Origin of the sequence: Vibrio mexicanus (assembly GCF_001012815.1) — a bacterium.
Lineage (GTDB): Bacteria > Pseudomonadota > Gammaproteobacteria > Enterobacterales > Vibrionaceae > Vibrio > Vibrio mexicanus.
The window spans coordinates 1-57,671 of the sequence record NZ_JYJP01000084.1; the positions used below are offsets into that span (position 1 = coordinate 1).

At 44.1% G+C, this 57,671-nt stretch carries 51 protein-coding genes, 1 tRNA gene and 7 pseudogenes (1 of these 59 running past the window's edge); 25 read left to right on the forward strand and 34 right to left on the reverse strand.

Going from position 1 to position 57,671, the window contains the following annotated elements; translation table 11 throughout:
• Positions 1–236 precede the first annotated feature (236 nt).
• From UA76_RS11720 to UA76_RS11730, 3 genes are all read right to left on the reverse strand, one after another.
• Complete coding sequence (locus UA76_RS11720) at positions 237–1,496, reverse strand: HD-GYP domain-containing protein (protein ID WP_047046261.1); 1,260 nt, start codon at positions 1,494–1,496, stop codon at positions 237–239.
• Between the two features lie 101 nt (positions 1,497–1,597).
• A complete protein-coding gene (locus UA76_RS11725) occupies positions 1,598–2,005 on the reverse strand; it encodes a VOC family protein (RefSeq protein ID WP_047046265.1) in 408 nt (135 codons plus the stop codon).
• Between the two features lie 148 nt (positions 2,006–2,153).
• On the reverse strand, positions 2,154–2,849 hold the full coding sequence (locus tag UA76_RS11730) for a VC0807 family protein (protein ID WP_047046268.1): 696 nt from the start codon (positions 2,847–2,849) through the stop codon (positions 2,154–2,156).
• A gap of 229 nt (positions 2,850–3,078) precedes the next feature.
• Here UA76_RS11730 and UA76_RS11735 point away from each other — a divergent pair, with 229 nt between their 5' ends.
• Positions 3,079–3,315 (forward strand): hypothetical protein, encoded by a 237-nt coding sequence (locus tag UA76_RS11735; protein WP_047046272.1) that lies wholly within the window; start codon positions 3,079–3,081, stop codon positions 3,313–3,315.
• A 70-nt stretch (positions 3,316–3,385) separates the two neighbouring features.
• Here the strand turns inward: UA76_RS11735 and UA76_RS11740 are convergent, their stop codons facing one another.
• From UA76_RS11740 to UA76_RS11755, 4 genes are all read right to left on the reverse strand, one after another.
• Entirely contained in the window at positions 3,386–4,063 is a 678-nt protein-coding gene (locus UA76_RS11740) for an FRG domain-containing protein (protein WP_202906934.1), read from the reverse strand.
• A 112-nt stretch (positions 4,064–4,175) separates the two neighbouring features.
• The gene (locus UA76_RS11745) at positions 4,176–5,003 is read right to left on the reverse strand and encodes a hypothetical protein (protein ID WP_045596342.1); all 828 of its coding nucleotides are present in this window, start codon (positions 5,001–5,003) and stop codon (positions 4,176–4,178) included.
• A gap of 155 nt (positions 5,004–5,158) precedes the next feature.
• Positions 5,159–5,626, reverse strand: a complete 468-nt coding sequence (locus UA76_RS11750) for a hypothetical protein (protein WP_157617621.1) — start codon at positions 5,624–5,626, stop codon at positions 5,159–5,161.
• Between the two features lie 80 nt (positions 5,627–5,706).
• The gene (locus tag UA76_RS11755) at positions 5,707–6,375 is read right to left on the reverse strand and encodes a hypothetical protein (protein WP_047046279.1); all 669 of its coding nucleotides are present in this window, start codon (positions 6,373–6,375) and stop codon (positions 5,707–5,709) included.
• Between the two features lie 88 nt (positions 6,376–6,463).
• On the opposite strand from UA76_RS11755, the gene UA76_RS11760 reads away from it, so the two are divergent.
• The 3 genes from UA76_RS11760 (at position 6,464) to UA76_RS11770 (ending at position 9,402) form a co-directional block, all read left to right on the forward strand.
• Positions 6,464–7,600, forward strand: a complete 1,137-nt coding sequence (locus UA76_RS11760) for a tyrosine-type recombinase/integrase (RefSeq protein ID WP_047046282.1) — start codon at positions 6,464–6,466, stop codon at positions 7,598–7,600.
• 154 nt (positions 7,601–7,754) lie between these two features.
• Positions 7,755–7,952, forward strand: coding sequence for a helix-turn-helix transcriptional regulator (locus UA76_RS11765; RefSeq protein WP_047046284.1), 198 nt, complete (start codon positions 7,755–7,757; stop codon positions 7,950–7,952).
• Between the two features lie 10 nt (positions 7,953–7,962).
• The gene (locus UA76_RS11770; RefSeq protein ID WP_047046287.1) at positions 7,963–9,402 is read left to right on the forward strand and encodes a hypothetical protein; all 1,440 of its coding nucleotides are present in this window, start codon (positions 7,963–7,965) and stop codon (positions 9,400–9,402) included.
• A gap of 305 nt (positions 9,403–9,707) precedes the next feature.
• On the opposite strand, the gene UA76_RS23675 is transcribed toward UA76_RS11770, so the two are convergent.
• Both UA76_RS23675 and UA76_RS23680 read right to left on the reverse strand, forming a co-directional pair.
• Positions 9,708–9,878, reverse strand: a complete 171-nt coding sequence (locus UA76_RS23675; RefSeq protein WP_157617622.1) for a hypothetical protein — start codon at positions 9,876–9,878, stop codon at positions 9,708–9,710.
• Positions 9,879–9,882: 4 nt separating this feature from the next.
• Positions 9,883–10,047: a hypothetical protein gene (locus UA76_RS23680; protein WP_157617623.1), complete on the reverse strand. Its 165-nt coding sequence runs from the start codon at positions 10,045–10,047 to the stop codon at positions 9,883–9,885.
• A gap of 229 nt (positions 10,048–10,276) precedes the next feature.
• Here UA76_RS23680 and UA76_RS11775 point away from each other — a divergent pair, with 229 nt between their 5' ends.
• Positions 10,277–11,164: a helix-turn-helix transcriptional regulator gene (locus tag UA76_RS11775; RefSeq protein WP_047046288.1), complete on the forward strand. Its 888-nt coding sequence runs from the start codon at positions 10,277–10,279 to the stop codon at positions 11,162–11,164.
• A 193-nt stretch (positions 11,165–11,357) separates the two neighbouring features.
• On the opposite strand, the gene UA76_RS11780 is transcribed toward UA76_RS11775, so the two are convergent.
• From UA76_RS11780 to UA76_RS11795, 4 genes are all read right to left on the reverse strand, one after another.
• Positions 11,358–11,792, reverse strand: a complete 435-nt coding sequence (locus UA76_RS11780) for a DUF2787 family protein (RefSeq protein WP_047046292.1) — start codon at positions 11,790–11,792, stop codon at positions 11,358–11,360.
• Between the two features lie 193 nt (positions 11,793–11,985).
• Positions 11,986–12,516 carry a hypothetical protein gene (locus UA76_RS11785; protein WP_052772031.1) on the reverse strand — a complete coding sequence of 177 codons (531 nt, stop codon included), beginning with the start codon at positions 12,514–12,516 and terminating at the stop codon, positions 11,986–11,988.
• Positions 12,517–12,528: 12 nt separating this feature from the next.
• The gene (locus UA76_RS11790) at positions 12,529–12,831 is read right to left on the reverse strand and encodes a YkvA family protein (protein WP_047046295.1); all 303 of its coding nucleotides are present in this window, start codon (positions 12,829–12,831) and stop codon (positions 12,529–12,531) included.
• Entirely contained in the window at positions 12,809–13,183 is a 375-nt protein-coding gene (locus UA76_RS11795; protein WP_047046297.1) for a hypothetical protein, read from the reverse strand. The genes UA76_RS11790 and UA76_RS11795 overlap by 23 nt, the downstream gene beginning before the upstream one ends.
• Positions 13,184–13,351: 168 nt before the next feature.
• Here UA76_RS11795 and UA76_RS11800 point away from each other — a divergent pair, with 168 nt between their 5' ends.
• A complete protein-coding gene (locus UA76_RS11800) occupies positions 13,352–15,214 on the forward strand; it encodes an AAA family ATPase (RefSeq protein WP_052772032.1) in 1,863 nt (620 codons plus the stop codon).
• A gap of 26 nt (positions 15,215–15,240) precedes the next feature.
• Here UA76_RS11800 and UA76_RS11805 read toward each other — a convergent pair whose 3' ends face one another.
• The 3 genes from UA76_RS11805 to UA76_RS11815 form a co-directional block, all read right to left on the reverse strand.
• Positions 15,241–15,621 (reverse strand): HNH endonuclease, encoded by a 381-nt coding sequence (locus tag UA76_RS11805; protein WP_047046299.1) that lies wholly within the window; start codon positions 15,619–15,621, stop codon positions 15,241–15,243.
• A gap of 3 nt (positions 15,622–15,624) precedes the next feature.
• On the reverse strand, positions 15,625–15,927 hold the full coding sequence (locus UA76_RS11810) for a hypothetical protein (protein WP_047046301.1): 303 nt from the start codon (positions 15,925–15,927) through the stop codon (positions 15,625–15,627).
• A gap of 148 nt (positions 15,928–16,075) precedes the next feature.
• Positions 16,076–17,260 carry a site-specific integrase gene (locus tag UA76_RS11815; RefSeq protein ID WP_047046304.1) on the reverse strand — a complete coding sequence of 395 codons (1,185 nt, stop codon included), beginning with the start codon at positions 17,258–17,260 and terminating at the stop codon, positions 16,076–16,078.
• 468 nt (positions 17,261–17,728) lie between these two features.
• Between UA76_RS11815 and UA76_RS11820 the strand changes: the two genes are divergently transcribed.
• On the forward strand, positions 17,729–18,130 hold the full coding sequence (locus UA76_RS11820; protein ID WP_047046307.1) for a hypothetical protein: 402 nt from the start codon (positions 17,729–17,731) through the stop codon (positions 18,128–18,130).
• A gap of 206 nt (positions 18,131–18,336) precedes the next feature.
• Here the strand turns inward: UA76_RS11820 and UA76_RS24725 are convergent, their stop codons facing one another.
• From UA76_RS24725 to UA76_RS11840, 4 genes are all read right to left on the reverse strand, one after another.
• Positions 18,337–19,782, reverse strand: coding sequence for a BamJ family beta-barrel-assembly machinery protein (locus UA76_RS24725; RefSeq protein WP_052772033.1), 1,446 nt, complete (start codon positions 19,780–19,782; stop codon positions 18,337–18,339).
• 26 nt (positions 19,783–19,808) lie between these two features.
• Positions 19,809–20,369 (reverse strand): hypothetical protein, encoded by a 561-nt coding sequence (locus UA76_RS11830; RefSeq protein ID WP_047046308.1) that lies wholly within the window; start codon positions 20,367–20,369, stop codon positions 19,809–19,811.
• A gap of 72 nt (positions 20,370–20,441) precedes the next feature.
• Entirely contained in the window at positions 20,442–21,227 is a 786-nt protein-coding gene (locus UA76_RS11835) for a hypothetical protein (RefSeq protein ID WP_047046311.1), read from the reverse strand.
• Positions 21,228–22,078: 851 nt separating this feature from the next.
• Positions 22,079–22,162 (reverse strand) — tRNA-Leu (locus UA76_RS11840).
• A 190-nt stretch (positions 22,163–22,352) separates the two neighbouring features.
• Between UA76_RS11840 and UA76_RS11845 the strand changes: the two genes are divergently transcribed.
• Entirely contained in the window at positions 22,353–22,829 is a 477-nt protein-coding gene (locus UA76_RS11845; protein WP_047046314.1) for an RDD family protein, read from the forward strand.
• A gap of 56 nt (positions 22,830–22,885) precedes the next feature.
• On the opposite strand, the gene lptG is transcribed toward UA76_RS11845, so the two are convergent.
• On the reverse strand, positions 22,886–23,956 hold the full coding sequence (gene lptG / locus UA76_RS11850) for an LPS export ABC transporter permease LptG (protein WP_047046317.1): 1,071 nt from the start codon (positions 23,954–23,956) through the stop codon (positions 22,886–22,888).
• Entirely contained in the window at positions 23,949–25,058 is a 1,110-nt protein-coding gene (lptF, locus tag UA76_RS11855; protein WP_047046321.1) for an LPS export ABC transporter permease LptF, read from the reverse strand. Before lptF ends, lptG begins: the two co-directional genes overlap by 8 nt.
• A gap of 191 nt (positions 25,059–25,249) precedes the next feature.
• Here lptF and pepA point away from each other — a divergent pair.
• The 3 genes and pseudogenes from pepA (at position 25,250) to UA76_RS11870 (ending at position 30,266) form a co-directional block, all read left to right on the forward strand.
• A pseudogene (pepA, locus tag UA76_RS11860) lies at positions 25,250–26,757 on the forward strand (leucyl aminopeptidase).
• A gap of 63 nt (positions 26,758–26,820) precedes the next feature.
• A complete protein-coding gene (locus UA76_RS11865; protein ID WP_047046323.1) occupies positions 26,821–27,270 on the forward strand; it encodes a DNA polymerase III subunit chi in 450 nt (149 codons plus the stop codon).
• Positions 27,271–27,393: 123 nt separating this feature from the next.
• Positions 27,394–30,266: pseudogene (locus UA76_RS11870) on the forward strand (valine--tRNA ligase).
• A 66-nt stretch (positions 30,267–30,332) separates the two neighbouring features.
• Here UA76_RS11870 and UA76_RS11875 read toward each other — a convergent pair.
• Positions 30,333–31,343, reverse strand: a complete 1,011-nt coding sequence (locus UA76_RS11875; protein WP_047046326.1) for a M48 family metallopeptidase — start codon at positions 31,341–31,343, stop codon at positions 30,333–30,335.
• Positions 31,343–32,518 carry a YjgN family protein gene (locus UA76_RS11880; RefSeq protein WP_047046328.1) on the reverse strand — a complete coding sequence of 392 codons (1,176 nt, stop codon included), beginning with the start codon at positions 32,516–32,518 and terminating at the stop codon, positions 31,343–31,345. The genes UA76_RS11875 and UA76_RS11880 overlap by 1 nt, the downstream gene beginning before the upstream one ends.
• 414 nt (positions 32,519–32,932) lie before the next feature.
• On the opposite strand from UA76_RS11880, the gene UA76_RS11885 reads away from it, so the two are divergent.
• Positions 32,933–34,114 carry a dicarboxylate/amino acid:cation symporter gene (locus tag UA76_RS11885; protein WP_047046331.1) on the forward strand — a complete coding sequence of 394 codons (1,182 nt, stop codon included), beginning with the start codon at positions 32,933–32,935 and terminating at the stop codon, positions 34,112–34,114.
• A gap of 238 nt (positions 34,115–34,352) precedes the next feature.
• The gene (locus UA76_RS11890) at positions 34,353–35,018 is read left to right on the forward strand and encodes a substrate-binding periplasmic protein (RefSeq protein WP_047046403.1); all 666 of its coding nucleotides are present in this window, start codon (positions 34,353–34,355) and stop codon (positions 35,016–35,018) included.
• 4 nt (positions 35,019–35,022) lie between these two features.
• On the opposite strand, the gene UA76_RS11895 is transcribed toward UA76_RS11890, so the two are convergent.
• The 3 genes from UA76_RS11895 to rapA all read right to left on the reverse strand — a co-directional run bounded on the left by UA76_RS11895 (position 35,023) and on the right by rapA (position 39,723).
• A complete protein-coding gene (locus tag UA76_RS11895) occupies positions 35,023–35,985 on the reverse strand; it encodes a D-2-hydroxyacid dehydrogenase (protein ID WP_047046334.1) in 963 nt (320 codons plus the stop codon).
• Between the two features lie 37 nt (positions 35,986–36,022).
• Entirely contained in the window at positions 36,023–36,754 is a 732-nt protein-coding gene (locus UA76_RS11900) for a pseudouridine synthase (RefSeq protein ID WP_047046336.1), read from the reverse strand.
• A 62-nt stretch (positions 36,755–36,816) separates the two neighbouring features.
• Positions 36,817–39,723, reverse strand: coding sequence for an RNA polymerase-associated protein RapA (gene rapA / locus UA76_RS11905; RefSeq protein WP_047046339.1), 2,907 nt, complete (start codon positions 39,721–39,723; stop codon positions 36,817–36,819).
• A gap of 472 nt (positions 39,724–40,195) precedes the next feature.
• On the opposite strand from rapA, the gene UA76_RS11910 reads away from it, so the two are divergent.
• From UA76_RS11910 to UA76_RS11930, 5 genes are all read left to right on the forward strand, one after another.
• Positions 40,196–41,569, forward strand: a complete 1,374-nt coding sequence (locus UA76_RS11910; RefSeq protein ID WP_047046342.1) for a PhoH family protein — start codon at positions 40,196–40,198, stop codon at positions 41,567–41,569.
• 117 nt (positions 41,570–41,686) lie between these two features.
• Positions 41,687–42,691: an ornithine carbamoyltransferase gene (locus UA76_RS11915; protein WP_047046345.1), complete on the forward strand. Its 1,005-nt coding sequence runs from the start codon at positions 41,687–41,689 to the stop codon at positions 42,689–42,691.
• Between the two features lie 257 nt (positions 42,692–42,948).
• Positions 42,949–43,893, forward strand: a complete 945-nt coding sequence (pyrB, locus tag UA76_RS11920; RefSeq protein WP_047046347.1) for an aspartate carbamoyltransferase — start codon at positions 42,949–42,951, stop codon at positions 43,891–43,893.
• A 15-nt stretch (positions 43,894–43,908) separates the two neighbouring features.
• Complete coding sequence (gene pyrI / locus UA76_RS11925) at positions 43,909–44,370, forward strand: aspartate carbamoyltransferase regulatory subunit (RefSeq protein WP_047046350.1); 462 nt, start codon at positions 43,909–43,911, stop codon at positions 44,368–44,370.
• Between the two features lie 145 nt (positions 44,371–44,515).
• Positions 44,516–44,905, forward strand: a complete 390-nt coding sequence (locus UA76_RS11930; RefSeq protein ID WP_047046352.1) for a RidA family protein — start codon at positions 44,516–44,518, stop codon at positions 44,903–44,905.
• A 68-nt stretch (positions 44,906–44,973) separates the two neighbouring features.
• On the opposite strand, the gene djlA is transcribed toward UA76_RS11930, so the two are convergent.
• Positions 44,974–45,834 carry a co-chaperone DjlA gene (djlA, locus tag UA76_RS11935; protein ID WP_047046355.1) on the reverse strand — a complete coding sequence of 287 codons (861 nt, stop codon included), beginning with the start codon at positions 45,832–45,834 and terminating at the stop codon, positions 44,974–44,976.
• A 147-nt stretch (positions 45,835–45,981) separates the two neighbouring features.
• Here djlA and lptD point away from each other — a divergent pair.
• The 6 genes and pseudogenes from lptD (at position 45,982) to apaH (ending at position 52,927) form a co-directional block, all read left to right on the forward strand.
• Positions 45,982–48,356 (forward strand): annotated as a pseudogene (gene lptD / locus UA76_RS11940) (LPS assembly protein LptD).
• A 105-nt stretch (positions 48,357–48,461) separates the two neighbouring features.
• Positions 48,462–49,733, forward strand: coding sequence for a peptidylprolyl isomerase SurA (gene surA, locus UA76_RS11945; protein ID WP_047046359.1), 1,272 nt, complete (start codon positions 48,462–48,464; stop codon positions 49,731–49,733).
• The gene (pdxA, locus tag UA76_RS11950) at positions 49,723–50,715 is read left to right on the forward strand and encodes a 4-hydroxythreonine-4-phosphate dehydrogenase PdxA (RefSeq protein ID WP_047046361.1); all 993 of its coding nucleotides are present in this window, start codon (positions 49,723–49,725) and stop codon (positions 50,713–50,715) included. Before surA ends, pdxA begins: the two co-directional genes overlap by 11 nt.
• A gap of 62 nt (positions 50,716–50,777) precedes the next feature.
• Positions 50,778–51,584 (forward strand): 16S rRNA (adenine(1518)-N(6)/adenine(1519)-N(6))-dimethyltransferase RsmA, encoded by an 807-nt coding sequence (gene rsmA / locus UA76_RS11955; protein ID WP_047046364.1) that lies wholly within the window; start codon positions 50,778–50,780, stop codon positions 51,582–51,584.
• A gap of 120 nt (positions 51,585–51,704) precedes the next feature.
• Entirely contained in the window at positions 51,705–52,085 is a 381-nt protein-coding gene (gene apaG, locus UA76_RS11960) for a Co2+/Mg2+ efflux protein ApaG (protein ID WP_047046365.1), read from the forward strand.
• A gap of 35 nt (positions 52,086–52,120) precedes the next feature.
• A complete protein-coding gene (apaH, locus tag UA76_RS11965) occupies positions 52,121–52,927 on the forward strand; it encodes a bis(5'-nucleosyl)-tetraphosphatase (symmetrical) ApaH (RefSeq protein ID WP_047046367.1) in 807 nt (268 codons plus the stop codon).
• 56 nt (positions 52,928–52,983) lie between these two features.
• Here the strand turns inward: apaH and folA are convergent.
• From folA to rplU, 6 genes and pseudogenes are all read right to left on the reverse strand, one after another.
• Positions 52,984–53,462 (reverse strand): annotated as a pseudogene (folA, locus tag UA76_RS11970) (type 3 dihydrofolate reductase).
• Between the two features lie 42 nt (positions 53,463–53,504).
• Positions 53,505–53,985 (reverse strand): annotated as a pseudogene (locus tag UA76_RS11975) (threonine/serine exporter family protein).
• Positions 53,967–54,732 (reverse strand): annotated as a pseudogene (locus UA76_RS11980) (threonine/serine exporter family protein). Before UA76_RS11980 ends, UA76_RS11975 begins: the two co-directional pseudogenes overlap by 19 nt.
• Before the next feature lie 130 nt (positions 54,733–54,862).
• Positions 54,863–56,034 (reverse strand): annotated as a pseudogene (gene cgtA / locus UA76_RS11985) (Obg family GTPase CgtA).
• Positions 56,035–56,305: 271 nt separating this feature from the next.
• Positions 56,306–56,563: a 50S ribosomal protein L27 gene (rpmA, locus tag UA76_RS11990; protein ID WP_004409945.1), complete on the reverse strand. Its 258-nt coding sequence runs from the start codon at positions 56,561–56,563 to the stop codon at positions 56,306–56,308.
• Positions 56,564–56,581: 18 nt separating this feature from the next.
• Positions 56,582–56,893 carry a 50S ribosomal protein L21 gene (gene rplU / locus UA76_RS11995; protein WP_047046372.1) on the reverse strand — a complete coding sequence of 104 codons (312 nt, stop codon included), beginning with the start codon at positions 56,891–56,893 and terminating at the stop codon, positions 56,582–56,584.
• Positions 56,894–57,165: 272 nt separating this feature from the next.
• On the opposite strand from rplU, the gene ispB reads away from it, so the two are divergent.
• Positions 57,166–57,671, forward strand: the 5' portion of a protein-coding gene (ispB, locus tag UA76_RS12000) for an octaprenyl diphosphate synthase (RefSeq protein ID WP_047046374.1). The gene runs 466 nt beyond the window's last position; only the first 506 of its 972 coding nucleotides appear in the window; the start codon lies at positions 57,166–57,168; its stop codon lies beyond the right edge, outside the window.

The window sequence follows — 57,671 nt, forward strand, 5'->3', positions numbered from 1 at the left end:
AAAATTTCTTTCGCAAGACATTCCGTCTTACACCTAACTGAGTGAAGCCTTGTGGCGTCTGCCCTGTCTGTGGACGCGCATTATAGACAGGTCCTTTAACTACGCAAGCGAAAATTGCACTTTTTTTAAAGAAAACGCGCCACATGAGCAAACTTTAATCAGGGTGTATTTTGCAACCAGATTGACAGCAGGATTTCAACAGCTTACCCACAATTACCTGTGGATAAGCATCAAAATTAGTTATCACTATCGAAGAAGTATGAGATTCGTGAACGAGGGTTTAGATACTCTTTCACTTTATCAGGAAGCTTATTAGGCAAGATTGCATTCACGATCTTAAGCTCTTTGTCAGCTAAGTCGATAATTGGCGCCTGAGTTCTTGGTACAGAGGGATCGTATATAAGGACATTCGGATACAGGATAGCTTTAGCGTTAACTGAAATAACCAAGCCAACCATTTGGTTCGAGAGTTGCACCACCGTACCTGGTGGGTAAACGCCCATAAACTTCACCAACAAGTTGAGGGTGTCGTTATCGTATAGCTCCTTACAATTCTTATATAAGTGAGACAACGCTACATATGGAATCTTTTGTTCACTGACTATATTGGGGTGGCATAAGTTATCGTAGGCATTGGCCACCGCCACGATTTGCGCCAGTTCATCAATCTCATCACCTTTCAGCCCATCGGGGTAACCTGAACCATCGTTAAGTTCATGGTGTTGAGCAATGACCGTTTTTGCTGTTTCAGGAAATGCCTCTATATTACCTGCGATATCTAAACCATATTTGGTGTGCAGTTTAAGGTAGTTCTTTTCCGGCTCTGTCAGTGGCGTTTTCTTTCTTACTATTGCAGTTGGCACTTTGATCTTACCGATATCATGAAATAGCGCAGCAAACGCAAGCTCTTTAATCCGGCTTGGTTCCAACCCTTTTGCTCGAGCAATCATCATTGAAATGACGGAAACGTTCAGTGAATGAAAGTAGATATCTTCAAACTCACTTTTACCGTTCATCAAGTGCAACGTGACATGATCATCGCTTAGCAGCTTACTAACGATGTTATCAACCAAGGCAGTTGCTTCATCGACTGCCTGCTCAGGCCGGTTGCGTATTTTATTCATTACCGCACGCATGCAGGCTAACGAGCGTTCGAATTCTTTTTCACAGTGGATGACGCGCCTGCGATAAGCACTCAGCTTTTCAATTCTTTGCTGCTTCTCTTCCCACAACTTTTTGGCTTCTGCGTCTAGTTCACTTTCTTGAGGAACATTATCTTCTGCTTTCGCCTCCTGTTGAGGTGGAAGTGGTTCAGCGTCACTCTGGGCAGGGTTGATGTAGACGTGCTTAATACCCAAATGGCGGATGATTTGGATCTGTTCTTGTGTTTTGACTTTAAAGCTATTGAATAGGAAAGGATGATCATTCCACTTCACAGGAAGTCGAATATGTAATCCCGGTTGAATCCTATCAACAGAAATTTTAATACTCGCCACGTTTTATATACGACTCTAATTAACAAATAACGCGATAAGTCTAGATGATCCAAGATCACAAATCATCACCCAGATTAATGAATGTGATATGAGAATCGTTTCTATTTAACTAAATCACAATTAAGTATCCAACGGATACCAAACTGGTCTTCTACTTTACCAAAACGCGCTCCCCAAAAAGCATCAGATAGCGGCATCATCACATGACCACCTTCAGATAGGCGCGCAAATACTTTCTCTTGCTCATCTAAATCATCAAATACCAACGCTAATGACATGTTATTGCCACTTCGTTCAGAGGCTAACACTCCATCTGACATCATTATCTTCATTCCGAATGCTTCAAACTCAGCGTGCATAATCCAGTCTGGATCCGCCCCCTCTATCATTTGAGGTGCATCTTTAAATCTCTGTTGCGAAGTCACTACGCCGCCAAAGCACTTATGATAGAAGTCTAGCGCTTGTGAACAGCGACCAGCGAAAAACAAATAAGGTGTCAGTTTATACATTCTAGCTCTCCATGTTATCTATCATTTAAAGATAGTTGATAAAGCTGTAAGGTGCTTGAAATGTATGAAATTTTATAGACGCAGAAAACAAAAAAACCTCACTATTACTAGGGAGGCTTTCTTAATCAGTCCAATAACCTATCTTCTATTAACTGCTATGGAAGATCTGCTCTGTTTCAAGGGATGTCATTGCTCTAACTTGTCGCCAGATATAATAGAAGATACCCATCATCATAATCATGCTTGGAATAGCAATGGCTGGGTAACTGTATAACGTCAGCTTACCCAACTCTTCATTGAAGGCAGCCGTGCCAGCAGGGCTGGTGACAATCCAAGTTGCAAGGAAGTAGTTCATTGCTGAAGAGAACGCAAAAGTGCTAGCGAAAAGGTAGTTGGATACGCTCAGGCAGCGCTCAAAAGCAGCCTCATTGCCTGTTTCTGCCAGACGCTGTTTGATTAGCTCGAGGTTCAGCACGGTATCGTTAAAGATAACCTTTTTAACCACTGGATATTTCGTAAAGCTTGAGATTAGAACAGCTAAGCCAATCAACCCTGGAATCAAGGCTTCTTTTAGCGCCAACCAACGAGTATCGAGTTCAAGTAATCCAATACCACCTGTTAATAACACGCTGACAAAGCCTAATGCTGCAATAAAGTTAAAACGTTTATTGCGGATCAACTCCATACCGCCGTATACAACTGGAAAGGCCAACGCCACAACAAGGGCCCAAACGGTTCCTAGGTGTTCTTCCCCACTGAACTTCATCAGAATAAATGAAGGAAGGAACACATTGAAAACGATCTCGAACAATGGGTTCGATTTTTTGTTTGTATTGTTACTCATAATAATCCAATTATAGGCGCTATCTGTTTATAAAGCTGATGTGGATTGTTCCCTGTATTAACCCTGCTGTAAAGAGCTATGGCTCCATGCTGTGTAACAACATACAACAATTCGTTCAGGTTCTCGCTCTTCAGGTGCCTTCATATCTTTAAGCCTTAAAGGATGCGATATCTTTCTTTCCTGATTCCCCCTCAGAATGAGGAAAGGCCGCTATTAAAGCGACCTTTCTATGTATGGTACCGGTGGCGAAGTTGATTGGACAGGCATTCCTGACGCTGCGCCGGATTTGAATTCACAAACTCCAGATACAACAAAGCCCCGACTTTCGTCGAGGCTTTATCATTTAAATATGGTACCGGTGGGCGGACTTGAACCGCCACGCCCGAAGGCAACGGATTTTGAATTCTCCACAAACGCTTGTATTTTCATGGAAAAGCTTGGATTTAAATGGATAAGAGCCACTTAAAAAAACCACTTTTGATGGACAGTGATAGACGACTGTAGATGCCTATCTTCACAGATATCACTCAAGCTTTTTAACTTGTGTGCGCTTGTATATCCATCTTGATAGATTTAGCCAGACCAGACAGGTCCCCATATATGGACTTGGCATTGATATTCATCTTTCTCAATACTGCATAAATACTTTGATACAAGTCGCAAGAAATAACAAACTTAAGCATTGGGGTAGCACAATAAACATCGGAAGACAGCAAATCTTCTATTTTCTGCTCTCTATTACCTGAAATTAAGAATGTTCCCGCTTGTCTGTCTATCCTTACATTCATTTCGATCGGTTCTGTAATCCAAACAATGTCATATGAGAATCGGTCAACAACATCATCAAAAATCTGATCTTGGCAGCCATTAATATCTCTACGCTGCTTAGTAAAACTCCCATCTTTCGCAGAAATATGTGAGATTGACGCATCTAAAACAGCGTGATAGTCCAAAGCATATATGGCTAAGTCTTTCTTACTCAACGGATCATAAGCCTCTAACGCAAAATATAATGCAATATAAGGACTTTCAGTAAAATCAATAAGCCTTGTAGGAGCACCGTAATGTTGCATTACCGACAACCATGCAAGCTTACTTTTGGGTTCGTGGTTTGTATTGTTGTAAATATGATACTTTGATTTAAATAGATTAAGGTAAAACTCCTCAACTTGTTTTACATGCCCATCCCACGAGGAGCCTAGTGCTCTCTCCAATGTTGACTCTAGTTTCCAAGATGAATCCGCATGCCCCGATATATATAGTGGTTGGGAAGTTCATTTAGAGCAGTTAACAATTCATCTATCGTACATATAGCCTTTTCTGTTATCACCCTCTGACCCTCGCATATTCTTCTTGAATCTGCTCTAAAATATCCCGATACGAGGAATCAACATTAACAACAACAGAAACCGCATCGCCTTTCATCTTGATTGGAATCACTTTGCTGCCATCTGACGGGATAATTCTAGCTGAAGCGGAGTTTGCCGTTGCAGCCGTCGACTTTGCGACACTCTCAACAACATCTTCATTTAAAGCTTCACCCTTGACTTCTAAAGCGCCTGTTTGAGCACCAATTTGCTGAGCATAAACAGCGAGAGGTCTCTGAAATAACTCATCTGCATCTACGGGGTTCGGTCCAGTAAACGTTGCTTTAAAGCTCTTAATAGCGTAGGCACCTCTGATCTTTTGAATAAAACCCTCTGGGTCAGGAATGAAGTTAACCTTAACCTCAACCCCGGTATGAATAACTGTTTCAGCTTTTTCAAACAACCCTCGAATCCTACGAGCAACTGTTTCTGCATCTGGAGCTAATTTGGATTTCTTTGCGATACCCAGTAAACCAATTCTGCAATCGAAAACCACTGTGGTATAAGGACTAGAATCATCGAGCTGATCTATAAAATTGCCACTTTCCTTATCAAACTTCTCCAATGTCGTTTTAGTTGTTCGCCCTATCGCGAAAGAACCTGTCATCTCATCAAAATATTCAACGTTCCCTAGGTGCCACTCACTCCCAGTAGACAACATTAACTCAGGTTTTTCGTTAATTGACTCCAGAAATATTTGAGAGGGAGAGAGATTAGGAATCAATAAAGACAACTGCGCTGGTTTTATAAACTTTACTCGATATAGATAATATTCTGTTCCAGCCACTGACCCACCATAATGGACTTAGTTATACCTAATCAGAGCATCTAATTTCATAATATTGAAAGCAAGTGTAAGCTTTCTAAAAAACGAGGAGCATCAACATAAATTTATGTTCTAAACACTTAACCAAAGGTTAAATCACAATTCGCGCTATACTGTCACCATTCGAGCCTCTCATTGGGAGATGGCGACATCAGCACAACGGTATCTTCAATGTCCTTCTCCTGATTGAGTAAATGCTGGATTGGTTGATGCTTTGCACTTTCCTTCTTAGCAAGTCGCTTTCTCATTGCACTCAACACCATTCGCCATTGTGCGGGAACGAACAACATCGGCCTAGAATCTTCGGTATGTGTAAGAGGCAATGGCAGCGTAATAGCCACACCGCCAGTAATCGACAATAAGTGACTCATGCATTCTCGGATAATATTGATATCATTTTTTCGACCACCTTTTGTTTCAGCAAGTACCGACTTAAGCTGAGTCGCTAGGTGTTTGGGTTTGAAGTTAAAGGTGCTCAGGATGAACACATTGGAGTCTTGTTCTTTTCCTTCCCTTATACTCATTGGTTCTAGATGTTCATGCGAGATTTTTTCTTTCACCTGTTGATGTAGTGCGTTCTTCAAATAGAAAAAACTCATTGATTCATCACAAGATTCATTCCAACGAAGTATCTCTCCAATCAAACAGTATGACTCATCTATTGTTACTGGGGCAGGTTCAAGTGTCGCTCCCCCTTTTCTTGATGACCGATAAACCAATCCACTGAGTTATGCTCATCAAGTACTCCCAAGGCAACCAAAATACCTTTTGCTCCCTCAGGCTCAATTCCAATACTGGACAAAAAGCGCAACAAATTCCAAGCATGCCTTGTCTCGATAAAGCTAGCCAGATCCTCTTTTGAAATAGTGCTGTGCGTCCATGACAAACTCGCCCCATCCATACTCCTAACATCTAAGACTTCTGTTGGTAGGACAAAGGTACAGGGTATGCAGCGACTCTGTTTTGAACAGGAATTAGGGAGTATAGCTTCAATAAAATCCAGTACGGATTGCATATCCTTGTTGGAAGACAGTGAATAGTAATGATTACTGTCATCTTCTAGTGATGCAACATGTTGCCATTTCACATCAAAGGTGTAGGTATCGCTATCAAGCTTTTCTTGACTCCACATTGGCGAAAATGATTTAGGTAAAGGCAACGCGTTATCTGGCAGTTTTCTGAGCGCCTTGGGAGTAAACTTTTGAGTTAACTCCTCCGCACTTAGGCTGTCCTTGATACCCAGAAGGTTTTGTATCAGCTCAATGAACTCTTGCTCACATCGAGCCTGTTTGAGTTTATCCAAATGCGTTTCAATTTTTGTCCCTCGAACCATTACCACTCATCTCACTGTGAAATAAGGAATAACCAACAAAAAGGGAGCCTTCGTTGATGTAATCCATTTTTTATTAGGAGGAACCCTTATGACAACACGTAAACAGATCAATCGAAAGCTCTTATTAGAATTTGACCTTGAAGGTAAGAAGCAAGTCGAAATTGTGGATGCCACAGTGCATTACTACCATGCCTTAGTTACCCCAACGAGTATCACTCACATTGCTAGAGTGGCATTCAATAAACGACGCTATTACAAAAAACTTGGCTCCTTTCCCACCATGCCAATCCCTACCGCTCGAAAGCTGGCGAATGAGTTCGCCCTTTCCATTCAAAGCGGAGAATACAACCCTCACGCCGAGATGGTTTTTGAGCACTACATTGAAACTCACTACCTACCTATGGTGCTGCAAAAAAACAGAACTGGAAAGGAGTCATGCAACAAATTCCGCAACACAATACTTCCAGCTTTGGGACGATATACACTCGGAGAATTTGAGCGTGAAGGACACCGTTTGATAGGAGGCTTTCTTACCAGAAAAGCTCAAAGTATTAAAGCAGCAACGCTTAATCGATATCACTCAGAGCTTAGCGGAGCGTTTCGTCATGCCATTGATTTAGGCTTTATACATCGAGATAAATCACCAATGGTTGGCATAAAAAAAAGAAAGGAAGATAACAAGGGCAAGAAAATCATGCCCGACAACCATCAACTAAAGGCTTTGATGGCATATTGCGCACAAGAACCGCATTACCAAGCGGCAGCAGATCTAATATTACTGCTTCTATACACTGGCCTTAGAGTCTCTGAAGCACTGTCATTAACCCAAGCTAACATTGCCAAGGATAGAAGCTCTTTTGTCCTCACCTGCAACAAATCAGATCGCCCTATTCGCCTGCCACTTAGCCATGACGCTAAAATCATTATTGAACGCAGACTGCAAAATACTTGGAATCACTACCTCTTTCCATCGGTGAGAAAAGATAAATGCCCTATGAAACCACCAAGATCCTACATGGATAAGCTCAAGAAGAAAGTAGGGCTAGCCGAATTTGGGTTTCACCACTGCCGAGCAATATTTAGTTCCTTGGCAGCAAAAGAGAGCTTACATACCGCATCCAAGCTTTTGAATCATGGTGATATCCATGTCACGACTCGCTACCTATATCCCACAGAGCAAGAGTTGCAAGCTACTACGGACTATGTGGCGAAGCAGCTTTCCTAGTCTATCAGTAACTCTCCAGTATCAGGGCCAATCTCTTTGCGAGATTGGCTGGTATCACTCCAACCTTTCACTGTGAAATTCCGATTAAGCCGTTTTTCTACTCGCCCATCTTCAACAATACACCTCCAAGTACATCACACTACGGAGAAACAAGATGGAAAATCATCAACCTCTTTTCTTAACCAAGCAAGAGCTAGCAAATCGCTGGAACGTATCGCTTTCATTCGTTAGCAAAGCTATTTCTTACAATCCTAGCAAATTACCCCCTTACCTCAAGATTGGAAGCGCTGTCCGCTTTCGTCTTCAGGATGTAACCGCCTTTGAACAAAACCAAACCACTAATAACGCTTAAGGTGAAAGTTATGACAAAAACCAACGATAACCAAGGTCGCCAGTCAACACGCACACTCGCCCTCGATACCATTACAGAACAGTATCCATTGGTGATTGATCAAAGAAATCGTGCCCTTATACAAAACGGCGCAGGAAGCTCATACGCTATGGAGGTTCAATCAGAAGATTTTTCGAAATGGGTTCGCCGTTTTATCCACAAAAATTTGGGTAATCTGATCAGCTCTCAAAATTTAAAAGATCTAACGGAGAGCTTAGCTGCACTTGCTCATATATCGGAAAATACCACCCACTCGTCTTGGCGTATTTACAAGACTGACAGTCAAGTGTGTATTGACCTCGGCGATGGAAAAATAGTTCATATAACCCCTGAGGGTTGGCATATCACTACCGAAGTTCAAGGTGTGTGCTTTCTACACTCTAAGCAAAAGCTGCCTTTACCAATGCCAACAGCGCATCCAGATATGGAGATATTAAGACCCTACCTAAATCTAGGAAGCGATGACCAATGGTGCTTACTTCTCACCTGTATTGTCGGAATGTTCATGGATTTGCCGAGCAAGCCTATCATCACCTTTACTGGGCCAGAAGGTTGCGCTAAGAGTACTCACTCGTCACTTATCCAAAAACTGATAGATCCAAATCCCGTAACACGACAACTTCCACCATCAACGCTTGATGAATTAGTGATGGCATCCATGAATACCAGTGTATTCTTGGTCGATAATGTTAGTAGTCTAAGTTCTAAAATCATGGATGCTTGCTGCGCCCTAAGTACAGGACTAGACATCCGAAAAAGACAACTCTACAGCGACTTTACTACCGTGACGCACACTGTTGACACCACTATGATCATCAATGGTATTAACCCCGAATTTGTCAAACAAAGCGATCTCGCTAGCCGTGTCGTCTCCTTTGAGCTTCCCGTAATAGGCGCTGAAAATCGCACCGCCGAATCGGATTATTGGGCGAGTTTTGAAGCGGATAAGCCCAAAATATTGGGCGCGCTATATAGCCTAATTAGCAAAGTACTTAAAGTTTACAAAGAGGTAGAGTTTACCCCTGTATCCCGTCTATCAGATTTTTGTAAGGTGGGTAATGCCTTGGAAAAAGTTTTGGAATGGCCTCAAGGTACTTTCGATTCTGCAATGAGCGATATGCATCGTAAACTCAAGCTTATCAGTCTGGATAGTGATGTATTGGGCCGAGCAGTGCTGGCTCTGATGAAAAAGCAAGAGAGTTGGGAAGGCAAGCCAACGGCACTATTGGAAAAACTATCGGTCTATGTTTCGACACAAGAGAAAAAATCGGCTAGTTGGCCCAAGACTCCAATCTCTCTCGGACACAAATTGAGGGCCTTGGAACCTGCATTGAATTCTCAGGGGATCATTATGACTACAGGTAAGTCGAATAGTCGTTATAGACGCTTAGAGCGAAAAGCAAATACATAAAAAATACCCTTTATTACTTGCACCAAACGCCTGCTTGGGCGTTTGGGCGATTTGGGCAAAAGATACTGATAATTATATTTATTTCTTCCGTTGACCATGTTTTATTTACACATCATTTCACCCTTTTGAGGAAAGGGTAATTTAATATATTCACTTCAAATTTCATTTCTAAAATCAAAAAACAATAAACCTATATTATCGCCCAGTTCGCCCAATCGCCCGACATTGAGCAAGAGTGATTTAAGAGTTAAGAAAGCCAACCTAGCAAAAGGTTGGCTTTTCTATCTTCGAGTTGTCAGCACAGATTACTCACTTCGGATTTGCTCCGCACGTTTCATCTGCTGAGCATCAAAGCGAATCGCCTCTTGTGCCCATTGTTCTGATGTCCAGTGCTCTTCACCTTCCACCAGCACAAAGCGTTGCTCACCCTCCGAGTCGGTGTATTCTGCCCCAAGAGGTAGGTTGGGTTTGCTCATGTTGCTAGCCCTTCTGGCCAGTCATGCGTCTAACGTACTTCACCATGCAAGGCTTACTGCAATAGCGCTTGCTCCCGCCTTTCACTTCAACACTCAGCCCATAGAGCGGCTTACCACAACCAGCACACTTAGGCTTGCTGTCATCCTTTTTGTCAAATAGTCCAAACATATGCGTTCCTTTTGTTGATGAAATTGAAATTGTAAAAAGGCTCCGCGACAGGTTGTGTCGCAGAGCCATGAGATTTGCTGTTTTTGCGATTAGGTTAATTCAGGTCATGCATTGGGTTTACAAAAGCGATGCGTGCTATAGCAAAACCACTGACCTTACTGGTTGAAACTAGGGAGAATATTTCCAACCTCGACACACCCTGTCAGGCAGGCTCACTAGACTAAGCGAGATGGAAAAGCACGATAAGTTAGGCAAACGACTGGGGATTATATTGACTCGCCTGAACACAGGGGAGCGATTATACGTGGCCGATTTATCAAGAGAATTTGGCGTATCAGAGCGCACGGTTCAACGTGACTTCAACAATCGCTTGAACTACCTCCCCATTGAACGAGAGGGGGCCAACTATTGGATTAAACCCTCCTTTCTTGGGCGGCTATCCAATACCGATATCAAGCGCATGTTGACCAATATGGGGGTAAGAGAGCTTTACCCTGACCTTAATGGTTTAGCCCTTAATGAGTTTAGTCATTGCGATTATCCTGCCATTCAGTTCTACCCGACGTTCAAAGCCTCAAAGGAAGTCGAGCAACACTTTAAGGTGTTGCTCAATGCGATTCATGCGCAAAGCATTGTGAAACTTCACTTCCTCCAATATGAAGTCATGATCGCTGAGCCGTATCAACTCATCCAACATCAAGGCGACTGGCGATTATTGGTCAGTATCAATAGCGCTCTCAAAACCTTTCAACTTAAAGCGATACAACATATCGAAATAACTGAACATCGCTATACACCTAACGCTGAGGTGTTAAGCGCTATCCAAGTGAGTTATGTCGACCAAAAGGACTCAACCAATCAGCCATTAGAAGCTGTGATATTGGCACAACATCCGATTGCTCATCACTTTAAAGAAACGTCACTGCTACCTGAGCAACACATTCTCAAAGAGCATCGCGATGGAGATTTGGTACTTTCAACCCAACTGCAATCCCCATTACAGCTAGCCCCACATATAGCCTACTGGTCACCCCATCTTGTCATCCTGTCGCCAACCTCATTACAAACCACTATTGACTATCACCAAGCCCTTCGACATACAGACGAGCCGAAGTGATGAGAAAAAACCCACTCTGAAGGCAACGGTTCTGTAATCGTTTTAGCTATGTGCTAGTCATTGATTTAAAGGGGGTAGTCAGCCCTTTAGTGTGTTCGGTTGATGAGATTTAAAGAGAGGTAACAAGAAAGGCAACCAGCGTGCTTCCTGTCCATAGGTGGGACTTTTTCTGGTCAATTTAGAGTAAGTGGCGTTAACCGTCAGCGGTTACTGTAATGTCAAACACCTCCATTTCTACATAGCTGATGAAGTTACCCTGCCAGATCTCGAACAACTCATACGAGTCTAAGGGAGAAAGCCAGCCTGATAGCATGGTGTAACACTGTTTCTCCTTCACGTTCCAATCGATGTCTTTGACCAGTTCAGCGTATGGGGAACCATCAAAGCAGAAATCGGTGATGTAGTCGAAGTGCCATTCATCACCCACTTGCTCTAGTCGGATTTCGACAGGATGGTAACCCCCTTTCTCTATGCTGTAGTGCGGGTCTTTAAAGTTGATAGTAACGTCTCGGTAGCAGTCCACATTTGTCAGGTGTGCTTCTACCTGCTCTTTAATCAGGGATACAAGCGACTCTGATATGGGTATATCACTGTCACTCAATGGATTAGCGACATTGCTGATGCTCATACTTAGCCTCCTTTTGGCTCTTGCTGTCTCCGCCTTACTTCCAATCATCACTATGCCACTAGCAATACAGGCTCCAAGCCTTTGCTGTGTCAGTTCTTGATATGTGGATTGAAATATTTGCCCAACACCAAAAAGTGATGATGTTGATACAAAGGGCGGTATGAATGATAGGTTGGTTAAGAAGTGAATTGCGCTAGCTGCTTGGCACTAAAGCCAGCAGCTTAGCTTTGTTGGCTTGGTAGTTGGCATCCAACTGGTGAAGGAACTGACTATTCTCACTTGGGGCGAGTAATCCCAACTGCTTACTACGCAGCACAGCAGCAAGAAATGAAGCGTTGTTACTGCTAGCCCCTTTGATGACTGTTTTAAGTACCGTAGATTTGAAGACGTTACCTTCTTGCTTGTCGAGCAGCTCAAGCAATGGAGTCACACCAATCCACTCCTTGGTATGAAGTCCACCACCGTCATTCCCCGTCATTCGGATATGTAAGGACTTGTCTTCATCCGAACACCCGATTTCAAAGAAGATATGTCCTTTGGTTTTTGGGCTTAACTTGGGAGCTTTGGCATCCTTAACTAGTAATGTGTACCCGATAGCATCAACATCCAAGCGAGATGGTTTTTCTGCTTGCTGCGAATCTGTCTTATCTTTCGGTTCAGTAGGCTTAGCCTTGGGCTCTACTGGTTTATCTTGTACGGTTTTTTTGCGGTTTGTACTGGTCATGGTCATGACTCCTTATAGGTTACGGTATTCAAGCTTGGCTTGATGATGGTGAAAAGGCTTGATAGCACTCGACACAGCTGTAATAGCACCGCTCATCACAACAATGTCATCTGCTAGTATCAGTGGATCGACACCAAGTGGGTCTGCGGGATTGATAAGATAAGCAAGAGCAACGACGACGATTCCCTTCACCCATGCAGGTGTACGCTCATCACTGAGCACGACAAAAAGCAGTAAGGCTTTTATCACCACTTCCTTAGCGCCTTTGACTTGTTTAAGTTTTTTCCAGAACTTACTGGTTGAGATGGTTTGCATTGGTTAACACCTCCTTGAGCTTGGTTTGGTCGATACTGGTATGACAAAGCAGGTAAACCCCACCTCCTTCATCATTGGTAATCGCAAGGGAAAGTTCGTATTGACCAATAGCATCAATGTATTCGGGATACTCAAGGGCGTAGAGCACTTGCTCTCGTGTGCTTGGTGGCATTAAAACCCATGCTTTAGACTCATCACTCGCTTCAATGATGACTAGAGCGCATGAATAAACTTGCCAGTATTGACTAGCTTGTTCAGCATCATCGAAAGGTTGGTGAATATGGCTGATAACGTCATCAGCGATCGAGGTGGGTAGGTCAAGTAGTTCAGGTAGGCCAGTTAAGATTTTCATTTCTCTTCTCCAAAAGAAAAGGCCATACCCCGAAAGGTATGGCCTTGTGACATGTTATTGGTTCAAGGTATTAATATATGCTTAACTCTCAGCAGACACGGCTACAGGGCAATAGACTACTCCTAAATTGTTTCTAAACAAAATGACACATCACAATCAGAAGTTTTTGTGGTGTATGCTGCTTTACCCATAGCCACCTCATTGATATATAATGACTTACAGTTTAAGTCATTAGGTAATGAAACATTGAATACAATACGGGTTACTAAAATAAAGCTTCATCGCTTTAAGCGTTATGACAATAAGAAATTTAGTTTACCCGATGGGTTTTGCCTGCTGGCGGGCGGCAACAATTCAGGAAAATCTAGTTTCATGCAAGCGTTTGCTGTATGGGAGTTTTGTAAATCCGTAGTAACTCTTCAGCAAGGGGAGAACAGCCTTCTACCAGGCAACATTGGTAAAAAACAAGGCGTTGGTGTCAACTCGGAAGATTTTCTGCCAATAAACCTGCCCTCTCTTAAACATTTATGGACAAACCTTAAAGTAAACAAGTTGTACGACGATGAAACTGATGGCTATACACTATGGCTTGAAGTGAACTGGGTAAACGATGATTTTCCAGAGCCAAGAAGACTAAGATTCTCATTATCACTAGCGAATGAAAGGCTGTTTATAAAAGTAACAGGCTCGAACTTAGTTGAAAGCGAGGAAGTACCAAAGGCCGCATATATTCCACCTTTTGCTGGAATTTTACACCGAGAGCCTTTCCACACGACGGCAATGCGTTCTAGGCTTGTTGGTCAAGGGCTCAGCGGTTCGGTGATGCGAAACACGTTACTGGAGCTACACAGATTAAACACAGTAAAGCGCTCTAAACTCAAAGGTGACAAACCCAAAATTCCAACGGCAGAGTTAAAGAAGCTTCGGGAAACAGATCGCTGGGAGCACTTAGTTGAGATTATGAGGAGAATATTCGGCGTCGAGCTTATTGTTCATGACTTTGATGAAAGATTCCACAGTTACATAAAGATTGAATATTGGAAAGGCGCATTCAACGAGAAACGTACAAAATTCGAAAAGTACAAAGGATTTAATCGAAGAGATATAATGGTTGAGGGTAGTGGCTTTTTACAATTACTAAACGTCCTATCTTTGGTGTTAGACCCACAATATCGAATAGTCTTTCTGGATGAGCCAGACGCTCACTTACACCCAAAACTTCAATTTGAACTTCTCTCAGAACTTGAAAAAATAGCAGTTAAATACAACAAACAAATTTTATTTGCCACACACTCCACAGAGTTAATTGCATCGCGTTCCCCAAAACAAATTATGAGATTTGAAAATGGAAAGGCAAAACTTTTGTCTCAGGAAGCACAAAAAATAGCCTTAATTGCAGGACTAGGTGCTGACTACTCCCCTATTTTAAAAAACCTTCAGCGTTCCAAAAAAATAGTATTTGTAGAGCATGAATCCGATGAAAACGCACTAAAAATTCTTGCAGAAAAATTGGGGGGAAAAATTTCTGAAGATATAGTTTTTTGGGCATGGACAGGATCACATGCAGAAAGGCTTCACTTATTTAAACAACTTCGCAGTCAGATTGGCTCACTTAAAGGAGTCAGTATAAGAGATCGAGATGGTCAAGACTTCAACACTGTATCTGAGGCACTTTTTGATAAGCAAAATAATGGTTGTGAAACTGAGGGCTTAAAACCTTTAACATGGCGTTATCGTTACATTGAAACTTACTTCCTATGCGTCCAAGCAATCGCTCGTTCCACATCAAAATCAGTTGAGGATATAACCAAAGACACAATAGCTTGGTTTGGCATTGATCTAAACTGCGCTAAAACTGATTCTATTGCGACTGTACTTCAAAACCTAGAGACAAAAGAAATGCTCAATGAAAGTAACCAAAGCATTTGTAAAAAGTACTCCATTAGCAAATATGACGTTATCAAAGCGATTGAGCCTTGTGAAATACATCAAGATATCAAGACAGCTATCGATAATATAACTGCATTGTAGTTATAAAAAGCGTACGTCATTTCTGTTTACAGGTTTAAAACTCTGCCTTCGAGGTAACGTAAAAGTTCAGAAAGAGGCACACCATTGTTTTTGGAGTTATTGCAAAATGCGTGTGTTAGTTGAAGGTTAGCAAACTCATTACCTCCACCTCGAGAGTGTGGAACTTTATGGTCAACTTGAAACTGTCCCCAAATTAGTTCATGGTCACAAAGGGGACATTTTCCATTCTGCAGATGGAAAAGCTCCATTAACTGCGCTTCAATCCATGCCTTTCGTTTTATTGGAGCTATTTCTTTTAGGATCTGGGCAGCCTCCCCTAGAATAAACGCAAACTCATAATCGCTAGTTTGATTTTTCCTCGCCGCCTTATCTTTTAAACTTGAAAGACGTTGCATTTTTTCATTCATGCTCTACGCTGCCTTTCTCGCTTTTAAAATACGAGTTTTATTATTCTTGAGGCGCTTCAACATCGCCTTAGCTCTTATGATCTCTTCTTGTGAAATAGCATCCCTTACTAAAAATTCACAACTCTCAATTAAAAGATCGATCTGTTGGTCCATGAGCTTCAACTCACCTTCGGAACGGTCTTTATACTTACCAAATGTTCTCATTTGGGAATTCATTTGTTGAAGACTTTGTTCAAGGCTAGTAACACGAGCCTCAACACTTTTTAATCGTTTCTCAATTTCTATTATTTGACTTTCAATTTTCATTGGCTCCCTCTCCATAGACTATGTAACGCCACATTTTAATATAGCTTAATTTTCCACCACCCCATAAGTACACTCAGTGTACTGACACTCAAAATTTAAATAAAACTGAGTGCAATAACCCTCGGTTATTGAAACAGAGGGTCCTATATTACTCACTGATCAAGTTAGAAAAGCTCTCACAAGTATTCCGTTGTCGCTCAATACTCAACTTGGCATACCGCATCGTACTGGACAGACTCTTATGGTTAAGCATCATCTGAACTGAGCGTGTATCTGCTCCTGTTTTGTCAGCATGAGACAAGAGCAAACTCGCTACACTATGTCTTGCAGTATGCAAAACCACCTCCTCTGGTTTAGCAATTCCAGCTCTCTGCTTTATCACCTCAAACGCACCCTTTGATGTACCGATTGGCTTACCTTTCAGTCGTCCAGGAAGCAAGTAAGGATTACCTGCTTTTCTTGGAACCTCTTTCAAGATCTCAATCATCAAGTCAGTCAGGTAAACGATATGTGTCGTGCCATTCTTAGTATCAGGAATCGTTAGGGTTCTTGTTTCCCAATCAATATCGGTATGACGGCGATAACGCATTTCAGACACACGACAACCAGTCAGAAACAGCATTGCTATCAATCCACCAGCACTTTTGTTTGGGTGCTTTCGGGCTTCTCTGATGATTGCCTTAGTTTCCTCGATACTACAGAAACGCTGACGAATGTTGTTCTCCTTGAGTAGGCTCACACGACTAGCCACATTGGGGATATCGAGTAGACGCTCAGCTAGCCCTCCTAGCGTTTTTAACAAGGCCAAGACCCGATTACATGTAGCGGGTTTGTAGGTACCACAACGCCCCACACTGTTGCTCATGGTGATTTGTATCTGCTGTACATCAGTAGCTCTAAGCTCGTCGTATCGAATGTTAGCGATACTCTGGCAATGGCGATTAAATCGAGCAACATCGTCTTTCCATGTCTTCTTTTTCTTAGCGAGTGGTAAGAAGGTATCCCAGAAGAACTCTTTCACGGTAGGTGTGCGCTTGTACCCATCACGCTCTTCTTTTGGATCTACCCCTTCTGCAATTTTTGCCTTGTGCTGGCGAGCAATCTTTCTTGCCACACTTACATCAATATCAGGAAAGCGTCCTATCGCAATACTGCGCTTACGCCCTTCAAACGTGTAGCGCAACAGGAAGCGTTTACTGCCACTTCTGCCCGATAGCAGTTTTAAGCCAACACACTCGGTATCACTAAACTCTAACTCGGTTGTCTTGTTGCTTGAGGTATTGGCAGGCAGGGATTTAAGGTTGGCATTGGTGAACTTGAATCGTTTTTTCATAACTCCTCCAAAGTGTATGGGTTATACAGTTCAAAGGATTAATATCTGTTTGATGCTGGTTTCATCACTCTATCGGCTGAGAGTTTAAGATGAGTTCCCCTGTCCTCTTCATGTTCCCCTCACCGATCCCCTATTTTTTCGCCGTCCAAACCTTATTCCATATAGTGTTGCTCCTAAAACCCCTAAATTTTTCACGCATCATTGAGTTTTTTACTCACGCATACCCTCTTCCCTTTTGACAGGAGAGAGGCAAAAACTTAGATCTTAAGGGGGATCTAACGTTATTTATCTAAAGACTTGATTGAATGCCCTCTTCTTGAGATCTGACTCAAACAACATAAATGAAAAGAATGAAACTCCTAACACCAATATACCTGCGCTTGCATAATAACTCCCATTGATATTGTATTCAGTACATCAATCACTCTTACCCGAACTTCATACATAATCGATAGGAAGCCACAATCTATGAACACGTATCAAATAGCAACGAAAAATGGAGTTTTTATAGCTGTCGATATACTTAGTGATACTGCTGGGGAAGAATTGCGATCGTTTAAGGATCAAGGGTTCATTCTTCATAATGACCTAGTGACTTCTCCTGACAGTGATTCTGCAATATCAATATTCAAAGCATCAAAGCCAAACTTTATTTACAAAGTTAAAGCGTTTTCCAAATCAAAAGCAGGAAAAATGACCTACGGATTAGTATTTGGAACAATCATAATGATATTGCTAGCGTCCCTATCAGAAGGAGGTCAGTTATGGTGTAACAATAAAGTTACTGAGTTGAAGAATAATCCAACAAGTTTTAATTGGGATGAAGCTAAAGAGCTTACAAGACTTTGCTCACAATATATTAGAAAATAACTAGAAAGTAAGTATCCATAACAAGCGCCTTAAGAAATTCAGCCAATGCCATTAGGCTTTGGTTAGGTTTCATAACAGAGAGTACGCATGGTGATAAACTACAGCTTAAATGGTTACAGATTAGGCCAGCAAGTTTTACTGGCATCTAACCGAATTTTGCTTCCTGTGTATTGCTATATTAAAAATGGGCAAGAAAGTTAAAAGCTCTAGTGTATTCCTATCAACTCCACTTCAAACACAAGAGTGGAGTTTGCAGGTATATCATTAGATCTCGATTCTCCGTAAGCTAATTCAGGAGGTATTACGAAACGAAATTTTGAACCCACAGGCATCAATTGCAGACCCTCGCTCCAGCCAGGTATAACATTTCTTAACGGGAAGGTAGCAGTCTGATTTCTATCATAAGAGCTATCAAACTGAGTACCATCAATTAGACTACCTTTATAGTGCACTTCCACTGTATCAGAAATTGTTGGCGTTCTTCCTTCAGACGGAGTAATCACTTGATATAGCAATCCTGTAAAAGACTTCCCTACATTAGCTCCTTGTTCAAAGTTATCTCGATATGATTTACCAGCTTCTTTGTTCTGCTTTGCTATCTCTTCGAAGTGCTGTTCAGAAATACGCTTCCATACTGACGCCTTCTCTTCATTTAAATCCCACATAATCGTTCTTGCTACGGGAACCTTAGCATCAAGAGCATCCTTAATACCTGCGAAAACTACTTCATCATCCAAATTAACTCCATACTCACCCATTTCAACTATATCGTTCAACCAAGTATTGGCACTATAAGCACCATATGCAAAGGCGATGGCATCAAGGTCTGACTCAAACTCAGCTTTCGCTGCTGAAGATATTTCTTCCCTGAAGCGAGGAGCAATTTTGTCAGCAGCGTCTTCCTCCAGCAATTCATCAGAACTAATGGTAGAATTTTCAAGTTTAATTTTCAGCACATTAAAACTAGCTTCCAATGCCTCGTCGCTGATAGTGAACTCTTTATTCCAATAAGCTTCAACTGAATCCCTAAGTATATCTGAGTTGAGAGCCACTCCACTATCTAGCTTCCACTTTCTAAGGATTTCATTTGTTGCTTCAGCGTAGCTGACACCTGCTACATAGGAATACTGGTCTTGCCAATCAGAAAAACTAACACCCTCTATCTTTGCTAACTCTTCCCATTTCGTGAGCTTTTTCTCGTAACGGCGCACAGAGTCATTTGCACGATCAATGCGTTCCTCAACTTGCATGATAAGAATTTCATAATTGGGCTCGTTCTTACTAATTCTTAACATCTCTCTTTTGATGTCAGTAATCTCATCAGAATCCTCGACAAACCGAGCCTCTGCAAGTCTCTCATTGAGTTTCGTTAACTTTATAGATTGTTTTTGGAGTTCTTTTTTTAGGCTTGGTAATTTAGCGGATTCTACCTTGACAATTTCCTCCTTTGCAGCGATATCGGCTTGAATTTCTTCTATCATCGCAACTCTGTAGTCCATTGTTTCGGATATAGGTGCAGAGGGAGAGTTATTTGAGTTTTGAATTGAAGAGCTTTTATCTGAACTATCAGCAGGCGTTGTTTCAGGTGAACAGCCGGCAGTTGACAATACCGATAACAAGGTCAGAAATATGGCACTTAACTTAGTATTCATGTTGTTCCTTAGTTCAATTCCATTAACTAGTAAAAAATGGGGAAGAGCATCGAATCGAATTTTGGTTTGAAAGTAGCACAAGTAAACATGCCTAGGATCTCTCCATTCATTCGTGATTTTGTGATTACTTGATTGAACTCCTCTAGTCCTATACCACCCTGTCGAACAAAATCTGAACGCATCCATTTGTATATAGCATTTAGCTGAAACATCGTATCCATACCACAATAGTTGGCAGTCCCTATAAAACTTGCGTATCGATACTGTCGTAATCGTAAACTTTCAACATTTTCTATGATTACATCATTTAGATTGACAATAGTCGTATTTACTTCATCCACATTGAGTCTAGAAGCCCCTTCCAAACCATCTCTAATTCCCGATAGAACAACTTCCTTATCAAATTTCGCACCCCTCAGAACACCAATAGAATCTAGCTGTATCAAAAATTGCTTTGCGTTATCAGAACCAATCGTATATGCCCATACTTCAGGATCCTCTTTAAAAACATTGTCTGCAATAACTGAATTACTAACCGTGAAACCAAGCAAAAAACCTGCTATTACATACCCAAACTTCAAACTCATATATAATTCCTTTATTAAATTCCTGAGTCACTCTCTTACCTTACGAAAGAGCTAAAAGAGTTCAAGAGCGTGCTATCTTCGACCAATAATTAATATTTGGGCTTTCTCTAATCCCAACTTAACCGCTTGCATCTGATTAGCAGCTTTCGATAATTCGACAGATGAGGGAAGTACAATAAAATACACTTCTGGCTGAGCGTTTATTGCCCCGCTTCTCTGTGTCTCTTTACTCCACCAATACGCATCTACATTGACGCTTAGTATCAAACTCTTCCTATCTGCAAAACCGCCAAAGAATGTTCCCAACTCATGAACGCTTCCAAAAGCTGAACTCAATGGGGCTTCTTTAGAGCTTTTAAGGTATGTATGAAAACTGACACCGTTAGTTCTATCATCTACATTTGCCTCAATACGGTTTGAAGTAAACTGCCCTGAAACAAACGGCATTCCTTCTCTTTTATTCTCATCTAGAACAAAGCCGTTACAATCTTCGGTAGATGGTAATCGATTTCTAAAGCGGTATTCTGCGCATATAAACTTACTGGTAACTTCGGAAACAGAAGTTATGAAGGCTTGAGAAGCAACTTTTTCTATATTATATGAAGAGCCAAAATTGTTTTCGGGGAAGAGGAATCTGCGTGCACCTATAAACTGAGAATTGAACTTAAGGTCAATAGCGTTCCCATTCTCTATCGCATAAGCAACAACGTTACGCTTGGCATTGACTGCCTCACCCGAACTGAACAACTTGGCAGTAGCAAACTTTGGGTAGTTTCCCGACTGATAAGCACTTGCAGAAAAACTCAAAAATAGTGCTACAAGGCTTGCTACGAAATAGTAGTTAAATCCTTTAATCATTATCAATTCCAGTTCGTTAGAGAAGCACCAAGAGTACACGTTCAACTTTTAACCAGAATAAACAACCTTAAATATGCAAACAAGACAGTATGTTACTCACAGACCGCTTACCAATTAATATAAAAACCAATAAAAACAAAAGGTTAAAGATTTCCTTGCGAGCAGGTTCACAAAAGAACCATACAATTTATCTATTGTTCATATCAATTTCTCGCATTTTTGTGATTTATATTGCTTTCTATTTTTGATGAGTCGAAGCAACGCTTTCTTAGATAGAAAACTAGCTTTAGGCTTTTCCAAAGACGGCACTCCAGAAGGTGAGCGTCATATTTTTCCATCGGTAAACTTAAATTAATTTCCACATCATTCCATCAAACCAAAAGTTCCCTGTCCTCTTCCTATTCCCCTCACCGACCCCTGTTTTTTCGATCGTCCAAGGCTTATCCCGTATAGGGTTGCCCCTAAAACCCCGAAATTTTCACACCACATTGAAGTTTTTATCTCACACTTACCCTCTTCCCTTTTGACAGGGGAAGAGGGACAAAATCAGCGAGTTATGGAGCATGAAAGACCGTAGAAGGACAAGAAATACGACCAGAAACGGCTACTACAAGGCTTGTTGCGTATGTTGATTAAGACGGATGATGTTGGACAGAATTAGCTGACCATCTGCACAGATTCGACACAGACAAAAGACCAGATATGAACAGGGAGTACATTGCCGAGTAGCAACAAGGAGGTAAAATGTGGGGATTTATGAGGCTGTGAATGCCAATGGCATTGAGCTAAGTGTTTGATAACTCGAGATACAACAAAGCCCCGACTTTCGTCGAGGCTTTATCGTTTAAATATGGTACCGGTGGCGGACTTGAACCGCCACGCCCGAAGGCAACGGATTTTGAATCCGTCGTGTATACCAATTTCACCACACCGGCATCTTGGGGCATTGCCCTTTGATGTTTGGCATTATACGTAAGCGGGATATTCGTGCAAGTACAAAAATCTTAAATCACAATCGTTTGGCGATAAATTCGCCATAAAAGCCTAAGCTGTGTACTGGCTCTCTTTTCACCTCTTCCTCAACACTATATCCTTGCGCCAATTATGTATGGAAATTTTCAGGTTATGACGACAACTCAACCTCTACCAAACGCAGGATTAATGCGTCGCTTGGGTGCATTGTTTTACGATGCGTTGATAATTCTTGCTTTAGAAATGATGGCGGCAGGATTAATTATCGCTTTGCTACAAGCATTTGAAGCAATGAGCATACTCAATGTTGCACCTTATATTGATATCAGTGACATGCTCAGCAAACATCCAGTTTGGAGCCCACTGTTCACCCTTTATCTCGCCGTTGTTTGGATCTACTTTTTTGTATTCTTTTGGACACGTGCTGGGCAAACCCTCGGGATGCGAGCTTGGAAACTACAGGTACGTAATCAAGAAGGTGGACGAATTACGGCTACGCAGGCACTGATTCGAATCGCGACATCTGCCTTTGGCCTAGGGAACCTCATCGTTCTGTTTGATCCAAAAAATCGAAGTTTCCAAGATATTTGGGCGAAAACCGATGTGGTTGTGCTGCCTAAAGCAAACTAAACAACTCAATCTATCCCAATAAAAAAGGAAGGCTAATTGCCTTCCTTTTTTGTTCGTTAAAGCTTTCTTCTCAAAAGCATCACAGCGACCGACAAGAACACTAAACTCGGCGCGACAGCTCCAAATACAGGCGGTATGCCATAAACCAAACTCAGCGGCCCAAAAAACTCACTGGAAATATAGAAGGTAAAGCCCGCAACCACGCCGGACAGTATTCTCGCGCCCATAGTTACGCTTCGAAGTGGGCCAAAGATGAACGACAGTGCCATCAGCATCATTACTGCAATCGAAAACGGCTGAGTCACTTTGCGCCACAATGCTAATTCATATCGAGAGGAATCTTGTTCTGATGCATCCAAGAAAGTCACATAATCGTACAAACCACTGAGTGATAACTCCTCAGGTTTCACGGTTACCACTGCTAACTTGTCGGGTTCCAGTGCACTGGTCCAACTGTATTCCGGGTAAGTCGTTTTCGACAAAGCAACATCGTCTTGCATGTCTGTAACTTGAACATCCTTCATTAACCATTGGTTGTCCGCCACATAATCCACTGAGTCCGCGTAAATCACTGTTGTTAGCTCTTTATCACGATCAAAACGCCACATGTTCAAACCGTACAGCTTGTCGTCATCAATTTTGCCGATAAAGATGAAGTCATTTGCATCACGCGCCCAAACACCGGTTCGTACCGACATAATTGCACCGTTAGACGTTGCAAATGCACGTAGGTCACGCGCCATTTTTTGAGCTTGCGGCGCACCCCACTGGCCAAGTAGCGTCACTATAATCATCAGCGGCACAGCGGTTTTCAACACCGACATACCAATGTTCAGCTTCGAGAAGCCAGAAGCTTGCATAACCACCAGCTCAGAGCTTGATGCCAACATCCCTAACCCAATCAAAGCACCCAAGAGTGCTGCCATCGGGAAAAACATCTCGATATCACGTGGAATACTCAACACCACAAACATAAGCGCTTGGAACAGGTCATACGTACCCTGCCCGACTTTTCGCAACTGCTCTACATATTTGATGATTGCCGACAAACCAACGAAGGTGACTAGAACCAAAGAAGTCGTCGCGATAATGGTTCGACCGATATATAAATCGAGAATCTTAAACACGGTTTGCTACCTTCTTCTGTCTTAGTTTGTCTTTAAAGCGTCTGACTGGAATGCTGTCCATAGAGTTGGCACCGATAGCGGTTAGAAGTAGTGCAATATTCACTGGCCACATACCAATGATGGCAGGAATAGTACCATCCTCTATCGCCGACTTGGTTGCACTAATGGTTAGGAAGTAAGTCAAATAAATCAGGATTGCCGGGCCCATTTTGGCAAAACGACCTTGTCTTGGGTTTACCGCAGACAGTGGCACCACCAACATAGTGAGCAATGGAATACAGATAACTAATGAAACACGCCAATGAAGTTCAGCCTTAGCGTAGAGGTTATCACTAGAAAACAAATCTCGCGTAGATAAAGCTTCCCAGTCTCGCCCTTTCTGCTTGACTTCACGCTGGCCAATCAGGCCGTCATATTCGTCGAAATCGGTAATCATGTAATTAACTGAAGTTGGAACGCCTTCGTAACGGGTTCCATCAAACATAGTGATAACCTGACGGCCATCACTGGTTTCTTTTACTTCGCCATGATCCGAGTACATCACACTTGGTAGGATTGAATCGCGCGGACGCAACTGAGCAACAAACACGCCTTCAAGTCTCTTATCCTTAATATCGTCGATAAAAATCACCGACGACCCATCAGGAGTGCGTTGAAAATGGCCTTTTTGCAACAGATCAACCGTGTTTTCTGACTCTAACTGTTCCATCAAAGCTGCTTCTTTATCTTGTGCCCAAGGCGCAAAATAGAAAGAGTTAAAAGCAGCAATCGCACCAGTGATAATCGCCAAGTATAAAGCAGCTTGAATCAAGAACTTATTACCGATGCCCGTGGCATTCATTACGGTAATTTCACTTTCAGCGTACAAACGGCCAAATGTGAGCAAAATACCAATAAACAAGCTCAAAGGTAACATGAGCAGTCCCATTGCCGGCATGTTCAATGCCACAATCGACAAAATCATTCTCGCTGGGATTTCACCATCGGAAGCTTCGGCCAAAACTCGAATGAATTTTTGGCTGAGAAACACTAAAAAAAGCACGAAAAAGATCGCTAACTGGCTCTTGAGTGTCTCGCGGATCAAATATCTAACAATAATCACGCTGAAATTACCTATACAAAACTTGTTTTTTTGATTGAATCACTATAATTTCCCGTTGAACCTTTTATTTTTAAAATTTTCACTAACTGTTAGTCATCTTATTTTAACGGCAAATCCGACCTTGGATTCAACAAGTAAGAGATCATTATCTAACATTTAGTTCTATTTGTCTTCAGGATGTAGGAGTACGCATGGAGTTCAGTGTAAAAAGTGGTAGCCCAGAGAAACAGCGTAGCGCATGTATCGTGGTGGGTGTATTTGAACCACGCCGCCTTTCTCCAGTAGCTGAGCAGCTCGATAAAATCAGCGATGGCTATATTAGTTCATTACTTCGCCGTGGTGATCTAGAGGGTAAACCGGGTCAAATGCTATTGTTGCATCAAGTGCCAGGTGTTCTATCTGAGCGCGTTTTACTGGTTGGTTGTGGTAAAGAACGTGAACTGGGTGAGCGTCAATACAAAGAGATCATTCAGAAAACCATCAGCACGCTTAATGAAACGGGCTCAATGGAAGCGGTATGTTTCCTAACTGAGCTTCACGTTAAAGGTCGCGACACGTACTGGAAAGTGCGCCAAGCGGTTGAAGCAACCAAAGATGGCCTGTACACATTCGATCAGTTCAAGAGCAACAAGCCAGAGACTCGTCGTCCACTGCGTAAGCTGGTCTTCAACGTACCGACTCGTCGCGAGCTAAACCTTGGCGAAAAAGCGATTGCTCACGGCCTTGCGATTGCATCAGGTGTGAAGGCATCCAAAGATCTTGCAACATGCCACCAAACATTGCAAACCCTGCATACCTTGCCTCTCAAGCTCGCCGCCTAGCAGACGACTTCGAAACAGTAACAACGAAGATCATCGGCGAAGAAGAGATGGAAAAATTGGGTATGACTTCTTACCTAGCGGTAGGTCGTGGCTCTAAGAACGAATCTATGATGTCTATCATGGAGTACAAGGGCAACCCAGATCCAGAAGCAAAACCAATCGTGCTGGTTGGTAAAGGCTTAACCTTCGATTCAGGCGGTATTTCATTGAAGCCAGGCGAAGGCATGGATGAGATGAAGTACGACATGTGTGGTGCTGCATCGGTATTCGGTACGATGAAAGCGCTAGCGAAACTGAACCTACCAATTAACGTTGTGGGTATTCTTGCTGGCTGTGAAAACATGCCAGGCAGCAACGCGTACCGCCCAGGTGACATCCTAACGACTATGTCTGGTCAAACGGTTGAAGTATTGAACACCGACGCAGAAGGCCGTTTGGTTCTCTGTGATGCCCTGACTTACGTTGAGCGTTTCGAACCAGATTGTGTTGTCGACGTAGCGACACTGACTGGCGCATGTGTGATCGCACTGGGTCACCATATTTCAGGTGTCCTATCTAACCACAATCCACTGTCTCACGAGTTAGTTAACGCGTCTGAGCAAGCCAGTGACCGTGCATGGCGTCTACCTATGGCAGACGAATACCACGAGCAACTAAAGAGCCCATTTGCTGACATGGCGAACATTGGTGGCCGCCCTGGCGGTACGATTACGGCAGGTTGCTTCCTATCGAAGTTTGCGAAGAAGTACAACTGGGCACACATCGACATCGCGGGTACTGCGTGGAAGTCGGGTGCAGCGAAGGGCTCAACAGGCCGCCCAGTCTCAATGCTTGTCCAATTCCTGCTTAACCGCAGCGGCCAAGAGACAGAGGAATAATCCTCACAATGTTAAAAAGGGCCGCAAGGCCCTTTTTTGTATCTCCTAAGTCGAGAAATCAGTATGGCAAACGCAACCTTCTACATCATCAAACCGGACTCTCCTCAAGCTGAGGCGCTTGGGTTTGGCTTGTACGTTGTGTTTCTCGCCCACCACTTTGCCAAGCAAGGTGCTAAGGTTTATCTCAACTGTGAAGATAAACGCCATGCAGAATCGATTGCTGAAGCGCTTTGGCAGGTGGACACGAAAGACTTCCAAGCTCATAACCTCGTTGGTGAAGGCCCCAGATATGGCACTAATATTGAGATAGGCCATCAAGGTGTGAAACCCTCTTGGAATAGACAACTGGTAATAAATTTGTCTAATAATGAGACAACCTTTGCGAACAAGTTTGCTGAGGTGGTAGACTTCGTCCCTTGCGAAGAAAAAGCCAAGCAACTGGCGCGAGAAAGATATAAAATCTACCGCCAAGCAGGCTACCAGCTACAAACGATCGAGATCGAACACAGATAGGGTCTGTTGACCTCGCAACAAAATATGCAACCGGTCAATCTTTATAGTTAAGCTCTCCACTTAGAGAGTTCACTTATAATGATTGACTACGATTACCATCAACGTATCCAGTAAATGAGTACTATGGAAAAGACATACAACCCAACTTCAATCGAACAAGCTTTATACCAAGCTTGGGAAGAGAAAGGCTACTTCAAGCCACACGGTGACACGACTAAAGAAGCTTACAGCATCATGATCCCGCCACCGAACGTCACTGGTAGCCTACACATGGGCCACGCGTTCCAAGATACAATCATGGATACTCTAATCCGTGCTGAACGTATGAAGGGTAAAAACACTCTTTGGCAAGTAGGTACTGACCACGCTGGTATCGCAACTCAGATGGTTGTTGAGCGCAAGATCGCTGCAGAAGAAGGCAAAACTAAACACGATTACGGCCGTGACGCTTTCATCGACAAGATCTGGGAGTGGAAAAACGAATCTGGTGGCACAATCACTAAACAGCTTCGTCGCCTTGGTGCATCTGTAGACTGGGACCGTGAGCGCTTCACGATGGATGACGGCCTATCTAACGCGGTTCAAGAAGTGTTTGTTCGCCTATACGAAGAAGACCTAATCTACCGTGGTAAGCGTCTAGTAAACTGGGATCCAAAACTGCACACTGCAATTTCTGATCTTGAAGTTGAAAACAAAGACAAAAAAGGCCACATGTGCACTTCCGCTACCCGCTAGCAAACGGCGTGAAAACTGCTGAAGGTAAAGACTACATTGTTGTTGCAACAACTCGTCCAGAAACCATGCTTGGCGATACGGGTGTTGCTGTAAACCCAGAAGATCCACGTTACAAAGATCTTATCGGTAAAGAAATCCTACTTCCTATCGTGAACCGCCTTATCCCTATCGTAGGTGATGAGCACGCAGATATGGAAAAAGGCACAGGTTGTGTAAAGATCACGCCTGCGCACGACTTCAATGACTACGAAGTTGGTAAGCGCCACCAGCTACCAATGATCAACATCCTAACTTTCAACGCAGACATCCGTGATGCGGCTGAAGTCTTCACTACTAATGGTGAAGCTAGCGATGTTTACTCGACAGAACTTCCTGCTAAGTACCACGGCATGGAGCGTTTTGCTGCTCGTAAAGCGATCGTTGCTGAGTTTGAAGAACTAGGTCTTCTTGATGAAATCAAAGACCACGATCTAACAGTTCCTTACGGCGACCGTGGTGGCGTGGTTATCGAACCAATGCTAACTGACCAATGGTACGTACGTGCTGCACCTCTTGCTGAGCCTGCTGTTAAAGCGGTTGAAGATGGTGATATCCAGTTCGTTCCTAAGCAGTACGAAAACATGTACTTCTCTTGGATGCGTGACATTCAAGACTGGTGTATCTCTCGTCAACTTTGGTGGGGTCACCGTATCCCGGCATGGTACGACAACGACGGCAACGTATATGTAGGCCGTACTGAAGAAGAAGTACGTGCAAACAACAACCTTGCACCAGTCGTTGTTCTTCGCCAAGACGACGACGTACTTGATACATGGTTCTCTTCTGCGCTTTGGACTTTCGGTACTCAAGGCTGGCCTGAGCAAACTGAAGACCTGAAGACATTCCACCCTTCAGACGTGCTAGTAACTGGCTTCGACATCATCTTCTTCTGGGTTGCGCGTATGATCATGATGACCATGCACTTCAACAAAGATGAAAACGGTAAGTCGCAAGTACCATTCAAGACAGTTTACGTAACGGGTCTAATCCGTGACGAGAACGGCGACAAGATGTCTAAGTCTAAGGGTAACGTTCTTGACCCTATCGACATGATCGATGGTATCGACCTTGAGTCTTTAGTAGAGAAGCGTTGTGGCAACATGATGCAGCCTCAGCTAGCGAAGAAGATCGAGAAGAACACGCGTAAGACTTTCGAGAACGGTATCGAACCATACGGTACTGATGCACTGCGTTTCACTCTTGCTGCTATGGCTTCAACTGGCCGTGACATCAACTGGGACATGAAGCGTCTTGAAGGTTACCGTAACTTCTGTAACAAGCTATGGAACGCGAGCCGTTACGTACTGATGAATACAGAAGAGCACGACTGCGGCATGTCACTATCAGCTGAAGACCGTGCAAACATGGAATTCTCACTAGCAGATAAGTGGATTGAATCTCAGTTTGAGCTAGCAGCGAAAGAGTTTAATGCTCACCTAGACAACTACCGTCTAGACATGGCAGCAAACACGCTGTACGAATTCATCTGGAACCAATTCTGTGACTGGTACCTAGAGCTAACTAAGCCAGTTCTATGGAAAGGTACAGAAGCTCAGCAACAAGCTACTCGCTACATGCTGATCACTGTTCTTGAAAAGACGCTGCGTCTTGCTCACCCAGTGCTTCCTTACATCACTGAATCTATCTGGCAGAGCGTTAAGCCGCTAGTAGACGGTGTTGAAGGTGAGACGATCATGACTCAAGCGCTTCCTCAGTTTAACGAAGAGAACTTCAACGCTGAGATCGTAGAGGACATCGAGTGGGTTAAGACGTTCATCACTGCTATCCGTAACCTACGTGCGGAATACGACATTGCACCTAGCAAAGGCCTAGAGGTAATGATCAAAGTAGCAGACGAGAAAGATGCAGCGCGTATAGAAGCTAACAAGGTCGTTCTGAACTCTCTTGCTAAGCTAGATAGCCTAACTGTTCTTGCTCAAAATGCCGAGACACCAGCATGTGCAACTAAACTAGTTGGTAAGTCTGAGCTGATGATCCCAATGGCGGGTCTAATCGACAAAGACGCTGAACTTGCTCGTCTAGACGGCGAAATAAAGAAAACTCACGGCGAAATCAAGCGTATTGAAGGTAAGCTGGGTAACGAAGGCTTTGTTGCTAAAGCACCTGAAGCGGTTGTCGCAAAAGAGCGCGAGAAGCTAGAGGGCTACAAAGAAACTCTAGTGAAGCTTGAAGAGCAAAAAACAACGATTGCTGCTCTGTAATTGAGAACGCATTGAAGAAGGGCTAGCCAATTGGCTAGCCCTTTTTTTGTCTCAGCTCGGGATAATTTAATCGCGCATCATATTTATTCGAACATCAAACTCAGGATGGGTACTCATCCAAGTTGGAATCAAATCATCAGTATCATCGGTTTGATAATGCAGGTGCAAATGCTCAAACATCTTCACCATTTCCTCGGTACTGCCATACACCGTTTTCATGGCCTGAATAGCATACTGATCCGCTTCCGTTTCAGCCTCTCTAGACATCCCTGTTTGAAGTACAAACACCCCTAAACCAACCATATTATCAATAATGCCTGAACTCTCTCCTGTGAGAAAAGCCACCGAAATCGACAAGATACTGGCCCTCACCAATTGTTGCATCACATGCTGATGATGAAGGTGGCCAATTTCATGGAGAATAATACTATCGAGCTGCTCTGGTGTTTCAGCCATCAGCACTAACTCATCCATTAAGATGATCGTACCGCCAGACAGAGCAAATGCGTTAACCACACCTTTACTTGCTCGAAATTCGACTCTCAGCGGATAAGGTAATGGAGCAAGATTTTCAAGCAACTCTTGAGAGTGCGCTCTGATCATCTGTTGCTGAGCAATGGGTAAGGTTGAGCTTTCAAACTGTTTGTCCAAGTGCTCAAGGACATGATCCGCTACCGCTAAGACGACGGTGTCTGGCACCCAGTGAATAAAAACGTTCTTGGTTGCCCATGGCAACACATATTTGTAGCTGCCAATCAGAACCAAGACAGTTGCAACAGCACAAACTAAAGCACTCAATAAGTTTCGTTCAAGACACCTTAGCCAACGTCCAGATTGCGAGGCCGGAAAACAGCGCCCTATCTCATCACTATTGTCTGCAAGAAAACCCCAACCATTGGCGAGCGTCACTTTTACAGGCAACCGCCCAACCCGTTCACTAAATCGCAAAGCGGCCGTTTCACACTCATGGCTAGCATGCTCTAATTGCAGCGTGACATGCTTGTCATCACTAACGACAAGCACGGCACGCTGTTTCTTTGAACTTCGTGGTGGAAAAGCGTAACCAGACAACTCCATTAGCCAATTCCAATGTCGACACTAAAGGCCTCAGCGATCTCATCACCCACGGCAGATTGATCGAATGTGCTCTTATCAAACACATCTAGCTTATCGAGATCGCCCAGTACATAGGTGTTATTAGCTAGGTAGTGCTGGGTACGCACCATAACCCAAGGGCGAGCCAAACCTAACGTGCACACTTGAAGAACAAAGTTGGTCGCAACCAACTTAACGTAGCCTGCGGTTGAAAGCGTCGATGAAAAGCGGTAACTCACCTGCTCGTTTTGAATCTCACCGAATATCGCTAATTGAGAAAAGGTGTAGTTGCGAATTCTTGAAACCACAAAAGCCATACCGATCAAACCAGATAATAAGAACGCGCCATAAAGAGCGATAAAAGAAATGAGAGTTCCTGCTCGAGAGCCGAAGCTGTCAAAACCTCCCGATGCAAATAGGTCCGATGATACAACCCCGGTTAAGTACAACAATAACATGCAAATAGCGATACCTGAGGCTGTAATTAATCCGCCTAAAAGATAGGTTTTAAAGAAGACCTTCGTATCGAGTTCGGTGCAAAAAATCTGGTCTGCATAACGGTATCCGTTAGCGATATAATTAGAAATGCCGCACATGACCCAAGCTTGTAACCAGATAACCGCAACAAAAGTTAATACGGAGCAAAGCACACCAACAATTGGCGAAGCCGACCAGAGAATAGACGTGACCACTATAAGAACAAAGATCGAACAGAATGCTGCTAGCCCACGACCTAGCATCACGCTATAAGCACTTCCTAAAGTGCCAGCAAAAGAGAATCGGACGTTCTTATAGCTGGTTACTGACGCGTCAAACCGTGTGTTGCTGTGTATCAACATCGGTAAGAGTAGATAAAATGCGAGCATTAAAAACAGCGCAAAGGCAGGAGCAAAGCCATTGGCAAATGACCAAATCAATACGCAGACAAATGCAACCAATCGCCCTTTAAGTATTTGAGTTGGCTTGGCATGGTACTCAAAGCTATCTCCGTTGATTTCTGTGTTGCCATAGAAGTAACGCTTGGTGCGTACTTTTGCCCACGCCGAGTAAATGCCTAACGTGACAATTGAAAGCAGTATATTGACGATCCATATCGAGAAAAACTCGCCAGCTTTCCCGTGAAACTTAACCGGATTTTGGTTATCGCTGTGTTCCATTTAGCACCTCTAGAATGGTATTTTTTGAATTAAAGTCATTAATATCAGCATGATACCCAAACATTATTGATTCCCATCCAGTGCCATTTTTTTAATTTCAAAAAAGAAACTAAACTGCGATACATTTCCCAACTGCACCCATAAAAATGAAACTTATTACATATTAAGTAACCCACCAACCACGATTTGCATTTATTTTTTTTATAAACACATGAATTCCTTAAATTTAAATTCCAAAAAACAAACAAAAATCAAAAACTAAATCTCAAAAATAAAAACAAAAGCGTTACAAATGGTAACATATAAGCCCAGATCGCAGAATAAAGGATCGCCAATTCCTATAATCCTCGCGATTCATACCATATAAACAACAAAAGTCTTTTTAAAACAAAAGCTTTAACTAGGAGTTCTACTATGAACCTCGTTGCTAAACTTGTCGCCGGTATTGTTGGTGGCACACTCGTCGGAACCTTCGCTCCCGACATACTTGTTCGTCTATTCCTTACTTTCCAACAGATTGGTGGCCAGTTAATCGGTTTTGCTATCCCGTTAATTATCCTATTTTATATTGCGAGCGGTATTGCTAGCCTGCCAAAAAACTCTGGAAATCTATTAGGTAAAACCGTTGGCTTAGCTTACGGTTCTACTATCGTTGCAGGCTGTCTAGCCTTCCTAGCTGCAACGATTGTTCTCTCTGGCTTAGAGCCAAGTGTTGCACCTAATGTTGAAGCTCAGCGAGAGCTCACAGGTCTAGTGAACATTGAAATCCCAGCGGTATTTGGTGTGATGACCGCGTTAGGTCTGGCTTTCCTATTTGGTATTGGTATCTCGGTAACGGGCAGTCAACCATTGAAGCAGTTTGCTGATGACGGTAGAGCAATCATCGACTTGCTACTGGCAAAAGTGATCATTCCAATGCTGCCAATCTACATTGCGGGTGTATTCGCAAACATGGGCGCAGAAGGTACGGTTTTCGCCACATTGAAAACTTTCGGCCTAGTGCTTGTGACAGCAGTCATCGTTCACTGGATCTGGATCAGTATTCAATATGTGATTGCAGGTATGGTTAGCGGCCAGTCCCCAGTTCGACTACTGAAAAACATGATCCCAGCATACTTCACAGCGCTTGGTACTATGTCTTCAGCTGCAACAATTCCAGTAACTTTAAAACAAACCAAAGAGAACGGCGTAAAAGAACCTATTGCCAACTTTACTATCCCACTATGTGCAACCATTCACCTGTCTGGCTCAACCATTACGCTCGTGCTTTGTGCCACAGCGGTAATGGCGCTAAGCACCAACATTGAGATGGTCTCTTTCTTTAGCATGATTCCGTTCATCATGATGCTAGGTATTACCATGATCGCAGCGCCTGGCGCTCCGGGTGGCGCGGTAATGGCGGCACTAGGTTTAATGGCTTCTATGCTTGGGTTTGGTGAAGCCGAGCTTGCGTTAATGATTGCTTTGTACATGGCTCAAGACAGCTTTGGTACCGCTTGTAACATCACTGGTGACGGTGCAATTTCAATGCTAGTTAACCGTACGGCAGACAGTAGTAATGCAAAAAAAGTTAAGCAGCCAGTAGCGTCAAGCTAATCCCGGCGACGCCCTCTTATCTGAGCCAGCGCAGTATTCCTATGCGCTGGCTTTTTAATACCTGTCATTCAAGCCTCTCACTTGTAAGATTTCCTATGCTGAGCCTCTTTTCTGCTCTTATATTCCTACGTTTCCACTGAATATCTTCTAAATTTAATAATAGAAATATTGATTGGAGATCTTCGTGTTTCGAACTCTACTGATTACATGCTTACTCTCTTTGCTGTTCTCAACTTCAATGCCTTATGCATCCGATGACCCAAAGGTTATCAAAATCGCGGCTGGGAATTGGCCACCATTTATTGGGCAAGATTTGGTTGATTTTGGCTCTGTAGGCCAGACCATCCAAAAAGCTTTTGCCTCGCAAGGCTATCAGGTGGAGTTTCACTTTTTTCCATGGAAGCGGGCTTACAAAAAAGCCAGTGAAGGGGAGTTTGTTGCCACAGCAGTTTGGATGTTTGCCCAAGACCGAACCGAGCACTTCTACTACAGCGACCCAGTTGGCCAGGAAAAGTTTGTCTTCTTCCACCTCAGAGAGGATGACTTTGATTGGCAAGACATTACAGACATTGAAGGTAAGCACTTGGGTGGCGGCTTAGGTTATAGCTATGGTTCTGAGATTGATACCATGATCGAAGAGAATACCGTTACCATCAATCGCGTTGACTCACCGAATCAAGCGCTACAACTCTTGAAATACAGACGTGTGGACTTGGTGCCAGAGGAGCGAGATATTGGCCTGTTTACGCTGCAGAAAATGCCGCTCGAACTTCAAGAGAAAGTGACCTTCCACCCTAAACCCTTTTTGACTAATGACAGTTATATGATGTTTTCCAAAAGTCACCCTCAAGCAAGGAAACTGCTCGAGGTATTTAATGAAGGCCTCAAGCAAGTGAATCCATAAACAACTAAACCACTCTGTTCTGCTCTCGACCTTCGACAAATGCGGCAATGTTATCCATTAAAATCTCTGCCAATTTACTAATCGAGCTATCACTTCCCCAAGCCACATGAGGCGTTAGCAATAAGTTCGGCAACTGCATATTTGCCAACAGCGGGTTGCTTTCATCAGCAGGCTCTTGAGTAAACACATCCACACCAGCGGCCGCAATGTAGCCTTGCTTAAGTGCATCCACCAGCGCTTGCTCATTGACTAATCCGCCGCGCCCTGTGTTAATCAAAATCGCATTCGACTTCATCATCGAAAGCTCTCTGCTACCAATAATATCCTTCGTCTCATCATTCAGTGGACAGTGCAGCGAGATAACATCCGCCATTCTCAAGGCTAAATCAAACGGTAAATAGCCTGTTCTAGCCAGATCTACGCCTTTACGTTCAGCAAAAATGACATCCATGCCCACGGCCCTTGCTAATGCAGCAGTTGCTTGACCAAGCGCGCCACTGCCCACAATCATCATGGTGCTTCCCGCGACATCACCAATCGGGTGAGTAAAAAAGCAGAACTGTTTATCGCGCTGCCACTCGCCGTTGGCGATATCTTGATGATAACCCGTTAAGTTTCGTCGAAGCGTAAATACCATCGCAATCACATGCTCTGGTACAGAGCGTGTGGCATAGCCTTGCACGTTGGTCACAGCAATATTGTTTTGCTCACAATAGGCGATGTCGACATTATTGAACCCTGTCGCAGAGATCGCGATCAGCTTAACATTAGGCGCATCCTGTAAGACACTCGCATCTAAAACCACTTTATTGGTTATCACAATGTCAGCGTTGGCAATTCGCTCGAGTACTTGCTCTGGCTGGGTAAAGTCATACTCCACCCAATCATGTTCAAAGGGTAATGATGGAAGGGATATGTGGGTAGGGATGGTGGCTCTATCAAGAAAAACAATCGTAGGCAGCGTCATAGTAATCTCCTTTGCTGCCTAGATTTGACAAGATTTTTTAAGGCGTTGGCAGCTTTTTGTAATCTGGCAATTTTGGCACAGGAGAGAAATAGTTAAAGAGGCACGGCTTCGCATCAGGATAGAAGTCACAAGGTACAAACTGATTCGTCAAATCCTGAGTTCTGGGATGGTAAAAGCTGAGCTCTGCAGAGTGGAGTTCAAGTCTGGTGGAACACTCAAATGCTTGTTTATGAGCATAAAATTCATCACCCACAATTGGGCAGCCAATTTGCTGCATATGCACCCGAAGTTGATGCGAACGTCCGGTAATGGGCAATAAACGAACGATAGAAGTTTTCTCTTCACGCTTCACCACTTGGTAACGAGTCTCCGCAGGTTTACCGTTATCAAAGCAAACTTTCTGTTTTGGCCTGTTTGGCCAGTCGCCAATAAGAGGTAGATCCACAACGCCCTCTTCATGTTCAGGCGTTCCCCACACACGAGCGTAATAGACCTTATGAGTTAACCGGTACTGAAACTGCTTCTTTAATGCCCTTTCCGCCTCTTTGTGCTTAGCCAATAGCATCAATCCAGACGTCGACATATCCAGCCGATGGACCACTTGAATCTGTGGATACTCAGCGACTAAACGGCTCCACAAGCTGTCGTAGTGCTCTTCTAATCGCCCGGGTACCGACAATAGCTCAGGCGGTTTATTAGCAATGAGAATATCATCGTCTTCAAAGGTAATGTCTAACCAAGGTTCAACAGGTGGATTGTATTCGTGCATTGGGACTCAAACTGGGTATAAACAAAGCCCAGCACTGTGGCTGGGCAGAATGTCAAAAATGATTAATTATGGCTCACAACAATTAAGCGCAAAGAATCGAGCTGAACTTGGGCTTTACCAATGTAGCCAGTTAGCTCTTTGATCTGCTCATCAATCGCTTCGACCTCTTCATCACGAATGTTTGGATTGACCGCTTTAAGTGCCTGTAGTCGCTCTAGCTCGCTGTTTAGACTTGACGCCATCTCTTGCTGAGCTTGCTGCTTAACCGCTTCCACACGCTCAACCACTTGCGCTTCACCCGCAGAGATCAAACCGTGTATGTCGTTTTGTACCGAGCTCACAAGCTTACTTGCTAGATGGCGGTTCACTGGGCTGAGCTGACGGTTAAATCCTTCAAATTCAACTTGCGATGACAAGTCGTTGCCACGAGCATCCATCATTAAGCGAATTGGCGTCTTCGGCAGGAAGCGTTGAATACCACTGCGTTTTGGTGCTTGTGCATCGACCACGTAAACTAATTCCAGCAAAATCGTTCCAACAGGCAGCGCTTTATTTTTTAGCAACGAAACTGCTGACGTTCCAACACCCTCACTCATCAGTAGATCGATACCACCTTGAATCATTGGGTGCTCCCAACTGATGAAGTTCATGTCTTCACGTGACAGTGCCGTTTCGCGATCAAACGTTATAGTCGCTCCTTCGTACGGCAGACCCGGGTAGCTTGGCACCATCATGTGTTCAGATGGAGTGACCACCAAGGCGTTTTCACCTTTGTCGTCTTGATTTAGGCCAATCGTATCAAACAGGCTAAGCGCAAAAGTCACCAAGTTGGTATCACCGTCGGTAGATGAAATGCGCTCAACGATTTGCTGCGCTTTTTCACCCCCATTCGAGTGCATTTCTAGTAGGCGATCTCGACCTTGCTCTAGCTGAGCTTTCAGCTCTTTGTTCAGCTTCGCAGACGCTTCAATGATCTCATCGAGCTCTTGCGTTTCGCCGGATGCTAACATTTCAATCAAGGTGTCTGAGTATTTGTCGTAAACCGCGCGACCCGTTGGGCATGTTTCGCGGAAAGCATTCAAGCCTTCATCAAACCAGCGAGCTAAGATAGCTTGCGCGGTGCCTTTAAGGTAGGGAACGTGAACATCAATATCGCGACTTTGACCAATACGGTCTAGGCGGCCAATACGCTGCTCAAGCAAGTCTGGGTTGAACGGCAAGTCAAACATCACCAACTGGTTGGCAAACTGGAAGTTGCGGCCTTCTGAGCCAATTTCGCTACATAGAAGCACCTGAGCACCGCCCTCTTCTTGCGCAAAATACGCAGCCGCTTTGTCTCGCTCAAGAATTGACATGCCTTCATGGAAGACTGTCGCTCGAATACCTTCACGCTCACGAAGCGCTTGCTCGAGTTGCAACGCAGTGCTTGCGCGCGAAGCAATCACAAGGATCTTCTCGCTACGCTTCTCTTTCACTTTTTCGATCAACCAGTTCACACGTGAATCAAACTGCCACCAGCTTGCGTCATCACCTTCAAACTCTTGGAAAATCTCTTCTGGATACAGATTTTTCACGGCGCGAGCTTCAGCGCTCATTTTGCCGCCAATCATGCCAGAAACGCGCATAGATGTGGTGTACTGCTGAGGGATCTCCATCGGCATCAGATGAACATTACGCGTTGGGAAACCTTTGATCGCCGCACGCGTGTTTCTAAATAGAACGCGGCCAGTGCCGTGGCGGTCCATCAGGTTATCGATCAGCTCTTGGCGAGCGGCATCTTTGCTCTCTTCTGTGCTATCACTTTCAATAATACGGAATAGCGGTTCCACATCTTGCTCAGAAAGCAGCTCTGTAATTTGATTCTTTGCTGCGTTCTCCAATTTCTGACCGGAAAATAGCGCTGTCACCGAATCAGCCACCGGTGCATATTGTTCTTCTTCTTGAACAAAGGCTTCATAATCATAAAAACGATCAGAGTCGAGCAGCCTTAAACGTGCAAAGTGGCTTTCACGGCCAAGCTGTTCTGGTGTTGCTGTCAGCAGCAGTACGCCTGGTGTTTTTTCTGCTAAGCCTTCCACCACTTGGTATTCACGGCTTGGTGCATCAACGCTCCACTCTAAGTGGTGCGCTTCATCGACAACTAAGAGATCCCAATCCCCTTCTAGTGCTTGCTCTAAGCGCTTGCGACTTTTACGCAAGAAGTCGAGTGAACATAAGACGTATTGTTGGGTATCGAATGGGTTATCCGCTTCGGCGTAAGCTTCAACACAGCGCTCTTCATCAAAGATAGAAAAGTGCAGGTTGAATCGGCGCATCATCTCCACTAGCCATTGATGCTGCAGCGTTTCTGGCACCACGATTAAAATACGCTCTGCACGACCAGCCAACACTTGTTGATGAATGATCATACCCGCTTCGATGGTTTTACCTAGACCTACTTCATCGGCAAGTAGCACACGTGGTGCGTGACGACGCCCCACTTCATGAGCAATATAAAGCTGATGAGGAATCAAGCCTGCTCGCATACCACATAGGCCACGCATTGGGCTCTTGTGCTGCTCAAACTGGTTAGCCAAAGCGCGGTAACGCAGCACAAAGTTGTCCATGCGATCGATTTGACCGGCAAACAGTTTATCTTGAGGTTTATTAAATCGAATCTGGTTGCTGAGCATGATTTCACGCATAACAACGTCTTCTTCGGTATCTTCACGTTTACCCAGGTAAGTAAACAAGCCGTTATCTTCAATCACTTCATCGACAAGCAATGACCAGCCTTCTTGACTTTCAACCACATCACCTTGATTGAAAGTCACTCGGGTTACGGGTGCATCGTTGCGTGCATAGACGCGGTTTTCTTCTGATGCTGCAAACATTAAAGTCACAGTACGAGCATCCAATGCTACAACGGTTCCTAAACCTAAATCGCTCTCCGTATCGCTGATCCAGCGCTGCCCCAAAGCAAAAGTCATGAATCGACCACCTCGTTAAATTTGAGTAAACGTTATTATCTTAGTTGTTCTTGAGCCACTTGGAAGGCAACTAATTGGGAAAAATTCGATTAGTTTATGGCTCAGAAAAGGGGGCCAATCTTACTTGATGCTGTGATACAGGTCACGTGCATTTGGCTAAATCCGGGATATTTTTTTCCGAACTCTTGGCTGACATCAAAGTGTAAGAAATCCATGGCAATCCTAAACTCGTGTGTTATCTAATTTGCTTATACTTAATAGGAAAGTGCAGAAACCGCGTCAATTTTACGTTGGCACTTTTGATGCATTATTTAGCATACGGATCAACACGGGTTTGCAGTAAGTAGTTAGCGATGCCGTTATGTTTCTGATCATATTGGCGTCTTGGTTTGCATGCATTAGCTAGCATGCCTAACTACCCATGCTGCAAATGACCTTTGCTACGCAAGCCGCGCTGCGGCAAGGAGACGCTATGGGCGATACTGATCGGAAACTGTTTGTACTTGATACCAACATCCTTCTACACGAACCTCTTGCTATCTATTCCTTCCAAGAACACGATGTGGTCATCCCAATGACCGTCCTTGAAGAACTCGACCGAATCAAAGACAGTAAACGCGACGTTGCACGTGATGCACGCGTGGCGATTCGTGCTCTAGAAGACCTATTCCGAGATGCCACTCCCGATGAAATATCGGAAGGGATTCCATTCACCGACCAACAAGTATCTGGAACTATCTCTATTTTGGCTGATTTCGAGCTCACCGAAACGGTCAAAGCTTTTGCCGACAAAGAGGGAGATAATCGCATTCTCAACGCTGTGCTCTATTTGCAAAACAAACGTGCACCGCGAGAAGTTGTCCTTATTACCAAAGACATTAATATGCGCTTGCGTGCTAAAGGCGCAGGTGTTCGCTTTGTTGAAGATTATCGAACCGATCAACTGATCGATGATGTTCAGTATCTAACTAACGGCTTTCAGCAGTGTGAAGGCGAATTTTGGTCAGGAGTGGAAGAAGTTGAAAGTCGCACATTGGCGGGGAGAACTTTCCACACTTTAAGTCGAGAACCCTTTGAACCTACTTTCATCAATCAATACATCATCGATGAAGACAGCGACTTTGCCGCCCGCGTTGAAGAGATCGACTCAGAATCCATCACGCTGCGAGACCTCAGCCGTGAGCGCATGATGCACCGCAGAGCTTGGGACATCATGCCCAAGAATGTATACCAAGGCATGGCACTCGATGCCCTACTCGACCCAGATATCGACTTGGTAATCCTAACGGGTGCGGCGGGCAGTGGTAAAACTCTGCTAGCAATGGCGGCTGCTCTGGAGCAAACCATTGAAAGAGGCATGTTTGATAAAATCATTGTTACTCGAAACACACCAGATATTGGCGAGTCGATTGGTTTCCTTCCAGGTACGGAAGAAGAGAAAATGCTACCTTGGTTGGCCGCGATTACCGACACCCTAGAAGCACTGCATAAGAATGATCACTGCACGGAAGGCTCACTAAAGTATATTTGTGATAAAGCCAACATCCAGTTCAAGTCGATCAACTTCATGCGTGGACGCTCGATTCAAAATGCCTTTGTGCTGCTTGATGAGTGTCAAAACTTAACCGCTTCTCAAATCAAAACCATCATCACTCGCTGTGGTGAAGGTACCAAGATCGTCTGTTCGGGTAACTTGGCGCAGATAGATTCCCACTACCTCACCCCTGTAACATCAGGTTTGACCTACATGGTTGAGCGCTTCAAGAACTTCGAAGGCAGTGCCAACATTCACCTCAACGGTGTGGTTCGCAGTCGCTTGGCTGAGTTTGCAGAAGAGAATTTATAGTCACAAAAAGCGAGATATAATTCATATCTCGCTTATTTTTCAAAATAAATATTCACAAAACACCCTTTCTTGTGTTTTACTAGTCCCTTAAGCAGCACTTTGACTAGGGACTTCACTATGGCGTTCAACCTACGTAACCGTAACTTTCTAAAACTCCTTGATTTTACAACAAAAGAAATTCAGTTTTTGATCGACCTGTCACGCGATCTGAAAAAGGCTAAATATGCAGGCGTGGAACAAAAACGTTTGGTTGGAAAAAACATCGCCTTAATATTCGAGAAAGCCTCTACTCGTACTCGTTGTGCATTTGAAGTTGCCGCCTTCGATCAAGGTGCTCAAGTGTCTTACATTGGTCCATCGGGCTCGCAAATCGGGCATAAAGAATCAATGAAAGATACCGCTCGTGTGCTGGGCAGAATGTACGACGGCATTGAATATCGTGGCTTTGGTCAAGAAATCGTCGAAGAGCTTGGCGCGCATGCAGGCGTACCGGTTTGGAACGGTTTGACTGATGAATTCCACCCAACGCAAATTCTCGCAGACTTCCTTACCATGCTAGAACATGGCAAGGGCAAACAACTTCACGAAATGACCTTCGCGTACCTTGGTGATGCACGTAACAACATGGGTAACTCACTCATGGTGGGTGCCGCTAAGATGGGTATGGACATTCGCCTGGTCGCGCCAAAGAATTTTTGGCCAGAAGAAGAGCTCGTCGCGACCTGCCAAGCGATCGCTCAAACCACAGGTGCCCAAATCACGCTGACAGAAGATGTTAATGAAGGCGTTAATGGCTGTGACTTTCTCTACACCGATGTCTGGGTGTCGATGGGCGAAGCACCTGAAGCTTGGGATGAACGTGTTGCCATGATGACGCCTTATCAAGTGAACATGGACGCCATCCAAAAAACCGGCAACCCTGATGTTAAGTTCATGCACTGCCTACCTGCTTTCCATAACGATGAGACGACTATCGGTAAAGAAGTGGCTGAAAAGTACGGTATGAATGGCTTAGAAGTGACGGACGATGTGTTCGAATCGGACTACTCAATTGTGTTTGATGAAGCGGAAAATCGCATGCATACAATCAAGGCAGTGATGGTTGCAACGCTAGGTAGTTAACAGAGAAATACAGCCGTTATATTGCTTGTTTAAACCTTGATGTAATCGCTTGCGCTCTCACTTCTTCAGAGTATAATGCTCGGCAATTTGTCTGGAGATAGAAACTAATGCCACGAATGTTGTGCTCTACACTGTGCGCTCGAACTGCTAAGCCATCGTGCTTAATGGCTATTCTTTCTATCTCTATTGATTTTTAAAGCCTCCCACTATGGGGGCTTTTTTATGGCTCCAAGTAAACCAAAATAGGGAAGACGACCATGGCAAACTCGCTTTACCAGAAGCACATCATCTCTATTCCAGAGCTTTCTCGTGAAGAGCTGGAACTCATTGTCGATACCGCCGGTCAGCTAAAAGCTAAACCGCAACCAGAACTGATAAAGAACAAAGTTGTCGCTAGTTGTTTCTTTGAACCTTCTACTCGTACACGCCTCTCTTTCGAAACTGCGATTCAACGCATTGGCGGAGATGTGATTGGTTTTGATAGTGGTGGTAATACGTCATTGGCGAAGAAAGGTGAAACCCTATCAGACTCTGTACAGGTCATCTCTTCATACGTTGATGCATTTGTGATGCGCCATCCTCAAGAAGGTGCAGCAAGGCTAGCATCAGAGTTTTCTAACGGCGTACCAGTTATCAATGCCGGTGACGGTGCTAACCAACACCCAACTCAGACCCTTCTTGACCTGTTTTCTATCGCTGAAACACAAGGCCGACTTGATAATCTAAACGTCGCGTTTGTCGGTGACCTAAAGTACGGCCGCACGGTACACTCTCTCACTCAAGCGTTAGCCAAGTTTAACAACGTGCGTTTCTACTTCATTGCGCCTGAAGCGCTCGCAATGCCAGAGTACATCTGCGAAGAGCTTGACGAAGCAGGTATTGAATACAGCTTGCATACGGATATGGAACCAGTCATTCCTGAGCTAGACGTTCTTTACATGACACGCGTACAAAAAGAGCGCTTTGACGAATCAGAGTATGCGCACATAAAGTCAGCTTATATCCTAACCGCAAGCTTACTAAAAGACGCGCGTGAAAATCTAAAAGTGCTTCATCCACTGCCACGTGTAGATGAGATCACCATTGATGTGGATAAAACACCGCATGCTTACTATTTCCAACAAGCAGAAAACGGCGTTTACGCACGTGAAGCATTGCTTGCGCTTGTTTTAAACGAAACAGTTCTAAACGAAACACTTTAAGAAAGGAATGTCATTATGAGTAAAGAGACTCAACTTCAAGTTGAAGCGATTCGCAACGGAACCGTGATTGACCATATTCCTGCACAAATTGGTATCAAGGTACTTAAGCTGTTCGATATGCACAACTCTCAGCAGCGCGTCACCATTGGTTTAAACTTACCGTCTTCGGCGCTTGGCTCTAAAGATCTACTGAAAATTGAGAACATCTTCATTAGCGAAGAACAGGCTAGCAAGTTAGCTCTCTACGCACCGCATGCAACGGTAAACCAAATTGAAGATTATGAAGTGGTGAAAAAACTGCCGCTTGATCTACCTGAGCAGATTAATGATGTATTTGAGTGTCCAAATACCAACTGTATTACGCACAACGAACCTGTAGAAAGTAGCTTCAAAGTGTTCGAGAAAGGCGAGGATATTCGCCTTAAATGTAAATACTGCGAGAAAGTGTTCGATCGAGAAATCGTAACTGAGCGCTAAGCGTATCCCAGTAATAAAAACACCTCACTCTTGTGAGGTGTTTTTATTTGTGCCACCAAAATCTATCAATGCCTCTTTACGTGTTAAATGTTTAACGGCAAACTGAGTTCACTTTCTATCCCAGATAACCGTGGAATAATTAATCATGACTAAAGTACTTCACACAGATTCAGCTCCAGCAGCTATTGGCCCTTACATTCAAGGTGTCGACCTAGGCAGCATGGTAATGACTTCTGGCCAGATACCAGTAAACCCAGTAACAGGCGACGTCTCTTCAGATATCGCAGAGCAAGCTCGTCAATCGCTAGAAAACGTAAAAGCCGTTGTTGAATCTTCAGGCCTGACTGTTTCTGACATCGTGAAAATGACAGTATTTGTGAAAGATCTCAATGATTTCGGTACTGTCAATGAAGTGTACGGCGCATTCTTTGACGAGCATAAAGTCGCTCACTACCCTGCTCGCTCTTGTGTTGAAGTGGCTCGCCTTCCTAAAGATGTTGGCATTGAAATTGAGGCAATTGCGGTACGCAAATAATCAGCCTCAAGAAACAAAAAAAGGCGAACACCATCTTGAAGTGTTCGCCTTTTTTGTTACTCGAAATACTACTTAAAGCCTTTTACTTTCTTGATTAAGTCGTAGGCGTTCTGAATCTCTTGCGACTTCTCTTTCGCCACGTTCATCATCTCTGGCGGTAAGCCTTTAGCAATGAGCTTATCTGGGTGATGCTCATTCATCAGCTTGCGGTAGGCGCGCTTGATGGTTTTACTGTCTGCATTTTCACTCACGCCCAAAATCTCATAAGCGTCGGCTAAGTGATTGGCCTGAGAAGCCTGTTGCCAGCCTCCTCCAGAATGACGTTGCTGCCCACCTGAATGACCGCCAAACCCACCATCACGTTGAAAACGAAAAGCGGCCTCTTGCATGTGGAGGCGCTGTTCTAGTTGCTGAGAGGAAAAACCCAAGCCTTGCGCGATTTTATGTAGAACAGAACGCTCACTCGGATGGATGGAGCCATCAGCAAACGCGGCTGAAATTTGTAGCTCGAGGAAGAACTGCAATAAATCAAAGCGACCGCCAGAAGAAATACGAACTTTATTCAGAACCTCTTCTAGCGGGAATCCAGAATCTTTACCCTCACGAAAGGCATTTTGCGCAGCCACCTTGTGCTCGCCATGCAGATTCATCCGCTCCATCATGGTCGTTGCGAGTTCAATTTCCTGTTTAGTAACTTGGCCTTTCGCCTTAGCAACGTGCCCCATAACAGCAAATGCGGACTTAAAAAACTCTTGCTGCATCTCAGCTTGACTCGGGCCAGAGCCAAATGCCCCCGAGCTAAAGCCAGCTCTGGCTAAGCGACGTGCTTTGTCAAACTTATGGCCTAGGTACAAACCCAGCAATGCCCCCAGCGGGCCACCAAAGAGAAAACCAAAAAAGATGCCGAGGATTTTGCCAAAAATATGCATTCTGTGCTCTCAATCTATGAATTTTTTGACGCTAGCGCGGTCTGATAGTGCCGGAGCCGTCAATTTCCTTTATGATAAAGGCCGTTTTCTTTAAGAATGACCCATTGATGGCCCATTCAATCAAGTTCAACAGGATAGTAAAACTCGATGTCACGTTTTCCTCGCACCGCATTAGCTGCATCCATAGGTGCAATACTGCTAGCTCATCAAACTCAAGCGGAAGAACTATTGGACGAGAACGTTCAATTAATGCCATCCATTGGCCAATGTGCAATATTAGACCCTATTGACCAATGCTTGGTCAATGAGCCCGAGGTAGAAAACGCTAACCAGCTGCCGATTAACGTCGAAGCCGACGACCTTGAAGCAATCAATGGTGATAAAGCCGTCTACAGTGGTGAAGTAGTTGTCACCCAAGGCAAGAAACGCTTAATCGCTGACAACGTGACTCTACATCAAGTGGACAACGTTATCGTTGCAGAAGGAAACGTAAACTTCAGTGACGGCGAGTTTAAAACTATCTCCGATAAAGCGACCAACCACGTCAACGATGATTTGCTCATCATGGAGAACACTGACTATCAATTCCTATGTGAGCCAGGACGCGGTGATGCTGCCGTTATCACTAAATCAGGTAAGACCTTCTACGAAATTGAAGACGGATCTCTAACGTCTTGTCCTGTTGGTGACAATGCATGGCGCCTACGAGCGACAAGCATCGACATCGATCAAGAAAAAGAAGAAGCCACTTTCTATAATCCGCGCTTTGAAATTCAAAGCGTGCCTGTTTTTTATCTGCCATTTTTGACAGTGCCGATTGGTGATACGCGGAAAACAGGTTTCCTTTACCCTACAGTGGGCTACGGCTCTAGTGATGGTTTTGAGTTTGAGGTCCCAATCTATTGGAACTTAGCTCCAAATTATGATCTCGAGACCACGGTTAAATACATGGAAAAACGTGGGGCTCAACTAGATTCAAAATTCCGTTATCTATCTGACTTTGGCTATGGCGAAATAAAGTCAGAGTATCTGCCGGATGACAAAAAATATCCCGAACAGGGTGACCGTTGGGGTATGCAGTATACTCACAACGGAATTTTCAAAGAGGCTTGGAAGCTTGAAGTCGATTACTCCAAAGTCAGTGACATTCGCTACTTTTCAGATGTAAGTTCTGGCATCGGTAACCGAGAAGATGGCCAGCTAATTCAAGAAGGCCTGCTTACTTATCGTTCACAAAACTGGGATAGCTCGCTGCTCGTCCGTGACTTCCAAGTACTTTCTGAAGGAAATCAGCCCTATCGCTTAATGCCTCAAATTGACTTCAATTACTACGCACCCGAAGTTATGAGGTATCTGGACTTTGACTTAATCAGCCACGTTTCCCGCTTTGAGACAGACAACCCAAATAACCCATCGGCTACACGTGTTCACGTTGAGCCTGGGCTTAGCGTACCATTCGCTACGACTTGGGGGAGTTGGACAACCGAAGCCCGCCTACTTGGTACTTATTACCAACAAAACTTAGATAATGTTGACCTCAGTGCTTCACAATTCGAGGGATTTAACCTTCAGGAATCTGTTACTAGGGTCATTCCTGAGTTTAGAAGTCATGCTGGCGTTGTTTTAGAGCGAGATACCGTCATTTTAGACAGTTACACTCAAACTCTAGAACCACAAATTCAATATGTTTACGTGCCTGAACAAGATCAAAGTGACATCTACAACTATGACACGACTTTGCTCCAAACTGACTACTATGGCCTGTTCCGCAGTCGAAAATACAGCGGCGTCGATAAAATAGCTGCGGCCAACCAGTTTAGCTATGGTGCATCCACACGATTTTTCGATGAACGCTATCGTGAGCGCTTAAACATATCTTTTGGCCAAATTTTCTATTTTGACAAAGATAACAAACAATCCAACTTGAACTCATCGGAAGACAACAACTCTAACTACTCAGCTTGGGCGGTGGAAACAGACTTTAACTACAATGATAGTTGGTTCTTCCATGGTGGTATTCAATACGATATCGATACTAGTGAAGTTCAATTAGGTAACTCAACGATAGAGTATCGTTTCCGTGGTGGTTACATTCAAACCAACTACCGATATGTCACAAAAGAATATATCGAAGAAACCGTGGGCTTTGATACATCAAGCATCACGCGCGACGGTATTTCTCAAGTAGCTTGCTGTCTGCTTACCAAATTTCACCGAAATGGCATGCTAGCGCTCAGTATTTCTATGATATGACCGTCGACGAAGAACTAGAATGGCTAGCTAACGTTCGCTACCGCAGCGACTGCTGGTACATTGGCTTTACTTACAGTAACCAACTTCGCAGCTGGGAAGGCGATTTCGTAACCAATCCAAACGCGACACCTGTGTATGAGAACAACTTTAGCGTCAACTTTGGCATCGTCGGTTTTGGTACTACGATTGGTTCAGACTCTGGAGCCACTGGGGTGTCTAGTGCGGGTAACGCGCTTGGATACGGCCGACCATTTTTCTTAAATAACTAATTAATTATTGCTAGCTCGAAGTTAGCTAGATAAAAAGAAACAGGACAGTAAATGATTTCTTGGAAACCCACTTTTTGGGAACAAAGCTCTTGGAAAAAGAGCTTCATGGGCATCGCTATCGCCTTCAGCTTTTCTACAGCGCAGGCTACTCCAGTTGAACTGGACAAAGTCACCGTGATTGTTAACGAAGGTGTGGTACTGCAGAGTGATGTTGAATCTTCACTTATCACCCTTCGCGCAAATGCAAAACAAGGTGGTCAAACGCTGCCGAGCGAAGACATTCTAAAAGAGCAAGTACTTGAAAAGCTAATTATCGATACTTTACAGCAACAAGAAGCTGAGCGTATTGGCGTGCGAATCGATGACAACAGTTTGAACCAAGCTCTACAAGAGATCGCTTCAAACAATGATCAAACACTTGAAGAACTTCAAGCAGAGATCGCCGCAGAAGGCCTCACCTACCCAGCTTTCCGAGAGCAAATTCGTAAAGAGATGGCGGCAAGTGAAGCACGTAATGCCTTGGTTCGCCGCCGTATCAATATTCTACCAGCTGAGGTTGATAACCTAGCGGATATTCTTGCTCAAGAAACGAATGCGACCGTTCAATACAAGGTCAGTCATATTCAACTGCGCTATGTTGAGGGTGAAGACAAGTCCAAACTTGAAGAAAAAGCCAATCGCCTAGTTGAAGAGCTTAACGACGGCGCTGATTTCGCTACGATGGCTTACACCTACTCAAAAGGCCCTAAAGCACTCGAGGGTGGTGACTGGGGGTGGATGCGTAAAGAAGAGATGCCAACCATTTTCGCCGACCAAATCAAGCTACAAAATAAAGGCACTATCATAGGACCATTCAGAAGCGGTATCGGCTTTCACATCTTAAAAATCGATGACGTCAAAGGCTTAGAAACAGTAGCCGTTACTGAGGTTAATGCTCGCCATATTCTTATTAAGCCAACGGTAATCCTAAGTGATGAAGGCGTACAGAGGCAGCTCAACGACATTATTCGCCGCATTAATGCAGGCGAAGCAAACTTTGGTGACTTAGCTCAACAATACAGTCAAGACCCAGGTTCAGCCGTACAAAATGGTGAGCTGGGCTATCAAACACCTGATTTATATGTACCTGAGTTCAGGCACCAAGTTGAGACTCTCCCAGAAGGCCAAATCAGTGAACCATTCAAAACAGTTCACGGTTGGCATATTGTCGAGGTAATAGATCGCCGTGAAGTTGACCGCACAGACTCTGCGTTGAAGAACAAAGCTTACCGAATTTTGTTTAATCGCAAATTCAACGAAGAAGCTAGCGCATGGTTGCAAGAGCTTCGAGCCAGTGCCTTCGTCGAAATTGTCGAGGAAACTCAAAATGACGATTAAACGTATCGTTGTGACCGCAGGTGAGCCTGCGGGAATTGGGCCAGACTTAGTTCTGGCTCAATCAACGGAAAACTGGCCGCACCAACTGGTTGTGTGTGCAGACAAAAAAATGCTGCAGGCACGGGCGGAGCAACTGGGTATCGAAGTCAATCTTCTGGATTATAATGCCGAGTCTGCACCTACACCGCAGCAAGCGGGCACGCTCATTGTCGACAATATTGACTTAGCGGTGCCAGCGGTTGCAGGACAACTCGATGAGAGCAACGGCCATTACGTACTAAAAACGCTCGAAAGAGCCGCTTTGGGCTGTATGAATGGTGAATTTGATGCTATTGTCACCGGCCCCGTTCATAAGGGTGTGATCAATCGTGCTGGAGTAGCCTTTAGTGGCCATACGGAGTTCTTTGCAGAGAAATCCAATACACCGCTGGTTGTTATGATGTTGGCCACCGAAGGACTTCGAGTTGCCTTAGTCACCACCCATATTCCTCTTGCTTATGTATCCAAAGCTGTGACAGAGGAAAGACTGGAGAAAATTATCGATATTCTCCATAAAGATCTACGGGACAAATTTGCAATCGACAAACCGACGATTTATGTCTGTGGACTTAATCCACACGCTGGAGAGGACGGTTGCCTAGGTAGAGAGGAAATTGAAACCATTACCCCTACCTTAGAAAAGATACGCCAGCGAGATGGTATTAATTTAATTGGCCCATTGCCGGCCGATACCATCTTTAGCGAAAAGTACTTACAAGAAGCCGATGCGGTTTTGGGCATGTATCACGATCAGGTGCTGCCGGTTCTAAAATACAAAGGTTTTGGTCGCTCAGTGAATATCACTCTTGGCCTACCTTTTATTAGAACCTCGGTTGATCACGGTACCGCATTGGAACTGGCAGGAACTGGCACTGCGGATACAGGGAGCTTTAGAACAGCACTCGCTCATGCGATTGAGCTAGTAGACAAGAAAACTGATTAATACGTTAGCGAAGCAACTACACTTTCGATAGCGGTTAATTAAGCACTGAATTCGAGATAACTATGAGAAATGATGTCCATTTAGGGCACAAAGCGCGTAAACGTTTTGGTCAAAACTTCCTAAACGATCCTTACATTATTGACGGGATCGTTTCCTCTATCAATCCAAAGCCAGGGCAAAATCTAGTGGAAATTGGCCCAGGCTTGGGGGCAATTACAGAGCCTGTTGGGCGCGAAGTCGACAAGTTCACTGTAATTGAACTGGATAGAGATTTGGCAGAGCGCCTTCGCAATCACCCAGAATTAGCGGATAAACTCACCATCCACGAAGGTGATGCAATGCGTTTTGACTTCACTCAACTGGTGAAGCCAAATAACAAGCTGCGCATTTTCGGCAACTTGCCATACAACATCTCTACTCCGCTAATGTTCCACCTATTTGAATTCCATAAAGATATTCAAGACATGCACTTCATGTTGCAGAAAGAAGTGGTGAATCGTTTGGCAGCGGGCCCTGGTAGCAAAGCATACGGTCGTCTCACGGTGATGGCTCAGTACTACTGTAAAGTCACACCAGTGCTTGAAGTGCCACCAACGGCTTTCGTACCGCCACCAAAAGTAGACTCAGCGGTTGTTCGTCTAACACCATACGAAGAGCTACCACATCCGGCAACCAGTTTGAAGTGGTTAGATCGCGTATGTCGCGAGGGCTTTAACCAGCGTCGTAAAACGGTTCGTAACTGCTATAAAGGCCTGCTTGATGCTGAAACTCTAGAAGAGTTAGGTGTGAATCCGAGCTCTAGACCAGAGCAGATCACTCTAGAGCAATTTGTCGCGATGGCAAACTGGCTCGATGCGAATCATAAATAGTAGAAAATCTTGATTAAATTGAGCATGTTATCAATTTAAAGAGAACCATCTTTAAAGCCTCTAGCATTCACAAGCTAGAGGCTTTATATTTTAAAAGTAAGATGAGTTTTAGGAGTTCACATGGATGTATCTACCCCTTGCATCAAAGTTCAAGTCCACACCAAGTACATTGAAGAGCAATCTGAACCCGATAACAATCGATATATCTTCGCTTATATTATCACCGTCAAAAACCTCAGCTCTCAAACCGTGCAACTTATCAGCCGACGCTGGCTGATCCATGATGCCAATGGCAAGCAGCTATCCATCGAAGGTGATGGTGTGGTTGGCCAGCAACCTTTTATTGAAGCGCGTGACGAATATACCTATAGCAGCGGTACTGCAATTGAGACCCCCGTTGGCGTAATGCAAGGTCAGTACATTATGCATGATGAATCTGGTAAAGAGTTCATCGCTGAAATAGAACCCTTTCGACTCGCCATGCCTAACGTTTTAAATTAACTTTCTGCTCTCGTACTGCAAAATTAGGAAATACCGTGTCGAACTATATAGTTGGGGATATCCAAGGCTGTTTTGATGAGCTTCAAGCTCTACTGGCTAAGGCAGAGTTTGATGAGAGTAAAGACACTCTTTGGATCACAGGTGATCTTGTGGCTCGCGGCCCAAAATCTCTTGAAACTCTTCGCTTTGTTAAAGCGCTAGGTAGCGCTGCAAAAGTTATCCTCGGTAACCACGACTTGCACCTGCTCGCCGTTGGCTTAGGTGTCCACAAGGTCAAAGATAAAGATAAAACCGCAGCGATTTTCGAAGCGACCGACAGAGACGAGCTCCTCCACTGGCTACGTAAACAACCTCTTTTAGCCGAGCATGAAGAATTTCTTATCTGCCATGCGGGCATCAGTCCTCAGTGGGATCTGAAGCAAGCTAGAGAGTGTGCTGAAGAAGTGGAAGCCATTTTAAAAAGCGACGATTGGGCTTGGTTGATAAGAAACATGTACGAGAATCAACCTGCTCTTTGGGACAAGAAATTGAAAGGTATCGAGCGATATCGCTATACCATCAACGCATTTACTCGAATGCGCTTTTGTTTTTCTGATGGCCAATTGGATATGGCGTGTAAGCTTCCACCCGAGAGTGTTAAAAATAACAATCTAGTACCATGGTTTAAGACTCCAGGGCGCAAAGACATAGAGAAAACGATTCTATTTGGTCACTGGGCTGCGCTGAAAGGATATGAGAATAAAGACGTTATTGGTTTAGACACGGGTTGTGTTTGGGGTGGACAACTAACGATGCTGAGATGGGAAGACAAACAATATTTCACTCAGGATGCCCTGAGTTGAGCTCATAGCCACTCTACGCAGAAAGTTTTTCACTCAGAGTAGAGTGGCTCATTCGATTACTTCTCTAAAACCACAAAACGCATATTGTAGGTGTTCTTCTCGTCTGCCTCGTATGTTTCCGAATACGTTTCTTTAAACGACTCATCCACTGTGGAAACTGAGTATCACCCTCAATCTGTGCATCAATATGGGTGACGTAGAGCCTATCAGCCTTCGGTAGGCAAGCTTGATAAATCGCACCACCACCAATAATCATGACTTCCGGCTCTGACGAAACAAGATCTAATGCGGCTTCAATAGAAGTGACCGTCGATACCCCTTCAATCTCCAACGACTCATCTCGCGAGATCACAATATTCTGACGACCAGGCAACGGACGACCAATAGAATCATAAGTCTTGCGCCCCATCAGCACAGGCTTGCCTAACGTACACTTCTTGAACCAGCCAAAATCGGCCGGTAAGTGCCAAGGCATCTGGTTGTCCTTACCAATGATTCGATTTTCTGCCATTGCGGCAATCATACTAATGATCATTCACTGTCCTATTCACTTTTCAAACACAACTTACCCATTGCGTTAAACAATCGATTTTCGTCGGTAGAATAACAAGCCCGGCATCGCTAATCCAATAGCTAAGCTGCAATAATAAACATTGCCGTTAAGAAGTTCTCAATCAAATGCGCTAATAGCTCGGGTGAATAGCTTGATGGTTAATCTCGACCAAAGCAATCATGGCTCGGAAAGCAAACACCCCTGGCACCATAGGAATCAAAGCGGCAACAGTGAAAACTTTTGGGTGAGCTAAAAATCGGTGAGACCAATGAACTCCAATCATACCAACGATGGTTGCGGCGAAGAGTGTTGCCCATTCGATTGGGACACCATAATGCATCATCAGGTAGCGGCTACCATGCCCGATTGCGCCACCCAATGCACAATAAATAAGTGCTTTCTGAGGGACGTTAAAGACCAGAGCAAAGCCAACAGCAGGGATCGCGGCGAACAACATATCATTTAAAAGGCCTAAGAGTAGATCCATCATGCGCTCCACCCCCATACGCCAAGCAGACTCATTGCCGCCACAATACCTAGAGCGGTCGCCAGAGTAAGTAGACTGGCCATTACAAAACGAGCAATACCCATATTGATGTAGCCTTTGATCATATCCGCCACCGCGTTGATCAATGGGAAGCCGGGAACTAGCATGAGTACTGACGATGCCATAACAATGGTAGCTGATTGCCAATCGAGTAAATAACCGCTTGTGCTGAAATACTAGTTGTGACGAACGCAGTTACCGCAAAATTAAGCAACGGATTGAAATGGCGATGACCGATTTCTTGTCTAACTATCATCCCGATAGAAGAAGCAATAAACGTCATCATAAACACCAACCAATCACCGCCAGCGAGTCGACTGAAAGAGGCACATGACAGCCCTATCATAAGAACAACCAACCAGCGATTGTAACGCTCAGGGCTAATCTGATTAAGTTTCACCTGAGCCAGTTTGTAATCCAGTATGCCCTTTTCCAGCATGATGCAAATACGCTGCACTTGGGTGATAACGCGCATGTTAATACCGCGATCTGGCTTCGCCTTGCCGTAGTAATGCAATGATCTTGATAAACGGTGGTGACGACAAGCGAACTAGCCGACAGGGAGACTTCAACTTCATCCACGCCAGCGGCGATGCCAATACGGCGAGTAATGTCGCCAACTAAGGTACTTTCTGCGCCATGAGCTAAGAGCATTTGTCCCGCTTGGGCTATGAGGCGTGATATTTCACGCTGTTTCGAGGCCATGATTCCTTCCAGTAAGCCAATGCACGAATACTCTATTCTGCCCTAACTTCATTTTGTTATGTATGATTTAGACATAAAAAAACCGCAATCCATGATTGCGGTTTTTCAAAGTTCAATTTAGATATGGAAATTACTCACGAACGTAAACAACGTGGCCGTCGTCTTCTTCGTCATCCCAGTCATCATCGTCCCAATCATCTTCGGTTACGACGTTATCGCCACTCATCGCATCCTTGTGGTAGTCATCCCACATGAAGTCGACTTTATCTTCTTCAGAAACCTCTTCTTCTTCACGAGGTAAGTTCTCCATGAAGTCTGCTAGCTTGTAACACAGCTCTTTGGTACCCATCTTATTGATGGCTGAGATCTTGAAGTACTCATCTTCCCAGCCTAGCGCATCCAAGATCGCTTGGATCTGTTCATCTGCCTCTTCTTCAGGCATCAGATCGACTTTATTGAATACTAACCAACGTGGCTTATCCGCCAGTTTTTCGCTGTACTGCTCAAGTTCATCAATGATCGTGAGTGCATTTTTCACCGGATCCGATTGATCGATTGGCATAAGATCGATCATATGAAGAAGAACACGACAACGCTCTAGGTGTTTCAGGAAGCGAATACCTAAACCTGCACCGTCTGCAGCGCCTTCGATAAGACCAGGGATATCCGCGACGACAAAGCTCTTCTCAGGAACCACACTGACTACACCAAGACTTGGGATAAGCGTGGTAAAGGGGTAGTCCGCAACTTTAGGCTTCGCTGCTGATACTGAACGAATGAAGGTAGATTTACCAGCATTAGGTAAACCCAGCATGCCAACATCAGCAAGCAGCAATAGCTCAAGGCGCAGTTCACGAACTTCACCTTTGGTACCTAATGTCTTTTGGCGTGGTGCGCGGTTTACTGAAGACTTAAAGCGTGTGTTGCCAAGCCCATGCCAACCACCTTTCGCCACCATGACTTTTTTGCCGTGCTCAGCTACTTCAGCCACGATTTCATTAGTGTGAATATCAACGCTCGTGTACCTACAGGTACGCGTAATACTTTGTCTTTACCACGCTTACCAGTACAGTTACCGCCACGGCCATTCTCACCACGTTCACCAGCGTAAAAGCGCTGGAAGCGATAATCGATCAATGTATTTAGGTTTTCATCGGCCTCAATGTAGACGTCGCCACCATCGCCACCATCGCCACCATCTGGGCCACCTTTAGCGACGAATTTCTCACGCCAAAAACTGACAACACCGTTACCGCCGTCACCAGCTTCTACTTTTACTACCGCTTCATCAACGAATTTCATTTTTTACTCCGCATTTTGTGCGTTGCAATATCACCGTAAACGGGTGATATAAATTCTAGCAGATCCGAATTTAAGATCGATCACCTGGAATCTGTGTTCTTACTGCATCTGGAACAAATAAAAAGTAACCCTGAACCCAAACACTCATCTAACTGATTGTATCGTCGAGGACGTCTTGTTATTTGCACTTCATAAATAAAAAACCCCGCCGAATAGGCAGGGCTTTTAAATTCAGCTTGAAAGCTTAAAGGTAAATTAGCGCAGTGCTAAATTACTCAGCTTCGATGCTAACGAATTTACGGTTTTTAGGACCTTTCACTTCGAATTTCACTTTACCTTCAGTAAGAGCGAATAGAGTGTGATCTTTACCGATACCAACGTTAGTACCAGCGTGGAACTTAGTACCACGTTGACGAACAATGATGTTACCTGCAAGTACAGATTCACCACCGAAACGTTTTACACCAAGGCGTTTGCTTTCTGAATCGCGGCCGTTACGAGTAGAACCACCAGCTTTTTTGTGTGCCATTGTTAAACTCTCCTAAAATTAAGCGTTGATGCCAGTGATTTTCACTTCAGTGAACCACTGACGGTGACCAGCTTGCTTGCGAGAATGCTTACGACGACGGAACTTAACGATTTTAACTTTATCGCCACGACCGTGTTGTACAACTTCTGCTACAACTTTGCCACCCTCTACTAGAGGAGCACCAACTTGAATGTCTTCACCGTTAGCAACAAGTAGAACTTTATCAAATTCAACAGTTGCACCAGTTTCAACGTCTAATTTCTCTAAACGAAGAGTTTGACCTTCGCTTACACGGTGTTGTTTACCACCAGATTGGAAAACAGCGTACATATTTTACTCCGCTTTTTCCGCACAGCCTTATGCTACATATTTGTGCAATTTGGGTGTGCGCTAAACTAATCATCAATAGGGCGCAGATTCTACAGAAAGGGCGACCCTATGACAAGCCATATTTTTAAAAAATTGGCGAAAAGCTAATCGCCAAAGAAAAGTGCCGCAATCATGCCCTTTAGCCATGTATTAATCAACGTTTTTTAGTGTATTATTCAGCTAATAAAGAAGATAAGAATACCTTACGGGTACTAACCTCAGCCGGATGTACAATGGATTTTAAAGCTATCCAGACGCTTACTGCCGAAGATATGGCAAAAGTGAATGAAACAATTCAAGCTCAACTCAACTCTGACGTTTCCTTAATCAATCAACTCGGTTTCTATATTGTTAGCGGTGGTGGCAAACGCCTTAGACCACTTCTAGCACTTCTTTCTGCCCGCGCTTTGGGTTACGAAGGCGACAAACACATCATGGCAGCGGCATTTGTCGAGTTTATCCATACCGCCACCCTACTGCATGATGACGTGGTTGATGAGTCAGACATGCGTCGTGGTAAAGCGACAGCCAATGCTGCATTTGGTAATGCCGCTAGCGTACTGGTTGGTGACTTTATCTATACTCGCTCTTTCCAAATGATGACAAAACTAGGATCCATGAAGATCCTCGAGCTAATGAGTGACTCGGTTAATGTGATCGCAGAAGGTGAAGTTCAGCAGTTGATGAACTGTAATGATCCTGACACTACTGAAGAAAACTACATGCAAGTCATCTACTC

What these genes read in the sequence shown, in the direction of transcription:
- UA76_RS11725 (WP_047046265.1), bottom strand. Translation starts at nt 2,005, where the DNA reads ATGTATAAACTGACACCTTATTTGTTTTTCGCTGGTCGCTGTTCACAA.
- UA76_RS11730 (WP_047046268.1), bottom strand. Translation starts at nt 2,849, where the DNA reads ATGAGTAACAATACAAACAAAAAATCGAACCCATTGTTCGAGATCGTT.
- UA76_RS11735 (WP_047046272.1), top strand. Translation starts at nt 3,079, where the DNA reads ATGTATGGTACCGGTGGCGAAGTTGATTGGACAGGCATTCCTGACGCT.
- UA76_RS11755 (WP_047046279.1), bottom strand. Translation starts at nt 6,375, where the DNA reads ATGGTTCGAGGGACAAAAATTGAAACGCATTTGGATAAACTCAAACAG.
- UA76_RS11760 (WP_047046282.1), top strand. Translation starts at nt 6,464, where the DNA reads ATGACAACACGTAAACAGATCAATCGAAAGCTCTTATTAGAATTTGAC.
- UA76_RS11765 (WP_047046284.1), top strand. Translation starts at nt 7,755, where the DNA reads ATGGAAAATCATCAACCTCTTTTCTTAACCAAGCAAGAGCTAGCAAAT.
- UA76_RS11770 (WP_047046287.1), top strand. Translation starts at nt 7,963, where the DNA reads ATGACAAAAACCAACGATAACCAAGGTCGCCAGTCAACACGCACACTC.
- UA76_RS23675 (WP_157617622.1), bottom strand. Translation starts at nt 9,878, where the DNA reads ATGAGCAAACCCAACCTACCTCTTGGGGCAGAATACACCGACTCGGAG.
- UA76_RS23680 (WP_157617623.1), bottom strand. Translation starts at nt 10,047, where the DNA reads ATGTTTGGACTATTTGACAAAAAGGATGACAGCAAGCCTAAGTGTGCT.
- UA76_RS11775 (WP_047046288.1), top strand. Translation starts at nt 10,277, where the DNA reads ATGGAAAAGCACGATAAGTTAGGCAAACGACTGGGGATTATATTGACT.
- UA76_RS11780 (WP_047046292.1), bottom strand. Translation starts at nt 11,792, where the DNA reads ATGAGCATCAGCAATGTCGCTAATCCATTGAGTGACAGTGATATACCC.
- UA76_RS11785 (WP_052772031.1), bottom strand. Translation starts at nt 12,516, where the DNA reads ATGACCAGTACAAACCGCAAAAAAACCGTACAAGATAAACCAGTAGAG.
- UA76_RS11790 (WP_047046295.1), bottom strand. Translation starts at nt 12,831, where the DNA reads ATGCAAACCATCTCAACCAGTAAGTTCTGGAAAAAACTTAAACAAGTC.
- UA76_RS11795 (WP_047046297.1), bottom strand. Translation starts at nt 13,183, where the DNA reads ATGAAAATCTTAACTGGCCTACCTGAACTACTTGACCTACCCACCTCG.
- UA76_RS11805 (WP_047046299.1), bottom strand. Translation starts at nt 15,621, where the DNA reads ATGAATGAAAAAATGCAACGTCTTTCAAGTTTAAAAGATAAGGCGGCG.
- UA76_RS11810 (WP_047046301.1), bottom strand. Translation starts at nt 15,927, where the DNA reads ATGAAAATTGAAAGTCAAATAATAGAAATTGAGAAACGATTAAAAAGT.
- UA76_RS11815 (WP_047046304.1), bottom strand. Translation starts at nt 17,260, where the DNA reads ATGAAAAAACGATTCAAGTTCACCAATGCCAACCTTAAATCCCTGCCT.
- UA76_RS11820 (WP_047046307.1), top strand. Translation starts at nt 17,729, where the DNA reads ATGAACACGTATCAAATAGCAACGAAAAATGGAGTTTTTATAGCTGTC.
- UA76_RS24725 (WP_052772033.1), bottom strand. Translation starts at nt 19,782, where the DNA reads ATGAATACTAAGTTAAGTGCCATATTTCTGACCTTGTTATCGGTATTG.
- UA76_RS11830 (WP_047046308.1), bottom strand. Translation starts at nt 20,369, where the DNA reads ATGAGTTTGAAGTTTGGGTATGTAATAGCAGGTTTTTTGCTTGGTTTC.
- UA76_RS11835 (WP_047046311.1), bottom strand. Translation starts at nt 21,227, where the DNA reads ATGATTAAAGGATTTAACTACTATTTCGTAGCAAGCCTTGTAGCACTA.
- UA76_RS11845 (WP_047046314.1), top strand. Translation starts at nt 22,353, where the DNA reads ATGACGACAACTCAACCTCTACCAAACGCAGGATTAATGCGTCGCTTG.
- UA76_RS11865 (WP_047046323.1), top strand. Translation starts at nt 26,821, where the DNA reads ATGGCAAACGCAACCTTCTACATCATCAAACCGGACTCTCCTCAAGCT.
- UA76_RS11875 (WP_047046326.1), bottom strand. Translation starts at nt 31,343, where the DNA reads ATGGAGTTGTCTGGTTACGCTTTTCCACCACGAAGTTCAAAGAAACAG.
- UA76_RS11880 (WP_047046328.1), bottom strand. Translation starts at nt 32,518, where the DNA reads ATGGAACACAGCGATAACCAAAATCCGGTTAAGTTTCACGGGAAAGCT.
- UA76_RS11885 (WP_047046331.1), top strand. Translation starts at nt 32,933, where the DNA reads ATGAACCTCGTTGCTAAACTTGTCGCCGGTATTGTTGGTGGCACACTC.
- UA76_RS11890 (WP_047046403.1), top strand. Translation starts at nt 34,353, where the DNA reads ATGCCTTATGCATCCGATGACCCAAAGGTTATCAAAATCGCGGCTGGG.
- UA76_RS11895 (WP_047046334.1), bottom strand. Translation starts at nt 35,985, where the DNA reads ATGACGCTGCCTACGATTGTTTTTCTTGATAGAGCCACCATCCCTACC.
- UA76_RS11900 (WP_047046336.1), bottom strand. Translation starts at nt 36,754, where the DNA reads ATGCACGAATACAATCCACCTGTTGAACCTTGGTTAGACATTACCTTT.
- rapA (WP_047046339.1), bottom strand. Translation starts at nt 39,723, where the DNA reads ATGACTTTTGCTTTGGGGCAGCGCTGGATCAGCGATACGGAGAGCGAT.
- UA76_RS11910 (WP_047046342.1), top strand. Translation starts at nt 40,196, where the DNA reads ATGGGCGATACTGATCGGAAACTGTTTGTACTTGATACCAACATCCTT.
- UA76_RS11915 (WP_047046345.1), top strand. Translation starts at nt 41,687, where the DNA reads ATGGCGTTCAACCTACGTAACCGTAACTTTCTAAAACTCCTTGATTTT.
- pyrB (WP_047046347.1), top strand. Translation starts at nt 42,949, where the DNA reads ATGGCAAACTCGCTTTACCAGAAGCACATCATCTCTATTCCAGAGCTT.
- pyrI (WP_047046350.1), top strand. Translation starts at nt 43,909, where the DNA reads ATGAGTAAAGAGACTCAACTTCAAGTTGAAGCGATTCGCAACGGAACC.
- UA76_RS11930 (WP_047046352.1), top strand. Translation starts at nt 44,516, where the DNA reads ATGACTAAAGTACTTCACACAGATTCAGCTCCAGCAGCTATTGGCCCT.
- djlA (WP_047046355.1), bottom strand. Translation starts at nt 45,834, where the DNA reads ATGCATATTTTTGGCAAAATCCTCGGCATCTTTTTTGGTTTTCTCTTT.
- surA (WP_047046359.1), top strand. Translation starts at nt 48,462, where the DNA reads ATGGGCATCGCTATCGCCTTCAGCTTTTCTACAGCGCAGGCTACTCCA.
- pdxA (WP_047046361.1), top strand. Translation starts at nt 49,723, where the DNA reads ATGACGATTAAACGTATCGTTGTGACCGCAGGTGAGCCTGCGGGAATT.
- rsmA (WP_047046364.1), top strand. Translation starts at nt 50,778, where the DNA reads ATGAGAAATGATGTCCATTTAGGGCACAAAGCGCGTAAACGTTTTGGT.
- apaG (WP_047046365.1), top strand. Translation starts at nt 51,705, where the DNA reads ATGGATGTATCTACCCCTTGCATCAAAGTTCAAGTCCACACCAAGTAC.
- rpmA (WP_004409945.1), bottom strand. Translation starts at nt 56,563, where the DNA reads ATGGCACACAAAAAAGCTGGTGGTTCTACTCGTAACGGCCGCGATTCA.
- rplU (WP_047046372.1), bottom strand. Translation starts at nt 56,893, where the DNA reads ATGTACGCTGTTTTCCAATCTGGTGGTAAACAACACCGTGTAAGCGAA.